Origin of the sequence: Streptomyces sp. NPDC051180 (assembly GCF_040689545.1) — a bacterium.
GTDB lineage: Bacteria > Actinomycetota > Actinomycetes > Streptomycetales > Streptomycetaceae > Streptomyces.
In genome coordinates this window covers 1-56,503 of the sequence record NZ_JBFBBC010000014.1, presented here as the reverse complement: position 1 = coordinate 56,503, position 56,503 = coordinate 1, and the positions used below count along the sequence as shown (strand labels likewise).

Below are 56,503 nucleotides of genomic sequence, written 5' to 3'. Positions count from 1 at the left end.
GGTCGCCGATGAGGTCCATCCCGCACCAGTGGCAGGTCTCGCGCCGTACGGAGGAGACGAGTTGGTACAGGACGGGGAGGTCGGGGAGGTAGGCGGCGAACTCGACGAGTTTGGGGGTGCCCCACCAGCGGGGTGAGGAGTCGGGCAGGGGCGTCTCCTGGACGGAGCCGCCGACCCGCCAGCGCGGGGCGAGGGTGGTGGTGGGCCAGTCGGTCTGGAGCTGGCCGCGGGCGAGGAGGAGTTCGGTGGTGAACTCGGGTCCGGCGAAGGGGGTCTCCCCGCTGCCGAGCCGGACGATCTGCGGGGTGGGCCCGGCGAGGACGGCGAAGTGGGCTCCGGGCAGCCATCCCTTGAGGTGGGAGCCGAGGCTGACGGGCACGCGGTCGAGGCGGGCGACGGAGCCGAGGACGGCGCCGGCGTAGATGTAGTGGGCGAGGAGCCGGGCGGCCGAGGCGAGGACGCCGGGGCTGAAGTCGCACCCCGCGAGCTGGCGCAGCTGGCGGACGAGGACGGCCGCGCCGAGGGGGGGCAGGTCGGTCCTGACCAGGGCGATCCGGTCGCTCTCCAGCAGGCCGCGGACGGCGCGGAGGCGCTGCTCGACGGCGGCGGGCGCGGCGGTCGGGCAGACGACGACCACGTGCCCGTAGCGGGCGAGGAGGAGCTGCATGTCGGCGACGGAGGCGTCGAGCGGGCGGCCCTCGGGCGGCGGCAGGACGGCGGCGTCCGGGGTCCCGGGGTCGATCGGCGGCAGCACCAGGTCGGCGCCGGTGACCGCGATGGCTGTCGGCACGTCAGGCTCCCCCGTCCCCTCCGGCCTCCGGTGCGCCGGGGGCCGCGGATCACTTACCGCGTTCGCGGCATCACCGCAGGGTGCGACCGCCACTGCACCTTATCCACGACCCCCGGGGTGGTGAACACACAATCCGCCAAGCCGACTCCATTAATTCGGGCCGGTCCGGGGCCCGTCGGCGCACCTCAGCCCGGCATTCGCCCTCCGGGCGCCGCCCGGTTCCCGAACACCGGTCACTGCCAGAGGTCTTGACAACACGATTGGTCTGGACCAGCTTGTTGCGACAGCGGTGGCCACCGTCGAACCCCTACAGCCCTCGTACCCCCGTACGAGCCCCTCCGTACGACGACGTACGGCACCTCCACATCCCCAACTCCCCCACGGAGGATGCACGTGGACCGCACCACCACCCGCCCGCACGGCCGCAGATGGCTCGGCGGAGCCCTCGCGCTCGCCGTCGGCTCCGGGCTCGTCCTCGTCGGCGGAGCCGGCACCGCGCAGGCGGCGGACGTCAACGTCGCCAAGAACGCCGGATTCGAGAACGGCCTGGCCAACTGGGCCTGTTCCGCCGGGAGCGGCGCCGCCGTCTCCTCCCCGGTCCGCACCGGCGCAGGCGCCCTCAAGGCCACCCCGGCCGGGCTCGACAACGCCAAATGCGTGCAGACCGTGGCCGTGAAGCCCAACTCGACCTACACGCTGAGCGCCTGGGTCCAGGGCGGCTACGCCTACCTCGGCGCGAACAACACCGGGACCGGCACGGGAACCGTCTCCACCTGGACGCCCGACAGCCCGTCGTGGAAGCAGCTGACCACGACGTTCACCACCGGCCCGAGCACCACCTCGGTCGAGATCTACACCCACGGCTGGTACGGCACCTCCCCCTACCTCGTGGACGACGTGAGCGTCTACGGCCCCGACGGGGGCGGCGGCCAGGACCCCGACCCGGTCGTCCCGGCCACCCCGGCCGGCCTCGCCTCCGGCGCGGTCACCTCGTCCAGCGTCGCCCTGAGCTGGAGCGCGGTCTCCGGTGCCACCGGGTACAAGATCTACCGGGACGGCGCCAACCCGGTCGCGGTGACCGGCACCTCCACCACCGTCACCGGCCTGACCGCCGACACCGCGTACCAGTTCCAGGTCTCCGCCACGAACACCGCGGGCGAGTCCGCCAAGTCCACCGCCGTGAGCGCCCGCACCTCCAAGGTCACCGACCCGGGCCCCGGCCCGGCCGTGCCCAAGCACGCCGTCACCGGCTACTGGCAGAACTTCGACAACGGTGCCGCCAAGCAGAAGCTGCGGGACGTCCAGTCGGCGTACGACATCATCGCCGTCTCCTTCGCGGACTCCACGACCACCGCCGGCCAGATCACCTTCAACCTCGACCCGGCCGTCGGCTACACCTCGGTCGCCGACTTCAAGGCCGACATCGCGGCCAAGAAGGCGGCCGGCAAGTCCGTGATCATCTCGGTCGGCGGCGAGAAGGGCAACGTCACGATCAACAGTGACGCGAGCGCCACCGCCTTCGCCGACAGCACGTACGCCCTCATGCAGGAGTACGGCTTCAACGGCGTCGACATCGACCTCGAACACGGCATCAACTCGACGTACCTCTCCAAGGCGCTGCGCCAGCTCTCCGCCAAGGCGGGGTCGAGCCTGGTCATCACGATGGCCCCGCAGACCATCGACATGCAGTCCACCGGCACGGAGTACTTCAAGACCGCGCTCGCCGTGAAGGACATCCTCACGGTCGTCAACACCCAGTACTACAACAGCGGTTCGATGCTGGGCTGTGACGGCAAGGTCTACAGCCAGGGCTCGGTGGACTTCCTCACCGCGCTCGCCTGCATCCAGATCCAGGGCGGCCTCGCCCCGTCGCAGGTCGGCCTCGGCGTCCCCGCCTCCACCCGGGGCGCGGGCAGCGGCTACGTCGACCCGCAGGTCGTCAAGAACGCGCTCGACTGCCTCACCAAGCTCACCGGCTGCGGCACCTTCAAGCCCGCCCAGGCATGGCCGACGCTGCGCGGCGCGATGACCTGGTCGACCAACTGGGACGCGACGGCCGGCAACGCCTGGTCGAACGCGGTCGGCCCGCACGTCCACAACCTGCCGTAGCCCCGCGGCCGTCATCCCCGCACCACCGCACGCGCCGCGCCGCCGCTCCCCCGGCGGCGCGGCGCCGTCGTCGCCACGGCCCGGCCCGGCCCCGCCGGGACCGGGCAGCCCGTCGTCCGCGCCGGCCGGACCGGGCGCGCGGTCAGCGGGGCGGCAGGTAGTGCGCCAGGACGGACCCGAGCCGGGCCGCCCACTCGTCGATCCGGGCGGCCCTGCGCCCGTCGAGCTCACAGGTGTACGTCCCGCCGCCCGCGCGCAGCGTCACCGCGACGCGCAGCCCCCGGCCCCGCCGGGTCGGCCAGTACTCCACCCCCACGATCTCCGCCCAGCCGAACTCCGCCTCCTCGCCGAAGAGCTGGAGGTGCACCCCGCCCCCGTCGACCACGATCCCCGACGCCCGGTCGGCGGCCACGAACTCCGGCGCCGGCTGCGGCGGCAGGGACGGCGGCGGTGGCGGCGCCCAGCCCGCCTGCGGCCCGGCGGGCGGCCGTGTCGCCGCGACCGAGGGCGGCACGGGGAACACCCGCGGGTCGGTGACGGGAGCGACCTGCGGCGCCCCGAACCCCGCCGGCAGGGGTGCGGGGGGCGCGGGCGTGCCGGCGGCCGGGTACGGCGTCCCGGAAGGCGGGGGTGTGTCGGCGACCGGGGCAGGGGAGGGCTCTCCGGCCCCCGGGGTCGACGCGGCGGCGGGCGGGTCGGCGGCCGGATGCGGCGCGCCGAAGCCTGTCTCGGGCGGGCCGAACCCCTCGCCGGGCGCGCCGAAGCCCGTCCCGGGGGCCGCCGGGACGCGGGATCCCTCGTCCCCCAGGGCGTCCAGGATCTCGTCGGGGGTGGGCCGTTCGGCCGGATTCTTGGCGAGGCAGCGGCCGACCAGGTCGCGGAGCGCCTCGGGGACGGTGGCGAGGTCGGGGGCCTCGTGCACGGAGCGGTACATGAGCCCCATGGGCGTCCCGTCGCCGAAGGGGCGGCCGCCGGCCGCGGCGACGAGGACGGCTCCGAGGGCGAAGACGTCGGCGGCGCCCGTCACCTCGGCGCCGAGCGCCTGCTCGGGGGCGAGGTAGCCGGGGGTGCCGAAGGCGGAGCCGGTGGCGGTGAGCCGGGTCGACTCCAGGGCGCGGGCGATGCCGAAGTCGAGGACGCGGGGCCCGTCGGGGGCCATCACGATGTTTCCGGGCTTGAGGTCGCGGTGGACGAGGCCGCAGGCGTGGATGGCCTCCAGGGCCTCGGCGAGCGCGGCGCCGAGCGAGCGCAGCCGGTCCTCCGGCATCGGGCCCTCGGCGGTGAGGAGCCCGGAGAGGGTGGGGCCGGGTATGTAGGCGGTGGCGAGCCAGGGGGCCTCCGCGTCGGGGTCGGCGTCGACGACCTGCGCGGTGTGGAAGCCGCCGACCTGCCGGGCGGCGGCGACCTCGGCGCGGAAGCGGGCGCGGAAGGAAGGGTCGGCGGCGAGTTCCGGCCGCGCGACCTTGACGGCGACGGCGCGCCCGCCGCGCGATCGCGCCAGATAGACGGTGCCCATGCCGCCTTCGCCTAGCTTGTGCTCGATGACGTATCTACCGATGAGGGTCCCCACGCGGGACAGTATGGCCGAACTCGGTACCTTGACCGGTCCATGACATAGCCCCACCATGTGCCCGGACACCCGCACGAGTTTGTCGCACTCCCCCACACTCCCCACCCAGGAGACACCATGCGACGTCCCACCCGCGGCAGAAGGTCCGCCACCCTCGCGGCCCTCGTGGCGCTCGCCCTCGCGGCGCCCCTCTCCGCCCTCTCCACACCCGCCGGGGCCGACCCGGCGCCGACCGCCGCCCGCATCGCCTCGGGAGCCGAGGAGGTGATCCGGCAGTACGAGGTCGCCGGACCCAGCACCCCGGCCGCCCGCACCGCGCTCGCCGCCACCGGCGTCTCGATCGACGAGGTCGACGCCCGCTCGGTCGTCGTCAGCGCCAACACCCAGCAGCTGGCGAACCTCAAGGCGCTCGGGTACAGGCCGATCGCCCTGCCCGGCCCGCCGGACCGCGGCGGCGACGGCGGCAAGACGGCCGGCCCGCTCGACTTCCCCTCCGCCGACGCGAAGTACCACAACTACGCGGAGGCCAACGCCGAGATCGACCAGCGGCTGGCCGCCTACCCCTCGATCATGCGCAAGCAGGTCATCGGGAAGTCCTACCAGGGCCGGGACATCGTCGCCATCAAGATCAGCGACAACGTCGCCACCGACGAGAACGAGCCCGAGGTCCTCTTCACCCACCACCAGCACGCCCGCGAGCACCTCACCGTCGAGATGGCGCTCTACCTGCTGCGCGAACTCGGCGCGGGGTACGGCACGGACTCCCGCATCACCAACGCGGTGAACGGCCGCGAGATCTGGATCGTCCCGGACCTCAACCCCGACGGCGGCGAGTACGACATCGCCTCCGGCTCCTACCGCAGCTGGCGCAAGAACCGGCAGCCCAACTCCGGCTCCTCCTACATCGGCACCGACACCAACCGGAACTGGAACTACAAGTGGGGCTGCTGCGGCGGCTCATCCGGCTCCAAGAGCTCCGAGACCTACCGCGGCGCCGCCCCCGAGTCCGCCCCCGAGGTCAAGGTCGTCGCCGACTTCGTCCGCTCCCGCGTCGTCGGCGGCAAGCAGCAGATCACCGCGGCCATCGACTTCCACACCTACAGCGAACTCGTCCTCTGGCCCTTCGGCTGGACCACCGCCAACACCACCACCGGCATGACCCAGGACGAGCGCGACGCCTTCGCCACCGTCGGCGGCCGCATGGCCGCCAGCAACCGCTACACCCCCGAGCAGTCCAGCGACCTCTACATCACCGACGGCTCCATCGACGACTACCTCTGGGGCTCCCAGCGCATCTTCGCCTACACCTTCGAGATGTACCCCACCTCCTCCTCCGGCGGCGGCTTCTACCCGCCCGACGAAGTCATCGAACGCGAGACCTCCCGCAACCGCGACGCCGTCCTCCAACTCCTCGAGAACGCCGACTGCATGTACCGCTCCATCGGCAAACAGGCCCAGTACTGCACGGCCTGACCCCCGAAAAAACGGCCGGGGCCGGCAGGAGAGATCCCTCCTGCCGGCCCCGCTCCGCTGTGTCACGGTGCGGCGACGGCGTCAGTCCAGGACCGCCAGCGCGTCGATCTCGATCAGGAGGCCGGCCGGGAGGCCGACGTAGACGGTGGTGCGGGCGGAGGCGGGGGCCTTGAGGTCCTGGTCCTCGAAGTACTGGTTGTAGAGGGCGTTCATCTCGGCGAAGTGGTCGACGTCGGTGAGGTAGACGCGCATCATCATGACGTCGTCCCAGCTCGCGCCGCCCTCTTCGAGGATGGCCTTGACGTTGGCGAAGGTCTGGAGGGTCTGCTCGCGCAGGGTGGGGCCGGCGACGGTGGGGGCCTGGCCCTCGACGGCGGGGAGGAAGCCGACCTGGCCGGCGACCTGGAGGATGTTGCCCTTGCGCACGCCGTGCGAGAACTTCGCGGGCGGGGCGGTGTGGGTGGCGGGGGTGATCGCGGTCTTCTCGGTCATGCGGTCGGTTCCTCGGTTTCCTTCGTCGGGGCGGTGCCGGAGTACTCGCGGCTGATGGCGTCCGCGGTGCGGCGCACCTGCGGGAGGAGGGAGAGGAGTTCCTCGGCGGTGACGACGACGTTGGGCGCCGAGACCGACATGGCGGCGACGACCCGGCCGTCGGCGCCGCGGATGGGCGCGCCGACGCAGTTGATGGACTCCTCGTGGCCACCGAGGTCGGTGGCCCATCCCTGTTCGCGCACGGTCGCCAGCTCCTTGAGGAAGGCGGCGGCGTTCGGGGTCGAACGGGGGGTGTACGGGGGGTAGTCGAGCTTCGCGGCGATGGTGCGGCGCTCGGCCTCGGGGAGGTCGGCGAGGAGCAGCTTGGCGACGGCCGCGACGGTGATGGCGACGGGTCTGCCGATGCGCGAGTACATGCGGACCGGGTAGCGGCTCTCGACCTTGTCGATGTAGAGGACCTCGCCCTCCTCGTAGACGGCGAGGTGGACGGTGTGCCCGATGCGTTCGTTGAGGGCGGCCAGGTAGGGGTGGGCGATCTCGCGGATGTCGAGGTTCTCGACGGCTTCCTGGGCGAGGGCGAAGAGCCGGGCGCCGAGGCGGTAGCGCTGGTCCTGCTGGCGGTGGACGAGGCCGTGCTCGTGGAGGGTGCGCAGGAGGCGCAGGGCGGTGGACTTGTGGACGCCGAGCCGTTCGGCGACCTGCCCGAGGTCGGCGGGGCCCTGGGCGAGCAGCGGCAGGATGCTGAGCGCCCGGTCGACGGTCTGGCTCATGGCGTGCGTACCTCCTGGTCGTCCCCCGTCCAGCCGGGGCCGAGGTGAAGTGTCCCCCAGGCGGCGGTGTCGAGTGCGGCCAGCCGGTCGGCGTGGGCGCGGCGGGGCGGCCGTGCGAGGTCGCCGGGGACGGTGAGGGCGGCGGCGGCCATGAGGTGGCCGTGCCGGAGCCGGGTCGGCATCGGGAGGCCGCGGAGGGTGGCGGAGAGGAAGCCGGCGGCGAAGGCGTCGCCGGCCCCGACGGTGGAGACGACGTCGACGCGGGGCGGGCGTTCGAGGTGGCCGACGCCGTCGGCGTCCTCGATGTCCGCGAAGGACTCGGGGCGGCGGTCGACGACGTAGGCACCGCCCTTGCCCAGCTTGAGCACGACGGTCGCGGGGCCGTCGATGAGCGCGGTGACGGCCCCCATGCCCTTCAGGCCCCACAGCGCCTCGGCCTCGTCCGCGCCGACGAAGACGAGGTCGGCGCGGCGGGCGAGTTCGAGGAGGACGTCGGAGGCGGTGCCGTCGCGCCACAGGCCGGGCCGGTGGTTGACGTCGAAGGAGACGAGGGGGCGGCCGGGCCGGGGGGCGGTGAGGTCCCGCATGAGGGCCAGGCAGTCCTCGGAGAGGGCGGCGGTGATGCCGGTGAGGTGGAGGATCCGCGCGTCGGCGACGGAGGCGTACGGGACGGTGGCGGGCGACATGGCCGAGGCGGCGGAGCCGGCGCGGTAGTAGGCGACCTCGTGGGCGGTGGTGGCCCGGTCCTCGTCGGTGCGGAAGTAGACGCCGGTCGGCCGGTGCGGGTCGCGGCCGACGGCGGTGACGTCGACTCCGTAGGCGCCGACGGCCTCGACGAGGTGGTCGCCGAAGCCGTCGCGGCCGACGCGGCTGACCCATCGGGTGCGGTGACCCGCGGCGGCGAGGGCGCAGGCGACGTTGGACTCGGCGCCGCCGATCGCGCGGGCGAAGGAGGGGACGTCGGCGAGGCGGCCCGGCCGGGAGGGAAGGAAGGTCACCATGGACTCGCCGAGGCAGACGAGGTCGGGAGACGGGGGAGCCGGAGTGGCCAGGGTGGCGGGCATAGCCGGAGTGACCGGCGTTGCAGACGTGGCGGGAGCGGCGGGCGTGCCCCGTGCGGCGAGCGCAGCCTGGGTGGCGTCCGGGGGCGGGTGTCCGCTCACTCTCGGGCTCCTTGCGACTCCTACGGGTCCATTGACCCGGCCTTGGCCCGGATGTTAGACAGCGTTGAGCAGTATGCGCAATGAGCGTTGCACATCCCGCAACGCCCACGATGAGGAGGCCCCATGCCCGACCTGGTGAACGAGCGCGTCGACCACCGCTTCAAGGGACTGCCCCCGGACGCGGAGGGCCTGACCGTGGGCGAGCTGGCCGCCCAGCGGCGCAACCTCTTCACCGGTGGCTTCACCACCCCCGTCCTCGCCCTGTCCGCCGAGCGCGTCGAGCACAACCTGCGTCTCCTGGAGGTCTACGCGGAGCGCCACGGCCTCGCCTTCGCCCCGCACGGCAAGACGTCCATGGCCCCGCAGCTCTTCGACCGGCAGATCGAGCACGGCGCCTGGGGCATCACCGCCGCCGTGCCCCACCAGGCCCGCGTCTACCGGGCGCACGGCGTCGCGCGGATCTTCCTCGCCAACGAACTGGTGGACGCCGTCGCGCTGCGCTGGCTCGCCGCCGAACTCGACGCCGACCCGGACTTCCGCTTCCTCTGCTACGTCGACTCCGTGCGCGGCGTCGAGCTGATGGACGAGGCCCTGCGGGCGGCCGGCGCCCGGCGGCCGGTGGACGTCGTCGTCGAGCTGGGCGCCGGCGACGGGGCCCGTACCGGCGTCCGTACGGAGGCCGGGTGCGCCGCGGTCGCCGACGCGGTCGCCGCGACCACCACGCTCCGGCTGGTCGGGGTCGCCGGCTACGAGGGCGAGGTGCCGCAGGCCACGCCCGAGCGGGTGGACGCGTGGCTGCGCCGGCTGACGGCGCTGGCGGTCGAGTTCGACAAGGCGGGCCGGTTCTCGGCCGAGGCCGGCGAGATCGTCGTCAGCGCGGGCGGCAGCGCCTGGTTCGACGCGGTCGCCGAGGTCTTCGCCGAGCTGCCCGCACTCTCCCTGCCGACGCTCAGGCTGCTGCGCTCGGGGGCGTACGTCTCGCACGACGACGGGCAGTACCGCAACCTCACGCCGTTCAACCGGGTGCCCCAGGAAGGCGAACTGCTGCCCGCGTTCCGGCTCTGGTCGCAGGTCGTCTCGCGCCCCACCGACGAGCAGGCGTTCACCAACGCGGGCAAGCGCGACGCCGCCCACGACCTGCACCTGCCCGAGGCGCAGGCGGTCCGCTCCGCGCGGACCGGCGAGATCCGCCCCGCCGACGGCGTCACCGTCACCGGTCTCTCCGACCAGCACGCCTGGCTCCGCACGTCGCCGGAGGCGGGCGTGGAGGTCGGCGACTGGGTGGGCATGGGCCTGTCCCACCCCTGCACCTCCTTCGACAAGTGGCAGCTCATCCCGCTGGTCGAGGCGGACGGCACGGTCGTCGACTACGTCCGCACCTTCTTCTAGGAGCCGGGAGCACCGCCATGGAACTCGTCATCCGCGACGCGGAGGTCGTCGACGGCAGCGGCGGCCCGTCCTACCGTGCCGACGTGGCGATCGAGGGCGGCCGGATCGCCACGATCGTCAAGGAGGGCGCCGCCGCAGGCTGCCAGCGCCCCACGGGCCGCCGCGTCCTGGACGCCGAGGGGCTCGCCCTCTCCCCCGGCTTCGTCGACATGCACGCGCACAGCGACCTCGCGCTGCTCCGCGACCCGGACCACAGCGCGAAGGCCGCGCAGGGCGTGACCCTCGAAGTGCTCGGCCAGGACGGGCTGTCGTACGCGCCGGTCGACGACCGCACGCTCGCCGAGGTGCGCCGGACGATCACCGGCTGGAACGGCGACGGGTCCGACGTGGACCTCGACTGGCGCACGGTCGGCGAGTACCTGGACCGGCTCGACGGGGCGCACGGCGGCCGGGGGATCGCCGTCAACGCGGCCTATCTGATCCCGCAGGGCACGGTCCGGATGTACGCGATGGGCTGGGAGGACCGTCCGGCGACGGCCGCCGAGCTGGACCGCATGCGCCGGCTCGTCGCCGAGGGCATGGCCGAGGGCGCCGTCGGCATGTCCTCCGGTCTGACCTACACCCCCGGCATGTACGCGCCGGACGCCGAGCTCACCGAGCTGTGCCGGGTCGTCGCCGGGTACGGCGGCTACTACTGCCCGCACCACCGCTCGTACGGCGCCGGCGCGCTGAGGGCGTACGAGGAGATGATCGCCCTCACCCGGGAGGCGGGCTGCCCGCTGCACCTGGCCCACGCCACCATGAACTTCGGCGTCAACGAGGGCCGGGCCCCCGAGCTCCTCGCCCTGCTCGACGCCGCGCTCGACGAGGGCGCGGACATCAGCCTCGACACCTATCCGTACACGCCGGGCTGCACGACCCTCGTCGCCCTGCTGCCCGGCTGGGCGAGCGAGGGCGGGCCGGAGGCGGTCCTCGCGCGGCTCCGCGACGACGCGACGGCGGAGCGGATCCGGCACCATCTGGAGGAGCTCGGCTCGGACGGCTGCCACGGCGTGCCGGTCGAGTGGGAGACGATCGAGGTCTCCGGCGTCACCGACCCCGCCCTCGCGGAGTTCACGGGCCGCCGCGTGGACGGCTGGGCGACGGCCCGGCGGCTCCTGACCGAGGACCGGCTGGGCACCACGATCCTCCAGCACGTAGGCCACGAGGAGAACGTCCGGGCGATCATGCGCCACCGCGTCCACACCGGCGGCTCCGACGGCATCCTCCAGGGGCTCAAGCCCCACCCCCGCGCGTACGGGACGTTCCCCGAGTACCTGGGCAGGTACGTGCGCGACCTCGGGGTCCTCTCCCTGGAGGAGTGCGTCGCCCACCTCACCTCGCGTCCCGCCGCACGCCTCCGCCTCCCCGACCGCGGCCTCGTCCGCGAGGGCAACGTCGCCGACCTCGTCCTCTTCGACCCCGCGACCGTCGCCGCCGGCTCGACCTACGACTCCCCCCGCACCCTCCCCACGGGCATCCCCCACGTCCTCGTCGACGGCAGGTTCGTCATCGAGGACGGCCGGCGCACGGACGTCCTCGCGGGCCGCGCGATCCGGAGGACCCCGACGCGCTGACCCCGGGCCCGGTCCCTCCGCGGTCCCGTTCCTCAGAGCCTTTCCCGCACCCACCCGGGCGCCGGGTTCACGTACGCGCGTCCCGCCACCACCACCGTCGGCACGGTCTCGTCCCCGCCGGTGGCCTCGCGGACGGCGGCCGCTCCCTCGGGGTCCCGCCAGATGTCGACCCAGTGGGCCCGGCGGCCCCGGACGCCCAGCCGGGCCCGCAGCCGCAGGCAGTACGCGCAGCCCGGCCGCCAGTAGACGACCGGGCGGCCGTCGGCGGCGGACCGGCGGCGCGCCTCGGCCGCCCCGATCGACCGGGGGAAGACGAGCGGCGAGGTCGCGGCCGCGAGCGCCGCGAAGAGCAGCAGGAGGAGTGCGGCCCCGCCGGGAGCGCCGTCGGCGGCCCGGCCGGCGGCGGCGAGCACGCCGGTGAGCAGGAGGAGCACCGGCAGGATCCACACGCGCGTCATGGTGCCGGAGGCTACCGGGAGCGGGTGCCTTCCGGGCGGGGCAGGTGTGCGGCGGTCGGCGCGGCGGCGGGCCAGGGATCGCGCCGGACCCACAGCAGGCCGAGCGCGAGCACGCCGCCGGCCAGCACGAAGCCGTACCAGGGCGTGTGGCCGGAGGGCGCCGTCTCGTAGGCGAGCGCGGCCGAGAGGACCGCGAGGAGCTGCCCGGCCCGGCTGTGCCAGGCGGCCGCGGCGACGACGACCGTCCCCCACAGCAGGTACCAGGGCTGCACCATCGGCGAGAGCGCGACGAGCGCGACCAGCGAGAGGCCGAGGCCGAGCACGGGGTCGATCCGGCCGCGCCACGCGCGCCAGGCGAGCGCCGCGATGACGGCGAGGGCGGCGAGGAGGCCCAGCTTCTGCACGACGCCCTTGACCGGGTCGGGGTCGTCGCCGAAGAGGGTGCCGAGGGCGAGCCCGAGGTCGCTGGTGAGGGAGAGCGGGGTGTGGATGGCGCCGGCGACGCTCTGGGTCCCGAGCCAGCCGAACCCGGTGCCCGCGGCGAGGGTCGCCCCGGCGGCGACGCCGCCCGCGACGAGCCCCGGCAGGACCAGCCCCTTCACGACGCCCCGGACGCCCCCGTCGCGGCGGGCCACCAGCACGCCGACGAAGAGCAGCGCGACCGCCGCCGGCGACTTCACCATCATCGCGAGGCCGATCAGCGCGCAGCCGAGCACCCATCGCCCGCGCACCGCGAGCAGCACGCCGCTCAGCATGAGTCCGATCATGAGGCCGTCGTTGTGGAGGCCGCCGACGACGTGGACGAGGAGCAGCGGGTTGAGCGCGGCGAGCCACAGTGCACCGGCCGGTCCGGCGGGGCCGCCGCCCAGACCCCGGACGGCCACGACGATCAGGGCGAGCGCGCCGAGGGCGATCAGCCGCATCCCGAGGACGGCGGGCACGATCTCGCCGCCGGTCGGCCCGACGACGGCCTCGGCGAGGAGGAGGAAGACGGGGCCGTACGGGGCGGGGGTGTCGGTCCAGTTCCCGCCGACGCTCGCCGCCGCCTCCGCGCCGAGGTCGCCGGGCGCGAGGACGGAGGGGCCGGCGCCGTAGACGTCGTGGCCTTCGAGGACCATCCCGCCCTGGGCGATGTAGCTGTACACGTCGGCGCTGTGCAGCGGCGGGGCGAGGAGCAGCGGGGCGGCCCAGCAGAGGAGGGTCGTGAGGACCCCGTCCCGTAGGCCGCGGGCGAGGAGGACTCCGTACCGCCACCAGGCGGCGAGCAGCAGGGTCAGGCCGAGGTACGCCAGGACGGCACCGGCGGTGGCGGGCGCGGAGCCGCGCGGCTGCCACAGCGGCGCGCCGCCCAGGACCGGAAGCGTGCCCGCCGTGTATCCGCCGACGGCGACGGCGAGCGATCCGGCCGCACCCAGCCACCGGCATCCGGAGGCGCTGAAGACCCACATGAGGCGCCAACCTATCCCGCCGGGCGGCGGGGCCGGCGGCCCGGCCCCGCCGCTACCTCGGCCGCTTGGCCAGTCCCCGGCCGCGCCCCGGGTGCTCGGTGGAGCCGGCGTCGGAGGCGCCGGTCTCGTCGCCGGTCTCGTCGCCGGTGCCGGAGGCGGGGGTGGCGGTGGGGGCGGCGGAGGCCGAGGTCTTCCCGGACGGAGCAGTGGTCGGGCCCGGGGTCCGGGTGGCGGTGGAGGGGGCGGAGGCCGGCACGGCGGGGGGCGGGGCGGCGTCGTCCCCGGGGCCGGCGTCCGGGGAGGGGGCGTCGCCCTGGATGAGTGCGGGCGGGCCGCCGGAGCCGCCGTCGGCCGGGGAGCCGCCGCGGGGGCCGGAGCCGCCGGTGAACAGGACGGCGCCGAGTCCGAGCAGGCCGACGCCGCCCGCGGCGATCAGCCAGCCGGGCCCGGGGCCCCGGCGTACGGGGGCGTGACGGCGGCGACCGCGTCGGGGTGCGGCGGCTCCGGGATCCTGCTGGCTCATGGGCCCGAATTGTAGGGAGCACGACACCGTGGATGCGATCCGGGTCACACCCGGGGCCGGCCGGGGGTGTCCGACGTGTCCCAAAACACGAGGCGGCCCGGCCGACCCCGCCGTAAGCTCTCGGCATGCAGGTGATCCAGTCCACGAAGCTCGCCAACGTCTGTTACGAAATCCGGGGTCCGGTGCTCGAAGAGGCGATGCGGCTTGAGGCTGCGGGTCATCGCATCCTCAAGCTCAACACGGGCAACCCGGCCGCCTTCGGCTTCGAGTGTCCGCCCGCCATCCTGGAGGACGTGCTCCGCAACCTCTCGGAGGCGCACGGCTACGGCGACGCCAAGGGCCTGCTGTCCGCGCGCCGGGCGGTGATGAGCCACTACGAGACCAAGGGCATCCCGCTCTCCGTCGAGGACATCTACCTCGGCAACGGCGTCTCCGAGCTGATCCAGATGTCGATGCAGGCGCTGCTCGACGACGGCGACGAGGTCCTCGTCCCGGCCCCGGACTATCCGCTGTGGACGGCCTCGGTCTCGCTCGCGGGCGGCACGGCGGTGCACTACCGCTGTGACGAGCAGGCGGACTGGATGCCCGATCTCGCGGACATCGAGCGGAAGATCACCGACCGCACCAAGGCGATCGTGATCATCAACCCGAACAACCCGACGGGCGCGGTCTACGACGACGAGATGCTCCGCTCGCTGACGGAGATCGCCCGGCGTCACAACCTGGTCGTCTGCTCGGACGAGATCTACGACAAGATCCTCTACGACGGCGCGACGCACACGCCGACCGCCGCGATCGCCCCCGACCTCCTCTGCCTCACCTTCAACGGGATGAGCAAGAACTACCGGGTCGCGGGCTTCCGCTCCGGCTGGCTGGCGGTCTGCGGCCCGAAGCACCACGCGTCCTCGTACATCGAGGGCCTGACGATCCTCGCCAACATGCGCCTCTGCGCGAACATGCCGGCACAGCACGCGGTGGCCGCCGCGCTCCAGGGCCGCCAGTCGATCGAGGACCTCGTACTGCCGGGCGGACGGCTCCTGGAGCAGCGGAACACGGCGTACGACCTGCTGACCCAGATCCCGGGCGTGACCTGCGTGAAGCCGAAGGGCGCGCTGTACCTGTTCCCGCGCCTGGACCCGAACGTCTACAAGATCAAGGACGACCGGCAGATGGTCCTGGACCTGCTGCGGGCCGAGAAGATCATGGTCGTGCACGGGACGGGCTTCAACTGGCACGAGCCGGACCACTTCCGGATCGTGACGCTGCCGGCGGCGGCGGACCTGGCGGACGCGGTGACCCGGATCGGCAGGTTCCTGGACGGCTACAGCCAGCCGTAGCGACCAGCCCTCGGACAACACTCAACTTTAGATCGAATCTAAGCTAGGATGGATCCCGAGCAATCAGGAGGCCATCCCATGTACGAACCGATCCGGACCAAGTCGGTCCACCGGATGGCCGACGACGACCACGCGTATCCGCACCGCTCCCGCGAGGAGGAGCTGGACATCCAGCTCGCCGGACACCTCGCCGCCCTGCTCGCCGTCACCGACGAGCTGGGCGACACGGAGGCCGGCGACCTCATCGCCCGGCAGGTGGCGCGGCTGCGCGGCGCACCGCCCGCGCGGCACGCGGGCCTGAGCGGCGCCCCCGCGGAGGACCTGCACCGCAAGGCGCACGCCCTCGCGGGCCGCGCACTGGTCGTCGCCGCCTCCCGGGCCGACACCGCGGCCGCGATCCTCGCGGCCGGGCGCATGGACGCGCACACCGCGGCCCTGACCGGGGACACCCTGGTCGCCGCCCCCTGACGGCCCCGGTCCGCGCGGCACGAACCGCGCGGACCGGGCGCCACCCACCGACCGGCCGCCCACCCCCAGGAACACCCGGGATACGGCAGCCCGCGCTCCGGTTCGGTACCGGGATCGGCACTTCACCCGCCGTACACCCGACTCCCCCTGGAATGTGGGTTTCCGCGAGCACTCTGCCCGCGTGAGACGCATCCTGGGAATCATCCTGGCCGTCCTGCTCCTGGGCGGTGTGGCCGCCGTCCTCGTGACGGGCGGCGACAAGGACACGGGCACGGCAACGAAGACCGTGCGAGGAGTCATCGGGTCGGAGAAGGCGGAGTTCTTCGCCGACCCCCGCGTGGTGAAGGCCCTGGCCGACAAGGGCCTCACCGTGGCAACCGAGACCTCCGGGTCCTGGGACATGGAGGAACTGCCGCTCGACGGCTACGACTTCGCCTTCCCGTCCTCCAAGGGACCCGCGGACGAGCTGCGAGCCAAGGCGAAGGACAAGGCGAAGGCGGCTCCGCTGCGGCCCTTCTACTCACCGCTCGTCGTCCTCGCGCACAGCGCCGCCGCCCGGGTCCTCGCCGGCAACGGCCTGGCGACCCTGGGCCCGCGCGGGACGAGCGGCACCCTGCGGATGGACGCCTACCTGGCCGCGGCCCGCGGCGACCGGACCTGGCAGCAGCTCAAGGGGGCGGCCGGCCACGCCGAACTGAGCGGCACCCTCTTCATCACCTCCACCGACCCCCTCGCCTCCAGCTCCGGCGCCCTCTACCTGGCCGCCGCGAGCTATGTCGCCGACGGCGGACGGGTCGCGGGCGACAAGGCCGCCGTCACCCGCACGGCCCCGCTGCTGCGCAAGCTGGTGCAGGTGCAGGGCGCCCAGCAGACCGGCTCCGACGCGCCCTTCCGGGACTTCGTCAGCGGCGTCGGCAACCCGCTCGTCCTCGTGTACGAGTCCCAGGTCGCCGCCCAGCTGCTCGCCGGCCGCCCCATGGGCGACCTCGTCGTCCTCTACCCGGACACCACCGTCAACAGCGACCACACCCTCGTGCCGCTGACCGAGAACGGCCGCGCGCTCGGCGAACTCCTCGCGGGCGACCCCGAGCTGCGCAAGCTCGCGGTCCGGCACGGCTTCCGGCCGCAGGGCGCGGCGAGCGAGTTCACCGCAGCCACCCAGGGCCACACCGCCTACCTCAACCAGACACTCGGCGGAGTCCGCCAGGCGCCCGTGCCCACCAGTGCGGTGCTGCACGAGATGGCGCTGCGGGCCCGCGACCAGGGGGACACCGCATGAGCACGCCCGACGATCCGAGAAGGACGATGTCCCTGACCCCTCCCGGGCAGGACACCCCGCTCGTCCTCACGCCGCCCGAGCCCGTCCCGGCGGTCCGCGCCGCGCAGGCGTCCGGCCTCGTGCCGCTCGACGACTCCGTCCGTACCGAGATGACCCGCCGGGCCGCCGAGTACGTCGGCTCGCTGTCCGGGCTCGACCCGCGCTCGCCCGAGTTCGCCGGCCGCATCGGCGAGATCGCGACGCTCGGCGCGGGCGAGATGCGCACCGCCGCCCAGCAGTCCCACCGGATGCTCGACCGCACCATCCGCTCGCTCGGCCGGGGCGGCGGCGACGCCCAGGCCCGGGTCGGCACCTCGCTCGTCGAACTCCGGCGCACCGTCGAGGACCTGGACCCGCGCGACACCCCCGGCAAGGGGGCGCGGCGCCTCCTCGCCCGGCTCCCGGGCGGGAACAGGTTGCGCGACCACGTCGCGAAGTACGCCTCCTCGCACGCCACCCTGAACCGGATCGTGGGCTCGCTCCGCGGCGGCCAGGACGAACTGCGGCGCGACAACGCCGCGTTGCAGACCGAGCGGGCGCGGCTCTGGGAGACGATGGGCAAGCTCCAGGAGTACGCGGTGCTCACCGAGGCCCTCGACGGGGCCGTCGAGGAGCGGATCGCGGGCACCCCGGACCCGGCCCGGGCGGACGCGCTGCGCGCCGACGTCCTCTTCCCGGTCCGGCAGAAGCACCAGGACCTGCTGACCCAGCTCGCCGTCAGTGCCCAGGGGTATCTGGCGATGGACGTGGTCCGCCGGAACAACGACGAGCTGATCAAGGGCGTGGACCGGGCGGCGACGACCACCCTGTCGGCCCTGCGGATCGCGGTGATGCTCGCCTCGGCGCTGGAGAACCAGCGGAAGGTCACCGAGCAGGTGGACGTGCTGCGCTCGACGACCGAGGACCTCGTCCGCGGCAACGCCGAGATGCTGGCGACCCAGGCCGGCGAGATCCAGCGGATCGCCGCGGACCCGGCGGTGGGCGCCGAGACGCTCCGCACGGCGTTCGGGCAGATCTACCGGACCCTCGACGCCATCGACACGTACAAGGCCCGGGCGACGGAGTCCATGGCGGCGACCGTGCAGTCGCTGACGGCCGAACTCCAGGAGGCGAGCGCGTACCTGGACCGCAGCCGCCGCACCGGCGCTCCGGAAGGCGGCGACCTCGCATGACGCACCCCACCGGCCCCCGCAGCCGCGCCCTGTCCCGGACCCTCGCCGGGCTCGCCCTCGCCCTCCTGGTGACCGCGACCGGGAGCGCCTGCTCATCCGGCGGCGCCACCGGCGGGCAGGGCGACCCCGTCGACCGGCACGGCGGGGAGTACGCGCCCGGCACCCTCCGCGTCCTCGCCTCCTCCGAACTGGCCGACATGGCGCCGGTCCTCGAAGAGGCCCGCAAGGCCACCGGGATCACCGTCCGCCCGACCTACGCGGGCACCCTGGACGCCGTCGAGCGGATCGCGTCCGGCGAGGCGGGGAAGTCGTTCGACGCGGTCTGGCTCTCCTCCAACGACTATCTGCGGCTCCGGCCCGACACCGCGGGGAGGATCACCGGCGAGACGCCGGTGATGACCTCACCGGTGGCCGTCGGCGTGCGGCCCGCCGCCGTCGCGCGGCTGGGCTGGGACCCGGCGAAGGTCACCTGGTCGCAGCTGCACCGGGCGGTCGCCGACGGGAAGCTGACCTACGGCATGACCGACCCGATGCGCTCCAACTCCGGCTTCGCCGCGCTCGTCTCCGTCGCCTCGGGCCTCTCCGGCGCCCAGTCGGCCCTCACCGGGCAGGACGTCGCCAAGGCCACGCCGCGGCTCAGGGAGTTCTTCGCGGGGCAGCGGCTGACCGCCGGCTCGTCCGGCTGGCTGGCCACCGCGTACGCCCGCCGCACCGACGTCGACGCGCTGGTGAACTACGAGTCCGTGCTGCTGTCCGCACCCGGGAAGCTGACCGTGATCCGGCCGTCGGACGGGGTCGTGACCGCGGACTACCCGCTGACCCTGCTGACCTCCGCCCGCCCCGAGGCGAAGGAGGCGGCCGGCCGCCTCACCACCTACCTGCGGACCCCGGAGGCCCAGCGGCGGATCACCGCGACGACCCTGCGCCGCCCGGTGGTCGCGGGCGTCGAGCCGGCGGCCGCGCTCGGCCGGGACCAGCGGCGCGAACTGCCGTTCCCCGGCAGCCGGGCCGTCGCCGACGGGCTCCTCGACGCGTACGACAACACCCTGCGCCGGCCCTCCCGCACGGTGTACGTCCTCGACACCTCCGGCTCCATGAGCGGGGAGCGGCTCGACCGGCTGAAGTCGGCGCTGGCCGAGCTGACGAGCGACTTCAGGGACCGGGAGGAGGTCACGCTGATGCCGTTCGGCTCCTCCGTGAAGCGGGGCGACGTCCGGACCCACACCGTCGACCCCGCCTCCCCGAAGGCCGCGCTGGACGCCCTGAGGGCCGACGCGCTGGCTCTCACGGCGTCCGGGGGCACGGCGATCTACTCCAGCCTCCAGGAGGCGTACCGGTCCCTGGGCGGGGCCGACGGGTCCGCGTTCACCTCGGTCGTCCTCATGACGGACGGAGAGAACACCGACGGCGACCCGGCCGGCGCGTTCGACGCCTTCTACCGTTCCCTCCCGGCCGCGCAGCAGCGCACCCCGGTCTTCCCGATCCTCTTCGGGGACTCCGACCGCGGCGAGCTCGACCACATCGCCGACCTGACCGGCGGGAAGCTCTTCGACGCCACCACCGGGTCGCTGGACGGCGCCTTCGAGGAGATCCGTGGCTACCAGTGACCGCCTGCTGCGGTACGCCGAGTCCCGCAAGAACCTGACGGGCTGCGCCTGCGGCATCGCCGGCGTGGGGATCGCGCTCACCGGCGCGGCCGGCGCGCTCTGGCCGCTGGTCGTCGCCGGGCTGTACGCGGCGGGGGCCCTGATCGCCCCGCCGGAGCGGCCGGACGCCCCGCACTTCCCGGACGCCAGAGAGCAGCTCGACGCGCTGCGGGAGGACTTCGCGACCCTGCGCGCCTACCTCGCGGAGACGGAGCTGCCGCCGGCCGCGCGGGACCGGCTCACCGCACTCGACTCCCTCGTCGAGGCCCTGCTCGAACCGGGCTGGGTGAGCGACCCCGAGCATCTGCACGTGCTGGCCCGCGCGGTCCGCCAGGACGTGCCGGAGGCCGTCGACGCCTTCGTGCGCACCCGGTGGTGGGCGAGGGTCGCCCCGGGTACGGAGCCGCCGGAGCGGCATCTCGAACGGCAGCTGTCCGCGCTGCACGACGAGGCGGCCGCGATCGCCGCCGCGCTGCAGGAGGCGGAGGAGCTCCGGCAGCAGACGCACACGCGCTATCTGGAGGAGCGCGGACGCTGACCGCCGGCGATCGCCGCTGCCGGGCCGGGCCGGCCGATCCTGTGGCGGACATGCGCCGGCCCCCGGAGCCTGAGGGGGCTCCGGGGGCCGGTTGCGTCGTGGTGGGCCGTCGTGACCCCACTGGTCAGGGCGGTGTTTCGGGGCAACCCACCACGAGTCTCGGAGGGACTAGCCGAGGCGCTCCACGAGCGCGTTGTACTGGTCCCACAGCTCCTTCGGCGTGTGGTCGCCGAAGGTGTTCAGGTGGTCGGGGACGAGGGCGGCCTCCTCGCGCCACACGTCACGGTCGACCTTGAGGAGGAACTCCAGGTCCTCGGCCGGCAGGTCCAGGCCGTCGGTGTCCAGGGACTCCGGGGTCGGCAGGATGCCGATCGGGGTCTCGACGCCCTCCGCCCTGCCCTCCAGGCGCTCGACGATCCACTTCAGGACGCGGCTGTTCTCGCCGAAGCCGGGCCAGACGAACTTGCCGGCGTCGTTCTTGCGGAACCAGTTCACGTAGTAGATCTTCGGCAGCTTGGCGGCGTCGGCCGTCGCGCCCACCTTGACCCAGTGGGCCATGTAGTCGCCCATGTTGTAGCCGCAGAACGGCAGCATGGCGAACGGGTCGCGGCGCAGCTCGCCGACCTTGCCCTCGGCGGCGGCGGTCTTCTCGGAGGCGACGTTCGCGCCGAGGAAGACGCCGTGGTTCCAGTCGAAGGACTCGGTGACCAGCGGGACGGCGGAGGCCCGGCGGCCGCCGAAGAGGATCGCGGAGATCGGGACGCCCTTGGTGTCCTCCCACTCGGGGGCGATCGTCGGGCACTGCCCGGCCGGGACGGTGAAGCGGGCGTTCGGGTGGGCGGCCGGGGTCTCGGACTCCGGCGTCCAGTCGTTGCCCTTCCAGTCCGTGAGGTGCTTGGGCAGCTCTTCGGTCATGCCCTCCCACCACACGTCGCCGTCGTCGGTGAGCGCGACGTTGGTGAAGACGGAGTTGCCCCAGAGGGTCTTCATGGCGTTGGCGTTGGTGTGCTCGCCGGTGCCGGGAGCGACGCCGAAGAAGCCGGCCTCGGGGTTGATCGCGTAGAGGCGGCCGTCCTCGCCGAACCGCATCCAGGCGATGTCGTCGCCGATGGTCTCGACGGTCCAGCCGGAGATCGTGGGCTCCAGCATGGCCAGGTTGGTCTTGCCGCAGGCCGACGGGAACGCGGCGGCGACGTACTTCGCCTCACCCTGCGGCGGGGTCAGCTTGAGGATCAGCATGTGCTCGGCGAGCCAGCCCTCGTCACGCGCCATGACGGAGGCGATGCGGAGCGCGTAGCACTTCTTGCCGAGCAGGGCGTTGCCGCCGTAGCCCGAGCCGTACGACCAGATCTCGCGGGTCTCGGGGAAGTGCGAGATGTACTTGGTGGAGTTGCACGGCCACGGCACGTCCTCCTGGCCCTCCTCCAGGGGGGCGCCGAGGGTGTGGACGGCCTTGACGAAGAAGCCGTCGGTGCCGAGCTCGTCGAGGACGGCCTGGCCCATGCGGGTCATGGTGCGCATGGAGACGGCGACGTACGCGGAGTCGGTGATCTCGACGCCGATGGCGGAGAGCGGGGAGCCGACCGGGCCCATGCAGAAGGGCACGACGTACATGGTGCGGCCGCGCATGGAGCCGCGGAAGATGCCCTCGGAGCCCGCGAAGAGCTCCTTCATCTCGGCCGGGGCCTTCCAGTGGTTGGTCGGGCCCGCGTCCTCCTCCTTCTCGGAGCAGATGAAGGTCCGGTCCTCGACGCGCGCGACGTCCGTCGGGTCGGAGGCGGCGTAGTACGAGTTCGGGCGCAGGGCCGGGTCGAGCTTCGTGAAGGTCCCCTTGGCGACGAGCTCCTCGCACAGGCGCTCGTACTCGGCCTCGGACCCGTCGCACCAGACGATGTCGTCCGGCTGGGTGATCTCGGCGATCTCGTTCACCCAGGAGACGAGCTCCTGGTGCTGGGTGGGGACGGTGGTGGGAGCCGCGTTGTCGCGCGCCACGATTGCTCCTTGTTGAGGGGTTTTTTAGATGTATGCCCCGTGGGGGCCGCGACCCGGATGCTTCGTAGCTGCTCATCCGGTGCCGACCGCACTCATTTGATCATCCGATGGATCCGCCCATATGTCCAGGGGGGTGCACACGTGAGCATCGCCACTCGTATCCGGCGCCTACGGGGGCGTAGGTACGATTCGTTTCCATGACTGCAGCCACGCCGGAAGTGCCCCCGCTCGAGCGACCGCCGTCGCTCCCGACGAAGCCCCGGCTCAGGGGATGGCTGCACGCGGGCATGTTCCCGGCCGTGATCGTCGCGGGCCTCGTCCTCGTCGCCCTGTCCGACTCGCCCCGCGCCCGCATCGCCTGCGGGATCTACGTCCTCACCGCCTGCCTGCTCTTCGGCATCAGCGCGCTCTACCACCGCGGGAACTGGGGTCCGCGCGGCGAGGCCGTGCTCCGTCGCCTCGACCACGCCAACATCTTCCTGATCATCGCGGGCACCTACACGCCGCTCACCCTGCTGCTGCTCCCGGACTCCACGGCGAAGCCGCTCATGTGGGCGGTCTGGGCGGCGGCGACGGCCGGCATCGCCTTCCGCGTCTTCTGGGTCGGCGCGCCCCGCTGGCTGTACACGCCCTGCTACATCGCGATGGGCTGGGCCGCCGTCTTCTTCCTGCCCGACTTCATGCGCGCGGGAGGCATCGCCGTCCTCGTCCTCGTCATCGTCGGCGGACTGCTCTACAGCGCGGGCGGCGTCATCTACGGCATGAAGCGCCCCAACCCGTCACCGCGCTGGTTCGGCTTCCACGAGGTCTTCCACTCCCTGACGCTCGCCGCCTTCATCGTCCACTACGTCGGCATCTCGCTGGTCGCCTACCAGCACTCCTGACCCGGGAGAATGGCGCCCATGGCCGCCGAACACACTCCTCGCCCGAGCCTGCGCGAACGCAAGAAGGCGAGGACCCGCGCGGCGATCCGGAAGGCGACCTGCCGGCTCGCCGCCGAGGAGGGCTGGGACGCCGCCACCACCGACCGGATCGCCGAGGCCGCCGAGGTCTCCCCCTCCACCGTGGTGCGCTACTTCCCGGTCCGGGAGGACATCCTCCTCACCGACGAGAACGACGCGTACCTGGAGGCCCGGCTGCGCGCCAGGCCCGCCGGCGAGGAACCCCTCGAATCCCTCCGCGCGGTCGTCCTGGAAGCCGTCCGCACCTCCCTCGCCGAAGGCCAGGAGGAGACGCTGCTGCGCGCCCGGCTGATGGTGGAGATCCCCGCCGTCCGCGCCCGGCTCACCGAGACCACCGCCGCCACCGGCCGCCGCCTGGCCCGCGCGGTCGCCGAGCGGACCGGCCGCGACGCCGACGACCTGGAGGTGCGCGTCTTCACGGCGGCGGCCCTCGGCGCCCTGCGCGAGGCGACCCTCTACTGGGCCGAGCGCGACCGCGCCGACGACCTCACCGCACTCCTGAACCGCACGGTCGACACCCTCAGGACCGGTCTGACGGCGCCCCCAGCGCGCCCCTGACGATCCGCGCCGACTCCGGATTCTCCGCGCACCCCCACACCCCGTGCGGGCAGTAGTCGGTGACCGTCTGGTAGACCGGCCGGTGCGCGGCGAACCAGTCGAGCATCCCCCGCACGTACGCCGGGTTGTCGCCGTTCCGGAAGAGCCCCCACTCCGGGTACGAGACCGGCTTCCCGTGCTCCGCCGCGAACCGCACGTGGTGGGCGAGCCCGTACTCCTCGGTCACCTGCTCCTCGAAGGAGAGCCCCTCCGGCTGGTCGTAGGCGTCCATCCCGATGATGTCGACGACGTCGTCCCCGGGGTAGCAGTCGGGCCACGCGATGGCGTCCGTGCCCCGGCTCGGCGTGAAGTCGAACCGGAACCGCTGCCCCGGCACCTCCCGCAGCACCTCGACCACCCGCCGCCAGTACGTCTTCCAGGCCGCCGGGTCGGGGCCGCAGCGGTGGCTGTAGGTGGTGCCGTTCATCTCCCAGCCCAGGACCAGGACCGCGTCCCCGAGGCCGTGCTCCACCAGCCGCTCCCCCAGCACCCGGAAGTGCCCGTCGAAGTCGCCCGCGGCGCCGCGCCGCAGTCCGGCGCGCACCTCGGCGTCCGGCAGCCCCGCCTCGCTCCGGTCGAGCAGCGGCACGTTCAGCACGAACAGGCGCCCGGGCCGGGCCGCCTTCCAGCGGGCCCACGGCTCGAAGAGCGCCGGATGCCCCTCGATGTTGGACCAGCGGTCGCCCGGCAGGTAGGTGTGCCCGACGCTCAGCCGGTCGCCGCCCAGCCAGCTCTGGACCTGGGCGATCCGCCGCACCCCGGCCTCGTCGGAACCGGTGAAGAACCCCGAGGGCACCCCGGGCAGCGGCCGTGTCCCCGGCTCCCCGGCGCCGGAGTGCCGCCCGCCCGGCGCGAGTCGGTCGTACGACAGCAGGAGGAGGACGAGAAGGGCCGCGAGCAGCACGGTGAGTGCGGCCCGCGGCCGGCGCAGGAGGGGGTTCACGTCAGCTCGTCCAGAAGTCCCACCAGCGGGTCAGGATCAGCATCCCGATGATCCCGATGTGCAGGACGGGAAGGGCGAAGGCGAACTCGCCGAAGAAGGTCCGCAGCCCGGCCGGGGCGGGCAGGACGCCGGTGCGGACGTTCTGCGCGGTGACGTACCAGAACATGACGATGGTGGCGACCCACGCCAGGCAGCACCACAGGCAGAGCGCGTTGATCTCGTACAGCGACTGGAACATCAGCCAGGTGCAGAAGCCGACGCCGAACAGCATCCCGGCGTTGAGCCCCAGCCACAGCCAGCCCCGGTAGCGGGCCCCGGCGAGCAGCCCCGCGCCGACGGCGACGACGACCGCGTACGTGACGAGCCCGAGCATCGGGTTGGGGAATCCGAAGACCCCCGCCTGCTCGCTCTTCATGACGCTGCCGCACGAGACGACCGGGTTCAGGCTGCACCCGGGCTGGAAGCCGGGGTCCTCCAGGAGCCTGAACTTGTCGATCGTGATCACCCAGCCGGCCAGCACGCCCGCCGCGCCGGTGACCATCAGCATCCAGGCGAAGGCCCGGCTCGCGCCGTGCACCGCCCCGCCGGTCTCCCGCGGGGCCTCCTCCTGCCGCTGCCCGGGCACCCCGCCCCGTACGTTCGCCGTCGCCATGACGCGCACCCCCTTCCCGCTCAGCCCTGGAGGCGGCGGACCGGCATCAGGACGTGGGCGCTGTCCGCGAGCATCTCCTCGTCGGAGACGAAGGCGCGCAGCCGCGCCTCGTCGACCGGCTGCCCGGGGACCGCCTCGGGCCAGGGGCGGACGGAGCAGATCAGATAGACCTGTCCGCGCTCGCGGGCGGCCTCCTGCCACTCGTCCGGCACCGGGCACTGCACCTTCAGGAAGGGCAGGTTGAGCACCGCGGAGCCGCCCTCGACGAGCAGCGTGGCGTTGATCCCGGCGTCCTTCTCCAGGTCGAAGAGCCGGTCGCCGACGGAGAGGTTCGCCGACTCCAGGGCGGCGCGCATGGCCTGCTGACCGGCCTCCGGCCCGTCCCGGCCGTCGCCGAGCGAGTACGCCATGAGGAAGGGCGTGCCGGGCGCGTCGGCGGAGGGCTCGCTGGACCACGGGATCACCGTGAGAGTTCCCAGCGGAGAGGCGCTGCGCGCCGAGGAAACGACGTTGGAAGTGGTCATGAAACCGGATGCTAATGCTCCAACCACCCTTTCCCCGCGCCGTTTTCACTCGAACGGCCGACATTCACGCCGCTGGCATTTCCGGCGCAACGAACCCGGGTTTTCATCGTTGTGCCCTGAGGGCATTAGCCGACCACGAGGAGATCACTCATGATCGTCCCGCGCCGCGTCGCATTGCGGTCCCTCTTCGCGCTGGCCGTCACCGGATTCACCGGCGCCACCCTCGGCCGCATCGCGGCCCGCCCGCCGTCGGGCGACCCGGGCGACGCGCACGCCTTCGACGAGATGTACCGGGGCCGCCGTCTGCTCGGCCTCACCGGTCCGGACGGCGGGCCGACGGCCTTCGTCGACGGCCGGCCGCTGCATCTGATGCGCTGCGCCGACGGCGGATACGTCACTCCGATCGACCACTACGGGTCCTGCCCGACGCCGCTGGCGGCGACCCGCGCGGCCGTGGACGAGCTGGGGGCGGCCCCACTCTCCCGGTTCGCCGGCGCCCACGGCGTCCACACCGACCCGACGGGAGGGAGCCCGCGTGGTGTACACGCGTAAGAACCAGCGCGATCTGACCGCTGCCGAGCGCCGGAAGTTCGTCGCCGCCGTCCTGGAGCTCAAGCGCAGGGGAACGTACGACGAGTTCGTCCGCACCCACATCGACTACTACTCCGCCGACGGCGAGGGGAAGCTCCGGGTCGCCCACATGACGCCCAGCTTCCTGCCGTGGCACCGCAGGTTCCTGCTGGAGTTCGAGAAGGCGCTGCGCCGGATCGACCCGACGGTCTCCGTCCCGTACTGGGACTGGACCCGGGACAACAGCCCTGCCTCGTCCCTCTGGGGCGAGGACTTCATGGGCGGCAACGGCCGTCGCGCGGACCTCCAGGTGATGACCGGCCCCTTCGCCCACGCGAGCGGCCGGTGGAACATCACGTACGCCATGTCCGAGACCCGCTTCCTGACCAGGGACTTCGGCCGCCCGCGCGACCCGATCACGCTGCCCACCGCCGCCCAGCTGGACGAGGTGATGCGGGAGCGGGTGTACGACGTGACGCCCTGGAACTCCACGAGCGCCTCCGGCTTCCGCAACCGGCTGGAGGGCTGGGCCCCGGGCCAGGGCAACGAGCGGTTCCGCATCCACAACCGGGTGCACCGCTGGGTCGGCGGCCTGATGCTCGGCGGCGGCTCGGTGAACGACCCGGTGTTCTGGCTGCACCACTCCTTCGTCGACCTGGTCTGGTCGCGTTGGCAGCAGCGCAACCCCGGCGCCGCCTATCTGCCGGCGGAGCCGCCGCCGCTGGGCGACGCGCAGTACCGGAAGGTCACCGCCCGGCACCAGCCGATGGCGCCCTGGGGTGTCACCCCGGCGGAGATGTTCGACCACAGCCGCGTCTATCGCTACGTGTGAGCCGCACACAGGTGTCCCCCCGGTCCGACGGACCGGGGGGACACCTGTGGGGAACGGGGGGATCAGCCGCCGTAGCCGCCGTCACCGTTGCCGTGACCGTCGGCGTTGATGCAGGTGTTGCCGAACGCCGGGTTCAGCAGGCCGATGACGTTGACGGTGTTGCCGCACAGGTTGACCGGGACGTGCACCGGGACCTGGACGACGTTGCCGGAGGCGACACCGGGCGAGTGGGCGGCGACGGCCTCGGCGCCCGAGTCGGCGACGGCCAGGCCGGCTCCGCTGAGGGCAACGGCACCCGTGCCGGCGAGAACAGCGGCAGCCTTCGCGATGCGAGACATCAAGAACTCCTTGGACGTGGAACGCGACCGCAGGAATCACGGCCGTCATGCCCGTTCAACGCCGATATCCGGTGCGGGTCACGGCCATTGGTCCGAACGGGAAGAAGGAAATCGAAATAATGGCCCGCGGTCCGAAATCCGTCCGCCGTCGGATACGACGGGACGGCTTCGGTCCGCGGGCCGCGGCCATGCGACAAGCCTCTTGATCCAACGAGCGAGAACCCGTGGGGTGGCGGGGAAGAATCGTGTCTTCACCCGGCCGGGGGGACAGGGCTCCGTCAGTGCGCGTCCGGCGCCAGGCCCAGCTGCGGGTCGAGCGCTCCGCTCAGCATCGGCGTGAGCACTCCGACCTGAGGCTTCGTGAGGTCGGGCAGACCGCCGAGTCCGTTGCCGCGCGGGGCCTCCAGCGGGTTGCCGACGATCGCCCCGGGCGTGGTCGCCCGCATCTCCGAGTGCGGGTTGCTGAGCGACGCGCGACCGGGCTCGCTGTCCCGGAGCACCTCGGGCAGCGGCGCGTCGACGACGGTGCCGGGGACGGTGCCGGCGAGCGGGACGCTCGGCAGCGTCAGGTCGGGCAGTGCCCCGAGGCCCTTCTGGAAGCCGGTGGGCGCACCGGGCATCGGGACGGGAACGCCGGTCGCCACGGTCGGCGCGTCCATCGGCAGGACCGGGTCGAGGCCCTGGAGCGGGACGATCACCGGCGCCTCGACGGCGGCGGCGGGAGAGGCCAGGGCGGCGGAGGCGAGCGCGGTCATGAGGAGCCCCATGCCCGCGTGAGAACGCAGAGTCATGTGCGGTGAACGAGCCCCTTGGCCGAAACGTCGCGGGACTAACCCGTGTGCAGTAACGCGGGAGGCCCTCACCGGTGAAGGCGAGGGCCCTGTTGACGCGTGGCGGGTGCCGGTCAGTGGCGGCGGCCGACCCGTCCGCCCCGCAGGTACACGACGCCGCCGCCGATGATCAGCGCGGCACTGATCGCGGCCGCGCCCATGAGCGCGGGGTCGCTGCCGGTCTCGGGAAGCTCAGGGGGCCCGGTGGGCGGGGTGGTGGGCTTCGTCGGCGGAGCGGTCGGCGAATGCGTCGGCGAGTGCGTCGGAGGCTTCGTCGGCGGGTGCGTGGGCGGGTGCGTCGGAGGCTTCGTGGGAGGCGTCGTCGGCGGGTGCGTCGGAGGCTTCGTCGGCGGAGTCGTCGGCGGGTGCGTGGGCGGGTGGGTCGGGGGGTGCGTCGGCGGCTTCGTGGGAGGCGTCGTCGGCGGGTGCGTCGGAGGCTTCGTCGGCGGAGTCGTCGGCGGGTGCGTCGGAGGCTTCGTGGGAGGCGTCGTCGGCGGGTGCGTCGGAGGCTTCGTGGGAGGCGTCGTCGGCGGGTGCGTCGGGGGGTGCGTGGGCGGGTGGGTCGGGGGGTGCGTCGGCGGGTGGGACGGTTCGTCGCCGTAGCCGCCGGGTTCCTCCGCCTGGGCGCAGAGGTCTCCGACGGCCTCCGCGACGAAGCCGCCGAGATCCATGCCGTGGCCGCAGACGTCGGGCGGCAGGGGGGCCTGGGCATGGCCGGCGGAGGCGGGGCCCGACCCGTCGCCCGTACCGGCGTGGGAACCCGCGGCAAGGGCGAATCCGCCGCTCAGCGACAGGATCCCGGTCGCTGCCGCCGCGGTGAGTACTTTCCTGCTGATGATGGACCGCATACCGCTCTTCCTCTGGAGAAAGGGAGAGGCCGGCGAGGATCCCCCCTCGCTCCGACCGGCCTGGTCCACGCCGACGTTCGCGTGGGACTGGCCAGAGGGTATGGGTGGGCCCGCCGCGCGCCGCGGGGGCCACACGGCAGCTGATCAGAAAATCATTCGATCAGCCGACCGTGAGGAACGGCGGCCCGGGGGCAGCCGCAAAGGCCCTTCGGTGAAGGGGTACTGATGTGACGTCAGCCGCCGAGCGGCAGACCGCCCGGGACCGGGAGGCCGCCGAGGAGCGGGGCGCCCTTGGTGGTCTCGTTCAGCTGGGTGGCCGCGTCCGTGACGCTCTTGACCGGGGAGCCGTCCGTGGTGCTGCTCAGCACGTCCGTCTTCAGCCCATTGGCGGCGATCGCTTCGAGTCCACCGTTCAGGCTGGTGGGGGTCAGCGCCTCCGTGGCCATGGCGGGCGCGGCGGCACCCAGCGCCATCAGCGAACCGGCGACGACCGCGGCGACCTTGGTGGGCTTCATGGAGTGAATCCTTCCTCTGTGCTTTCAAGTCACGTTCCGTACAGGGTTCTTGGCCGAATCCTGTACATCGTTCTGCTTCTGTAACGAGGAGTGCGCTCCCCGGAAACTCCGGGAGGAAGGATTTCTCGACACTGCACCCGATCGATGCGGACCGGTGCTATTTGCCGACCGCACACGTCCGCACCGGCCCGGCGGAGGCCGGACCGGCGCGGACACGGGGACGACTACCGGACGGGCAGCGGGGGCTTCACCGGCAGATCGGGCACGGCCGCCGGCGGCTTCACCGGCGCCTCGACGGGCAGCTGCGGCGGGTCCACCGGGAGCTCGGGCGCGGGGACCGGAAGCGCCGGCAGCGCGGGCAGTCCCGCCAGGTCCGGCGCGGGCAGGCCGCTGCCGAGCACGGTGGCGACGACGAGGTCGACCAGCGAGGTCAGCGTCGCGGTGACCTGCGGGACGACTCCGGCGGCGTCACCGGAGGTGACGGCGGCCAGCAGCCCCGCGACCGCCTTCTCCACCGTGGCGAGCGCGTCGCCCACGACGTCCGCCGGAGCCGCCTGGGCCGCCTTCGCGCCCGCCGCGACGGGCAGGCTGACGGGCGGCTTCACGGGCAGGCCCACCGGGGTCTCCACCGTGGGCGGCGTGACCGCCGACTCCGGAGCCGGCGGGGCGATCGGGAGGTCCGCGGCGGGCGGGGTGACGGGGAGGCCGGCCGCGGGCGTCTCCGGCAGCGGAACCGCCGCGGCTCCCTTGGCCTGCTCGACGGCGGCCGCGATCTCGGCCTTGAACGCCTCGACGTCCGCCGCGGGGACCTGACCGGAGTCGGCCTTGAGCGCGGCGGTGACGAGTGCGGCCACGGGGGTCGCCACGGACCCCAGCTCTCCGAGCGCCTCGGCCTGGGCCAGCAGGGCGGCCACGTCGGGGAGGGGTGCGCGGGCGGCCCGGGCGGCCGCGGTGGACGGATGGTGCTCGCCGGCGACGGCGGGTCCCGCCGCGCCGAGGGTGAGGACGGCGGATATCGCCAGGGCGGTGAGACGGGGTGTAGCGAGGGGACGCATACGTGTTCCTTTTCCTTATGCGTCGGACAACTGCCCTCTCACGTTGCCTGCGGGTATAGCGCTCCGCAACCGCAGAGCTACGCAGCGCCACGCCTTCTTTCGAGTGAATCCCGCCCTCCACCCTGCCCCCCGAAGGGGCGTACGCCGTTGCACCGAACGGCGCACGAGGGTGCCGCCGAACGAGCAACGGACCAGTGACCGCAAGGGAAAAGCCGGTGCGCCCACCCCGGGAGGGATGGGCGCACCGGCTTCGGAAGGACGATCAGGCGTGCCGGATCAGGCGTTGACGCAGGTGTTGCCGAAGGCCGGGTTCAGCGCGCCGATGACGCTGACAGTGTTGCCGCAGAGGTTCACCGGGACGTGCACGGGGACCTGGACGACGTTGCCGGAGCCGACGCCGGGGGACTTCACGGCCGCGCCCTCGGCGCCGGCGTCGGCGGCGGCGGCACCGGCGGCACCGGCGACGGCGGCGGCGGCACCCACGGTCAGAACAACGGCCTTGGCGATACGGGACATGGAGAAGCTCTCCTCGATCGAAATTCAACTCGGACTGCGCGGACTGTTCGGCCCGGCTCCCTCAACAACGCCCCCGGTTTTCATCGGTTGCTCTCCCGAACGGGTGACGTTCAACCGATCTTTGGGCCATAAGAGGGCCGTTGGGGCCACAGGCCGTGGAATGGCGCAACACGCTCAACGAGGAACCTGCCACCTGGATACGGGAGTTAGCGTTTCCAAGCATCTAATGCTTACTATCGCCCCGCGTCGGGGTTATAACGTTCCCGAACGTTGCTTCCGGGCCGGCCGCGCGTTCACCCATTTCGTGCGGACGACACCTTCCTCCCGCCCGGCCTTCTCGGGTCTTCCCTCTCTTCTCTCATCAAAGCGGAGAACCTGTATGCGGAATTCTGCGATTCCCGCTGTGCGTCGCAGCGTGCTCTGCGCCCTGTCGTGTGCGGCGCTGACCGCCGCGCTGCCGGTCGCCTCCGCCACCGCCCCCCGGCCCCGGGAGGCGGACCGCGTTCCCTTCGCCGCGCGCTACGAGGCGGTGCAGCACGGTGGGGTCGTGCGCGCCGCCAACTCCTCGGCGAAGGGCGCGAAGGGCACCGAGTCGGTGAACGACGGCGCCGCGATCGCGTACGTCGACGTGGACGACAACCCCGACACCTACAACTCCAGCCGTGCCGCGCTCGCGGTGCCCGAGGGCGCTCGGGTCAGCTGGGCCCGTCTCTACTGGGGCGGGAACCTGCGGGTGGGCGAGCAGAAGCCGCCCGAGGACAACGGCCGCGTGCTGATCGCCGAGCCCGGCGGCGCCTACAAGGCGCTCCTCGCCGACTCCCTGATCGGCCACCGCGCGGCGGACGGCGCGGACGCGTTCCAGGCGTCCGCGGACGTCACCGATCTGGTCCGCCGGTCGAGGCCGGGTCAGTGGACGGTCGCCCAGGTCAACGTCGCCATGGGCCGCTCGGCGGTCGGCGGTTGGGGCGGCTGGACGCTCGTCGCCGCGTACGAGAAGGCGTCGGAACCGCTGCGCCGGATCGGTGTCTGGGACGGTTTCGAAACGATCGGTCCGCGCCGCGGCGAGCTGCGCGTACCGGTCGACGGAAACCGTTTTCCCAAGGGCACGCGGGGACGGCTCGGAGTGATCGCCTATGACGGCGACCGCGGCACTTCCGGGGATTACCTCGCCGTTCACACGAGCCGTACGAAGAGCATGCGGCTCTCGGATTCCGCCAATTCCGCGGACGACGTCATGAACTCCAGCATCACCGAATTCGGCGCCGGTCGTACGGTCCGATTCCCCGATGGTACGAACACCCTGGGGTACGACTCCGACGTCTTCGACCTGCGGGAAGCGCTGCGCGAGGGAGGGGACCGTGTCGAAGTCCGGTTCGGCAGCCGGAAGGACACCGTCTGGCTCGGTGCGGTCTTCCTCCAGGCGGACGTCCGGCGCTGACGTGCTGCCTCCACGAGAAACGGACCTCGCGTCCGTCACCGTCCTGCACGCGGTCCAGCCGGGCGACGGCGGGGTCGCCCGCGTCGTCGTCGACCTGGTCCGCGCCCAGCGCGCCGCCGGCCTGCGGGTCGCGGTCGCCTGCCCGCCCGACACCGCCCTGTCCTCGGCCGTCCGCGCCGAGGGCGCCGAGACCCACGACTGGCGGGCCGGCCGGGACCCCGGTCCCCGGCTGGTCCGCGAGACGCGTGAGCTGGCCCGGCTGATCCGCGCCGTCCGGCCCGGCATCGTCCACGCGCACAGCGCCAAGGCCGGGCTGTGCGCCCGACTGGCCCTGCGGGGACGGGTTCCGACGGTGTACCAGCCGCACGCCTGGTCGTTCGAGGCGGTCGAGGGGACCACCGCCGCGGTCGCCCGCCGCTGGGAGCGGTTCGGCGCCCGCTGGGCGGACCGGATCGTCTGCGTGAGCGAGGCCGAGCGGCGTACCGGCGAGGCGGCCGGGGTGGTCGCGGACTGGTCGGTCGTCCACAACGGTGTGGACGTGGCCCGGTTCGCCACCGAGGGACCGCCCGGCAACCCCGCCCCCACCGTCGTCTGCGTGGGCCGGCTCTGCCGCCAGAAGGGGCAGGACGTGCTCCTCGCCGCCTGGCCCGCCGTCCTCGCGGAGGTGCCCACGGCCCGGCTGGTGCTGGTCGGCGACGGCCCGGACGGCGAACGGCTGCGCGCCGCCGCCGGCCCCTCGGTGCGGTTCACCGGGGCCGTCGACGACACCGCACCCTGGTACCGGGCCGCGGACGTGGTCGTCCTGCCGTCCCGGTGGGAGGGCATGGCGCTCGCACCGCTGGAGGCCATGGCGAGCGGCCGGCCGGTCGTCGTCAGCGACGTGGACGGCGCCCGCGAGAGCCTGCCGGCCGCCCACGCACCCGAGTGCCTGGTCCCGCCCGAGGACCCGGCCGCGCTCGCCACCGCTCTGGGCCGCCTCCTCGGCCGGCCGGAGCTGCGGCGGCGCCTGGGCCGCGAGGCCCACGAACACGTACTCAGCAGATTCGATGTCCGGCGCACCGGCGCGGCGATCGCGGACGTCTACCGCGAGCTGGCCGGCGTGCGGGGGGCCGAGCACAGAGAGCCGATTGCGCAGTGACCACGGAAAGTACCAGCGTTCCCTCCTCTCCGGGCCCCTGGCCCACGGCGGGGCATGCCTACGGGCTCGCCTCCCTCGCGCCGCGCCGCGAGACGACCGGCCGGCTCGCCCGGCCGCGCCACCGCCGCGTCCGGCCCCGGACCGGCGGGCGGGCGGCGCTCGTCGCCGTCGACGGCCTCGCCGTCCTCGCGGCGGCCGCCCTCCTCCGTTCGACGCACCAGGACGTCCGGCTGCTGCTGCCGGTGGCGGTGCTCGTGCTGGTCCTCGACGGCCGCGCGGGGCTCTACCGGCCCGCGGCGCACGTCCGGGCCCTCGACGAGCTGCCCGCGCTCGCCTCGCGGGCCGGGGTCGTCTGGTGTCTGGCGGCGGCCGGCGCCGCCGCGTACTCCCCGACGCTGGCGATCGGGCCGCTGCGGCTCACCGCCGCGTACCTCACGCACGTCGCCGTCGTCTGCCTGGTCCGTGCCCTGGTGCTGGCGCGGCGCCGGCGGGTCGCCCGCGCGCATCCCCGCTCGGCGCTCGTCGTCGGCGGGGCGGGGACGGCGCGCCGGTTCGCCGCGTCCGTCGCCCAGCATCCCGAGTACGGGGTGCGGGCGGTCGGCATCGTGGGCGTGCCGGAGCAGGGCGGCGCTCCCCGGCCGGCCGGGGAGATCGGTCTCCCGGTGCTCACGACGACGGAGGAGATCCACCGCGCGGTCATCCAGAACGCCGTGCGGGACGCGCTGTTCCTGGACGACGACCCCGGTCTGATGTCGCTGTTCCAGCACTACGGCTGCACGACCTGGCGGGTCGGCGGACGGCACCAGGACGGCCCGATGGGCGAGCACCTGTGGGGGCACGCCTGGCACCGGGTCGCCCCGCTCGGCGAGCGGCGCGGGCCGACCGCCAAGCGGGCGCTCGACATCGCGCTCGCGGCGCCCGCCCTGGCGCTCGCCCTTCCGGTGCTGCTGCTGTGCGCGCTCGCGGTGCGCCTCTCGGACGGTCCGGGGGTCCTCTTCCGGCAGGAGCGGGTGGGCCAGCACGGCCGGCACTTCACGCTGCTGAAGTTCCGTACGCTGCGCCCCTCCGACGACACCGAGTCGGCGACCCGCTGGAACGTGGCGGGCGACCGGCGGATGAGCGCGGCCGGCGGGTTCCTCCGCAAGAGCTCGCTCGACGAGCTGCCGCAGCTCTGGAACGTGCTCCGGGGGGACATGAGCCTGGTCGGTCCGCGTCCCGAACGGCCGTACTTCGTCGCCCAGTTCAGCAAGATCCACGCCGGGTACGCGGCCCGCCACCGGATGCCGGTGGGTCTGACCGGTCTGGCGCAGGTGCACGGTCTGCGCGGCGACACCTCCATCGAGGACCGCTGCCGCTTCGACAACCACTACATCGACCACTGGTCGCTCTGGCAGGACGTCTGCATCCTGCTGCGCACGGCGGCCGGGCTCGTCCGCCCGACGGGGAGCTGAGGATGGCCGCGGCCGTGACGGTGACGGCGGTCGACCCGGCCGCAGCGGAGCCGGACACACGGAAGGCCGAGGTCCGCGCGTGGGCGGGCAGGGTCGGCGCGCTGTCGCCGGTCCTCGCCGTGATCGCGCTGCTCCTCGTCCCCGGCGACGGCGGGGCGCAGGGCGGCACCGGCGGCACGGGGACGGTCGCGGACGCGGCCTCCGGGCTGCTGGTCCTGATCTGTCTGGTCCGGGTGCTGCGCGCCGGCGCCCGGCCGCTGACCCGGGCGGCGGCCGTCGTCCTGGGGCTGCCGGTCCTCGGCGTGTGCCTGGCGGCGATCACCTCGAACGACCCGGCGGCGAGCCTGCCGGGCGTCGCCCGCTACGTGCAGGTCTTCGTCCTGGTCCCGGCGGCCGTGCTCCTGATGATCCGCGACCGCCGGGACTTCGCCGTGGTCGCCTGGGGCCTGGTCGGGTTCGCGCTGCTCCAGGGCGCGGTCGGCGTCACGCAGTACCTGACGGGGACGGGCGCCTCGTACCAGGGCGAGGACGTGCGGGCCGTCGGCACCTTCGGGGCGACCGACGTGATGGGCATGGCGACGGTGGTGGCGTACGGACTGGTCGTCGTCACGGGGATCGCGCTCGGCAGCGGGCCGGGCCGGACCCGGACGGCGGCGACGGTCTGCGCGGGGCTCCTCTTCGTGCCGCTCGTGCTGTCGTTCAGCCGGGGCGCGTGGATCGCGACCGTCCTCGCCTGCGTGATCCAGCTGCTCCTCGCGGGGCCGCGGCGGGCCGCCGGGGTGGCGCTCGCGGCGGGCGCGCTCGGGGTGGTCCTCGTCGGGGGTCTGGGCATCGGCTCGGAGATGGTGAAGGAGCGGGTCGCCAGCATCACGCAGGTGGCGGCCGCGCCCGACCAGTCGGTGACGGACCGGTACACGATGTGGGCGGCGGCCGGGCGGATGTGGCGGACGGAGCCGGTCACGGGCGTCGGCCTGAAGGGCTTCCCCGCCTACCGCGACTCCCACGCCTCCCTGGCGCTGTCCTCGGGCAGCGACACCGCCGGCGCCGGGGCCGGTTTCGCGCGCCAGCCGCTGCTGTCGCCGCACAACATGTACCTGCTGGTGCTGAGCGAGCAGGGCCTCGTGGGGCTGCTCGCCCTGGCCGGCAGCTGGGTGGCGCTGCTCGTGGGCGCGCTGCGCCGGCGGCGGCTGGGCGCGGACTGCGCCCTCGTCGCGACGGGCCTGCTCGCCTGGCAGCTCATCGACTTCTTCTACGCGGACATCGGCGGCCCGTCGACCGTCCTCATGTCGGTCGTGCTGGGCCTGGCGGCCTGGTGGGCGCTGGCGGAGGTGAGGCGTGCGTGATCCGTGGGCGGGTGAACCGGAGCCCACGGACACACCGTGGCCCGACGGACCGCGCCCCGCGCCCCGGCCTCCCTGCGGCGCGCCCCTGACCGACCCCTGGCCGACCGCGCCTCCGGGGCCCACGGACTCCCCGTGGGCCCCGGAGGCCGCGCTGCTGCCGGGGCCCGTCCCGGACGCGCCCCGACCCTGGCTCGCCACGGCGACGGCGGGCCGCTCCCCGGGCGCGTGCCGGCGCGGCGGGGGTGCGCCCGGGCCGGCCGGGCCCGGCGTGCCGGGGGCGCCCGGCGGGGGCGTACGCCGTGCGGCAGGTGGCGGTGTCCCCGGGCCGCCGCCCGGCGGTCCGGTGTGCCCGCCCGGCGCCGCGGGGCTCGCCGGGGCGCGGCGGGTGTCGGTGCGCGGTCCGGCCGGGGGCGGGGCCGTGCCGGCCCGGCCCACGGGGCGGCGGGCGCACGCGCGGCCCCGGCGGCCGGCGGCCGGGACCGACCGGACGCAGGGGCGGGGGTTCCTGGCGAAGGCGGCGGCGGTGACCGCCGCGCTCACCGCGCTCGGGGCGCTCCTCGGACTCGTACGGGACCAGATCCTGGCCGGGTACTTCGGGGCGGGGGCCGAGACGGACGCGTTCCTGGTGGCGTGGACGGTGCCGGAGTTCGCCTCGACGCTGCTCATCGAGGACGCGATGGCGCTGATCCTGGTGCCGGCCTTCTCGCGTGCGCTGGCCCGCCGTCCCGGGAGTCCGTTCGGCGACCCGGTGCGGGCGCTGGTGCGCGGCACGCTGCCCCGGCTCACGCTCGCCGTGGGGGCCGCGGCGGCCGTCCTCGTCGTCGCCGCGCCGCTCCTGGTGTCCGCCCTGGCCCCGGGGCTGCCCGACCCCGGGCTCGCGATCGACTGCACGCGGCTCACCGCGACGTGCGTGCTCTCCTTCGCGCTGGTCGGGTACTGCTCCGCCGCGCTGCGCGCGCACGGCTGCTTCGTGCCGCCGGCGACGATCTACACGGCGTACAACGTCGGCATCATCGGCACGATCCTGCTGCTGCGCGGGCCGTGGGGGGTGCGGTCCGCCGCCGCCGGGGTCGCGGTCGGCGGTGTCCTGATGGTCCTGGTGCAGGCGCCGTCGCTCCTGCGCGAGCTGCGGAGCCGGCCCGGGCCGGCGCGGGAGCCCGCGGCGCCCGCGGCCGGCGGTGCGGGCGAGGGTCGGATCGTGCTCCTGGGTCTGATCGCTCCCGTCGTGGCGTTCTCGCTGTGCCGCCAGTCGCAGACCCTGATCGAACGGTTCCTCGCCTCCCCGCTGCCCGCCGGCGCCATCTCGCATCTGAACTACGCGCAGAAGGTCGCGCAGATGCCGATGATCCTCTCCCTGATGCTGTGCACGGTCAGCTTCCCGGTGGTGGCCCGCGCGCTGGCGGCGGGCGACGCCGAGGCGGCCCGCCGGCGGGTCGAGCGGGACCTGCTGCTGGCCGCCGTCGTGGTGCTCGTCGGCGCCTCGACCGTGATCGCGGCCGCGCCGAGGATCGTCGAGCTGCTCTTCGAGCGCGGGGAGTTCGGCTCCGCCGACACCACCGCGACCGCCGCCGTCATGCGGGTGTACGCGCTGGGACTGCTCGGCCAGACGATGGTCGGCGCCCTCGTGCGCTGCTACTTCTCCGCCGCGCGCCCGCTCTGGTACCCGGCCGCCGCCATGGCCGCGGGCCTCGCCACGACCGCCGCCGCGGGTGTTCCCGGCGCCCACCACTGGGGAGCGGTCGGCATCGCCGCCGCCAACGCCCTCGGCATCACCCTCACCGCCGTGCTGCTGCTGCGCGGCGCGCACCGGCAGGCCGTCCCGGTCCGGGCCGACCGCCTCGGCGACGGCCTCCTCCGGCTCGCCACCACGGGCGCGTGGGCCACCGGCGTCGGCTGGCTCTGCCAGCTCGCGATCGGCCCCGCCGTCCTCGCCGTCGCCGTCGCCTGCGCGGCGGTCTGCGGCGTCTTCCTGCTCTTCATCGCCTGCGCCGCCAAGGCGCCCGAGATTCCGCCCCTGCCCCGCTCCGTCTCCCGGAGGACGCCCCATGCCCGCCGCCACCGCGCTGCGCAGTCTGCTGCCGAAGCCGCCCCTGTGGGTGAAACCGCCCCTGTGGGTGGCGATGTACCACTCGATCACGGACCCCGCTGACGACCCGTACCGGGTGACCGTCTCGCCCGTACGCTTCGCCCGGCAGCTGCACTGGCTGGCCGACCGCGGGCTGCGCGGGGTCTCGGTGCGCGAGCTGCTCGCCGCCACGGCGGCCGGGTGCGCCAAGGGCCTGGTGGGCCTCACGTTCGACGACGGCTACGCGGACTTCCTCGACTCGGCGCTGCCGCTGCTGCGGCGGCACGGCTTCACGGCGACGGTGTTCGTCCTGCCCGGCCGGCTCGGCGGCGAGAACGCCTGGGACGCCGCGGGGCCGCGCAAGTCGCTGCTGACCGAGGACCAGATCGTGCGGATCGCCGAGGCCGGCATGGAGATCGGTTCGCACGGCCTGACGCACGTCCCGCTCCCCGAGGCGGGCGACGAACTGCTCGCCGCCGAGACCCGGCACAGCCGCGAGCTCCTGGAGGAGATGACCGGCACGCCGGTCGACGGCTTCTGCTACCCGTACGGGAAGGTCGACCCGCGCGCGATGCACGCCGTGCGGAAGGCCGGCTACGCCTACGGCTGCGCGATCGACCCGGGCCCGCACACCAGCACGTACGCCCTGCCCCGCGTCCACATCGGCGAGGGCGACACCTCCCTGCGGCTCGCCGCCAAGCGCGTCCTGCACCCGCTGCGCCGCCGCCACCCCGCCGACCTGGTCACCGCCCCGCTCGGCCCGGCCCGGGTGGGTGCGCCGTGAAGGTCCTGCACGTCATCACGGGGCTCGGCATCGGGGGCGCCGAGCAGCAGCTGCGCCTCCTGCTGCGCCATCTGCCCGTCCGCGGCGACGTGGTGACCCTCACCAACCCGGGGGCGGTCGCCGCTGGCATCGAGGCGGACGGCACGCCGGTCACCCATCTCGGCATGACGGGGAACCGCGACCTCGGGGCGCTGCCCCGGCTCGCCCGGATCGTGCGGCAGGGCCGCTACGACCTCGTCCACACGCACCTCTACCGGGCGTGCGTGTACGGCAGGGCGGCGGCGCGGATCGCCGGGGTGCGCCGGGTCATCGCGACCGAGCACTCCCTCGGCGAGACGCAGATCGAGGGCCGTCCGCTCTCGGCGGGCACCCGCGCCCTGTACCTGGCGTCCGAGCGGCTCGGCAGCTCCACGGTCGCCGTCTCGCCGAGCGTCGCCCGCCGGCTCGCCGACTGGGGCGTGCCGGCGGCCCGTATCCGCGTGGTGCCCAACGGCATCGAGACGGAACGCTTCGCCTTCGACGCGGATGCCCGCCGCCGCACCCGGGACGCCCTCGGCATCCCCCGGGACGCCCATGTCGTGGGCGGGGTGGGGCGGCTGACGCCGGGGAAGCGGTTCGACCGGCTGGTGCGGGCGGTGGCGGCCGTGCCGGAGTCCCGCCTGCTGCTCGTCGGCGAGGGCGACCTGCGCGAGGAACTGCTGGGGGTGGCCCGCGCGTGCGGCGCCGCGGACCGGGTGCTGCTCGCCGGCGCCTGCCAGGATCCGCCGGCCGCCGGCGCGCCGGGCCCCTCGCTGCCCGACCTGCTGGCCGCCATGGACGTCTTCGTGTCCACCTCCCCCGACGAGACCTTCGGGCTCGCCGTCGTCGAGGCGCTCGCCGCGGGGCTTCCGGTGCTGTACGCGGCCTGCCCCGCCCTCGAGGACCTGGCCCCGGACGCGGCACCGGGCGCGCACCGGATCGGCGGGTCCGTACCCGAGCTGGTCTCCGCGCTGCACGGCGTCCGGGACGCCGGGGCCGTCCGGCTCCCGGCGCCGGCGGCCGCCCGGCACTACGACATCGCGCACAGCGCACGGCAGTTGACGTCCCTCTACGAACAGTCCGTCCACGGCATCCCGTCCCCCGCCAAGTGAGAGAGCCCGCACCATGAAGAACTCCCCATCCCGCGCCCTGCTCCCCGCCGGCCTGCGGTCCCCCGGCCGCTGGGCGGTCCTGCCCGCGGCGGTCCTCGCCGGGGCCGCCCTCGGCGGCGGTTACGGGGCGGTGAAGACCCCGCAGTACGCGGCGACCAGTTACGTCATCGTCGTACCGGCCGAGAAGTCCGACCCCGCGGCGGCGATCGGCTTCGCCCAGGCGTACGGGCGCGTCGCCACCGACATCGCGGTGACCGGCGACGCCCAGGTGTGGGCGGGGGTCACCGCCGACACGCTGCGCAGGAACGTGCAGGCGGCGACCTCCCCGGACGCCCCGATGATCTCGATCACCGCCCGCGCCGACCGGCCCGCGAAGGCGGTGTCCATGGCCGACGGGGTGGCCCGCGCGCTGATCCTCGACAGCTCGCACGTCGCCGGCAGCACCGGCGTCAAGGTCGTGCAGTTCTCCCGCGCCACCAAGCCCGTCGACCCCGTCTCGCCGTCCGCGCCGCTCTCCGCGCTCGTCGGCGCCTGTGCGGGCGGGCTCCTCGGCGGCCTGGCCCTCCTGGTCCGCCCGAAGCGCTCCGGTGCCCGCGGCGAGGCCCGGCACTCCCGGCAGTCCGCCGCTCCCGCCATGTCCGCCGCGGTGCCCGCTCCGGCGGCCGCCTCGCACCAGCCGGAGGCGGTGTGACCCCGAGAGAGCTGCGGACCGAGATCTGCCGTGACGAGGAGGTCTTCGGGCGCCTCGCGGCCGAGTGGACGGCGCTGTACGGCCGGTGTTCCTCCGCGACCCCCTTCCAGTCCCACTCCTGGCTGCACTCCTGGTGGCTCTCGTACGGCCGTCCCGGCGCGCTGCGGGTGGTGCTCGTACGCGGCGCCGACGGGCGACTCCTGGCCGCCGCGCCCCTGATGCGGGCCGGGGGGCCGCTGCCGGTCCTGACCCAGCTCGGCGGCGCCATCACCGACTTCACGGACGTCCTCCTCGACGACGACCGTCCCGAGGCGGTACCGGCGCTGGCCCGCGGTGTCGCCCGAGCCGCCCGCGGCGCCGTCGTCGACCTGCGGGAGGTACGACCCGGGGCCGCCAGCGAGCGTGTCTTCGCCCAGTGGCGCGGCCCCCGCCGGCGGCTGCCGGACTCGCTCTGCCTGGAGTTGCCCGCCGTCCCCATGGAGGGGCTGCTCGAACGGATCCCCTCGGGGAAGGCCCAGCGGGTCCGCGCCAAGCTGCGCAAGCTGGACGCCCTCGGCATCGACGCGCACATCGTCACCGGGGACGAGGTCCCCGCCGCCCTCGATCGGCTCCTGGCACTCCACCGGCTGCAGTGGCAGGGGCGTGGCGTGACCGCCGAGCACACCAGCCGTCGGTTCGCCCAGCACCTCAACCGGGCCGTGCGGCCCATGGTCGAGCGCGGCGACGCGATGGTCACCGAGTTCCGGCTCGCCGGCGACGTGGTGGCCGCCGACCTGACCCTGATGTCCCCCCGGCTCGCGGGCGGCTACCTGTACGGCGCCGACCCGGCCCTGCGGGCCCGCAAGGTCGACGTCGCCACCATGCTCCTGCGGCACGGGGCCCGCGAGACCAGCACCGGCGGCCGCGCCACCCTCAGCATGCTGCGGGGCAGCGAGTCCTACAAGCAGCACTGGCGTCCCGAGCCCGTCCGCAACCGCCGCCTGCTCCTCGCCTCGCGCGGTACGGCCCCGCTGCTCTGGCTGCGCGCGGGCGCGGCCGACGTCCGGCGCTGGGCCGCCGCCCAGGCCCGTGAACGCGCCTGGGTCGGGCGGGCGGTCGGCCGGCTCCCGGGCCGCCGCCCCCCGCACGGCGGCGGATGAACTCCGCCGCCGTGACCGTCGACCACCGGCCGGTCAGAAGGGCCAGACCCCCTTCAGCGCGTCCTTCCAGCCCCGGTCGGCCTCGTCCTTCCACATGACCTCCGGGACGCACACCGACCCGCCGATCCAGCCGTCCACCCACGAACCGAGATCCACGGTCCAACAGACGGGCTCGGGCTTCGGTTCCGGCTTGGGCTCGGGCTTCGGTTCCGGCTTGGGCTCGGGCTTCGGTTCCGGCTTCGGTTCCGGCTTCGGTTCCGGCTTGGGCTCGGGCTTCGGCTCGGGCTTCGGCTCGGGCTTGGGTTCCGGCTTCGGCTCGGGCTTCGGTTCCGGCTTGGGCTCGGGCTTCGGTTCCGGCTTGGGTTCCGGCTTCGGCTCGGGCTTCGGTTCCGGCTTGGGCTCGGGCTTCGGCTCGGGCTTCGGCTCAGGGACAGTCGGGTCCGTGGGATCCGTCGGCTCCGTGGGATCCGTCGGGTCCGTCGGGTCCGTCGGGTCCGTCGGGTCCGTGGGATCCGTCGGCTCCGTCGGGATCTCGGGCTCGACCCCGTACAGCATCTGCCGGAAGACCAGCGACGACTGGGGATTTCCGTCGCACTGCCAGACGCCGTGCGGACAGTAATCGGTGATCGTGTGATAGAGCGGCTTGTGCTCCTGCATCCATTCGAGCATGCGCCGCATGTACGTGGGATTGTCGCCGTTCCGGAAGAGCCCCCATTCGGGATAGGAGATCTGCTTTCCGTGCTCGGCGGCGAAGTCGACCTGTTTCTGCAGCCCGTACGGCTCGGTGACGTGCTGGTCGAAACTGCTGCCCCGCGGCTGGTCGTAGGAGTCCATGCCGATGATGTCGACGACGTCGTCGCCCGGGTAGCACTCGGTCCACGGAACGGCGTCGCGGCCGCGGCTGGGGTTGAAGTCGAAGCGGAACTTCTGGCCGGGTACGGAACGCATGGCGGTGACGATGCGGTTCCAGTACTTCTTCCACGAGGTGGGGTCGGGCGCGCACCGGTGGGTGTAGGTGGTGCCGTTCATCTCCCAGCCGAGGACGATGATCGTGTCGGTGGCGTTCTGCCCGACGAGGCGCTCGGCGAGGGTCTTGAAGTGGTGGTCGTAGTAGCCGGCGGCGCCGAGCCGGAGCTGGCGGCGGACCTCCTGGTCGGGGACGCCCGCCTCGTTGCGTTCCAGCATGGGCACGTTGAGGACGAAGAGGCGGTCGGCCTTCTCGTTGCGCCAGGCGGCCCAGGCGTCGAGGAAGCCGGGCGGCCCCTCGATGCTCTTCCAGTGTTCACCGGGCAGGTAGGTGTGGCCGACGCGGAGCTCCCGGCCACCGAGCCAGCTCTGCAGCCGGTCGATGCGGGCGACCCCCGCCGCGCCGGAGTCGAGGAAGGCGCCCATGGCACTGGCGAGGGTCGGGGCGGGTTCCTTCGCCGGGACCTCGTCGGAGGCCCGGGCGGGGGACGACAGGGCGACCGAGCCCGAGGTGAGCAGACCGGCGGTGAACACCCCCAGCCACACTCTCGCTGTTCTTCGGCGTGCAGCTGCCATGGCCGCTCCTTTGCGTCGATCACTTTTTGATGATCCGTCAATCCGATGCTCCGAAAGTATTCCTAATGAGCCGACCGTGAACTCGGCTTCCCTCTGATCAGTAGTCCATTAGAGGATTTGATCGCCCAGTTGGGGCACCCGAGAGGAAGGGCATGCCCGTGCCGAGTTTTGACACCCGCGTTCCCGCCGTCCTGGTGCGGCTCGACCGGAATCCCTTCCATCACGGAACCCTGGGCGCCGCGCGCTCGCTGGGGCGAGCGGGAATTCCGGTGCACGCCGTCGTCGAATCGAGCACCAGTCCGGTGGCCCGCTCCCGATATCTGCGATCGGCCCGGGAGCGCCCCGAGCACGACTCGGGCGCCGGACTGGCGGCCTTCCTGACCGATGTCGCGGACGAGATCACCGACGACCCGTCACATCGGGTGCTGCCCGTGCCGCTGGACGACGTGAGCGCCCTCGCGCTGGCCCGGCACCGGGCGGCGCTCGCCCCTCGCTTCCTGCTGCCCGAGCAGTCGGAGGAGCAGCTCCTGAAGGTGGCCGACAAGGCGGCGCTCGCCGAGACCTGCGCGGCCCTCGGGCTGCCCCATCCCCGTACCGAACTCCCCACCGAGGAGGACGAGGCCGCCGCGATGGCATGGGCCCTGGGGTTACCGGTGATCGCCAAGTGGAGCCGGCCGTGGCTGCTGCCGTCCGGCGTCGGTCTGCGCAGCACCTCGATCGTGCGGTCCCTCGCGGAGGTCAGGGAGCTGTACGCGCGCGCCCCGGAGGCCGGGAGCCGGCTGCTGCTCCAGGAGATGCTGCCGGCGGGCCGCGACCTCGACTGGTTCTTCCACGGGTACGTGGACTCCGCCGGCGGCTGCGCGACGGGGGCGACCGGACGCAAGGAGCGCTCCTGGCCGGACGGGGCGGGGCTCACCGCCGTGGGCCGCTGGACCGTGAACCCGGACGTGGACCGGGCGGCCCGCGCGCTGTTCGAGGCGCTGGACTACCGGGGCGTGTGCGACCTGGACTTCCGGCTCGACCCGGCGACCGGCGCGTACCACCTGCTCGACGTCAACCCCCGGCCCGGCGCCCAGTTCCGGCTCTTCGCCGACCCGGCGGGCCTGGACGTGGTGCGGGCGCTGCACCTGGACCTCACCGGGCGCCGGGTGCCGCCGCACTCCCCCGTGTACGGCCGCCGGTTCCTGGTCGAGAACTACGCGGCGCTCTCCCTCCTGGCCTCGCCGCGCCGGAGGTACGCGGCCGAGCCGGGGGCCGCGCGGCAGCGGACGGAGTACGCCTGGTGCGCGGCCGACGACCCGCGACCCGCGCTCGCGATGGGGCGCGCCTGGCTCGGGCACCTGCTGCGCCGGGCGCTTTCGGTGCTCCGCGGGAGGTTCGCGGCGTGGCGCGCGCGCCCGGCGACCGCGGCCACCGCGCCGGCGGCCCGCTCCTCCTCTTCCTCCTCCTCCCACCAGCTCACCCCACGATGAAGGCGGACCGCACGATGCCGAAGGCGATGTACGACCTGGTGGTCGTCGGGGCCGGACCGTACGGCCTGTCCGTGGCCGCGCACGCGGCGGCCCGCGGTCTGCGCCTGGGCGTCTTCGGCCGCCCGATGGAGTCCTGGCACGCCATGCCCCCGGGCATGTTCCTGAAGTCGGAGCCCTGGGCCTCCCACCTCTCCGACCCCGAGGGCGCCTGGGGACTCGACGCGTACGCCGCGATCCGGGGCGTCCGCGCCGTCCACGGCGTGCCGCTGCCCGTCGGCTTCTTCGCCGCGTACGGGGACTGGTTCGCCCGGCAGGCCGTGCCGGTGGTCGACGAGCGGCTGATCGCGTCGGTGGAGCCCGGCACCGGGGGGTTCGAGCTGCGGACGGAGGACGGGGAGCGGGTCCGCGCCCGGACGGTGGCGCTCGCCGTCGGCGTCCTGCCGTTCCTGGAGATCCCCGGGCCGCTGCGCGGACTCCCCCGCCGGTACGTCACCCACTCGGGCCACCACGGCGACCTCGACGGCCTCGCGGGCCGGGACGTCACCGTCGTCGGGGCCGGCCAGGCCGCCCTGGAGACGGCCGCGCTCCTCACCGAGTGCGGCGCGGCCGTCCGGATCGTCGCCCGCGCGGACCGGCTGCACTGGAACACGCCGCCCCCGGCCCTCGACCGCGGCCTGCCGGCGGCGCTGCGCGCCCCGCACACGGGGCTCGGCTGCGGCTGGCGGAACAAGCTCTACGCCGACGCCCCCGGTCTCTTCCGGCGTCTCCCGGCCGCCACCCGTGAGCGGATCTTCGACTCGGCGCTCGGCCCGGCGGGCGCCTGGTGGCTGCGCGAGCGGTTCGCCGCGGTCCGGGACGTCCGTCTGGGGCAGCGGATCACCTCGGCCGCGGTGACCGGGGACGAACGGCTGCGGATCGAGGTGGCCGGGCGGGACGGGACGACGGCCCTGGAGACCGACCACGTCATCGCGGCCACCGGCTTCGCGCCGTCCCTGGACCGCGCCGAGGTACTGGCCCCCGCACTGCGCGGCGCGCTGCGCAGGGTCGGCGCGGGCGGCGCGCCGGAGGTCGGCGGCCACTTCGAGTCCTCGTGGCCCGGCCTCTTCCTCACGGGGCTGCTCACCGCCCCGTCGTACGGCCCGTCGATGCGGTTCGTCCTCGGCGCGGACTACACGGCGGGACGGCTGGTGAAGGGGGTGGGGCGGCGGCTGCGGGCGGCCGGACCGGGCCGGACGGCGGGGCGGCCCCGGACCGGCGGCAGGGCGCCGGTCTCGGCATGAGGCGGGGCCGGGACTCAGGCGTTGATGCAGGTGTTGCCGAAGGCCGGGTTCAGCGCGGCGATGACGTTCACGCTGTTGCCGCAGACGTTGATCGGCACGTGGATCGGGATCTGCACGACGTTGCCGGACAGGACGCCCGGCGAACCGATCGCCGCGCCCGTCGCGTCCGCGTCCGCGAAGGCCGGCGAAGCGACACCCATGGCCATGACGATTCCGGCGATGACGGCCGCAGCCTTCTTACAGTTCATCTCGTCTGGATCCTTTCCTCGGCGGAATGCATTTCCGCAGCACAGAACACAACGAACCCGCCTCGAAAAGGAAACCGAAACAGCGGAGAAGGTGCCGCTTTCACCCCATTGCCCGCACACGAAGGGGCCGGAGAGGACGTCCTCGTCCTCTCCGGCCCCTTCGTGCGCGATACGGATCAGCCGTTGTAGGCGCCGTTCCCGGAGAGCACCGGGATGTCCTCGACGATGTGCGAGAGCGGCTCGTCACCCTTGGCCTGGGTGGAGTTCTCGGCGCACTGCTGGTTCTGCGGGGAGGACAGGACGTTGATGTCCTGGACCGCGACCGGGACGAGGACGCCGACGACCGAGCCGACGTTGCCCTTGACCGGGGCGCCGAGGCAGAGCTTGTTCAGCGAGCCCTGGACGGCGGAGAACTGCGGGCTCATGTCACCGGTGGTCTTCGAGTTGCCGAAGGACTGGTGCGCGCCGTTGCCGCTCAGCGAGGTCGTGCCGCCGTCGTCGGCGATGGCGAGCGCCGGGGAGGCCGCCGCAGCAGAAGCGCCGACAACAGAGGCCGTAACAGCCGCAGCCGCCATAATCTTCTTGATCACGGTGATTCCGTTCCTGTTCCCACCAATCGACCTGATTGATGCGACGGGATCAACTGCGTGCGGTGGCTGAGGTTCCGGCTCTTCACCCGTTCGACTGGAGCCCCGTTTCGCGCTGCCGCGTGCGCTCCGCCAAGGGGGTGACACAGCGGAACCCTTGCGTCCGAGGCCAGTTGATCAGGCCGCTCCCTGCACGGAGCCGGTTCTAGAAGGGAACTCCCGTGATCAAGAAGGTTATGGCCACTGCGGCCGCAGCCGTCTCCATCGTCGGCGCCACCGCCGCCGTCGCGTCCCCCGCGCTCGCCATCGCCAACGACGGCGGCACCACGTCGCTCTCGGGCAACGGCGCGCACCAGGAGTACGGAAACTCCGCCACCTACGGCAACATGAGCCCCCAGTTCGCGCTGGTCCAGGGCTCGCTGAACAAGCCGTGCATCGGCCTGCCGGCCAAGGTCAACGCCGGTTCGCTGATCGGTGCCATCCCGATCGCGGTCCAGGACGTCAACGTCCTGTCCTCCCCGCAGAACCAGCAGTGCACCGAGAACTCCACCCAGGCCAAGGGTGACGAGGCCCTCTCGCACATCCTGGACGACATCCCGGTCCTGTCGGGCAACGGCGTCGGCAACAACTGACGTTCCGCCTCCGCGCGACGACGTCCGCACGTCAGGGGCCGCCCTCCGGGGCGGCCCCTTTCGTGCTGCTACCAGGTCGGCCAGACCGGGGTGGCCATCAGTCGCTCCCACTCGCGGTCCGGCATGCCCGGCACCGCGCGCCCCGCCTGCACCCACTGGGTCACCAGTGCCGAATACACCGGAAAGGGAGTGCGGTCGGGAGGGGGAGGCTCGCTCACATATCGGCTCTTCGGAATGAAGGCCATCCGTTCCCATTTCCCGGGGCCCGGCGCCATCTTCGCTCCTTCCGCTGCGATTCCCGCATCATTCCACAGGCGCCGCAGGAGAGTGATTCGACCTGTTCATGTCGCGTCGCGTACCTGTGTGCGAGGTGGCTCGAAATAACGTGCGGACATGAAATTCCCGCGTTCCCGGCGGCTCCGCCGCGCACTGCTCGCGTCGGCCGCCTTCACCGCCCTCGCCGCCCTCGCCCCCGGCGCGCTCGCCGTCGCCCCGTCCGGTCTTCCCTCCCCCCAGCAGGGGCTCAACCTCCTGGTGGTGGGCGTCGACAGCCGCAAGGGCGTGACGGAGGAGGAGAAGGAACGTTTCAGGCTCGGTGGGCGCGAGTGCGACTGCACCGACGTGATGATGCTGGTGCACGTCTCGGCGGAGAACGACCGGATCAGCGTCGTCGGCCTGCCGCGCGACTCCCTCACCTCCTTCCCCGACGAACACCAGGACCGGCGCACCGGGAAGGTGCACGCGGCCCACCCCGCGAAGATCAACAACGCCTGGGCCGAGGGCGGCCCCGCCTTCGTGCAGGAGACCGTCGAGTCGATGACCGGGCTGCCGGTCCACCGCTACCTGGAGATCGACTTCCGGCGGTTCATGGACACCGTCGACCGGCTCGACGGCGGCGTCGCCGTCTGCACGGCGGAGCCGCTGAAGGACCCGGTCACCGGCATCGACCTCCAGCCCGGCACCAAGCGGGTCGGCGGCGGGGAGGCGCTCCAGTACGTGCGCTCGCGGCGGGCCGACGGGCAGATGGACTTCGGGCGGATCCGCAAGCAGCAGCGGTTCGTGGTGAACACCCTGGGCCGGCTCCGCGCCGGCGTCCTGGACGACCCCGCGGCGCTGCGGGCGTTCGCCTCGACCCTGCGCGGGACGGCCGCGGCCGAGCGGGGGATCTCCGCGGCGGAGCTGCTGGCGCTCGCCGCCCGGCTGAAGGACCTGCCCCTGGACCGCACGGAGTTCGCGACCGTCCCCGTCCGCGGCTTCAACCCGAGCGTCGCCGGTGTCGGCTCCACCGTCGCCTGGGACGAGGCGGGCGCGGCCGAGGTCTTCCGGCGGCTGCGCGAGGACCGGCCGCTGCCGGAGGCCGGGGCGGTGGCGGCGAGCGGGATCCCGGCGGCCACGTACCGACCGACGCCGGGAGCTTCGCTCATCTGCCCGTAGGCCGTCCGGTGGACTACCCGGAACCTCCGGACCCCCGGCCAGTTGATCAGCACGGCTCGGCACTCAGCGGGCCAGGATCCGAAAGGCCAGAACAATGAAGAAGCTCTTGGCGACGGCTGCTGTGGCCGCGTCCGTTCTCGGCGCGACGGCGGCGGGTGCCGGTCAGGCGCTCGCCATCGCGGACGACGGCGGCACCACCTCGCTGTCGGGCAACGGCGCCCACCAGGAGTTCGGCAACTCCTCCACGCACGGCGACATGAGCCCGCAGTTCGCGCTCGTCCAGGGCTCGCTGAACAAGCCGTGTGTCGGCCTCCCGGCCAAGGTCAACGCCGGTTCGCTGGTCGGCCTCGTCCCGATCGCGGTCCAGGACATCAACGTCCTGTCCTCCCCGCAGAACCAGCAGTGCACCGAGAACTCCACCCAGGCCAAGGGTGACGAGCCGCTCTCGCACATCCTCAGCGACATCCCCGTGCTGTCCGGCAACGGCGCCGGCAACAGCTGAGCAACGCCGCTCGGCAACGGTGCGGCCCCGCCGCCCCTCCTCGGAGGGGTGGCGGGGCCGTCCCCGTTCCGCGCCGGGTTCCGGCCTCAGAGCGCGCGGCGCAGGGCGGCCGCGTCGGTGACGGGGGCGTCGCACGTGAAGTGACGGCAGACGTACGCGGCGGGTCCCCCGGCGACCAGCGGACGGTCCTTCAGGAGCGGGAACTCCTCGCTGTCGGGGGCGCCGGCGGCGAGGACGGCGCCGGGGGCGGTGGCGAGGAGCGCGGTGCGGCGCAGCTCCTCGAACGCCCCGTCCCCGGGGGTGCCGACGACGGCGATCTCCCGGGGCCCGTCGAGGAGGGCCTCGGCGGTGGCGAGACCCCAGCCGATGAAGCGGGGCGCGCGCGGGCCGAGGGCCTTGACGACGCCGAGCGCCCCTTCGGCGGCGGCGCGGTGGGCCTCGGAACCGGTCTGGGCGGCGTACGTCAGCAGGGCTCCGGCGGCCGCGGTCCAGCCCGAGGGGGCCGCGTTGTCGGTGGGGTCCTGGGGGCGGCGGATCAGCTGTTCGGCGTCGTGGGCGGTGTCGTACAGGGCACCGCCCTCGCTGGTGAAGCGGGCCAGGACGAGGTCGAGGAGGAAGCCGGCGAACTCGAGCCAGGCGCCCTCGCCCGTGACGGCGGCGAGGGCGAGGAACCCCTCGGCGACGTCGGCGTAGTCCTCCAGCACCCCCGCGTTGGCGCCGGCCCGGCCGTCCTTGGAGGTGCGGGTGAGCCGGGCCTGCTCGTCCATGTGGACGCGGACCAGCAGGTCGGCGGCCTCGGTGGCGCGCTCGACGAGGTCGGGGCGGTCGAAGAGGGCGCCGGCCTCGGCGAGGGCGGCGATCGCGAGGCCGTTCCAGGCGGCGACGACCTTGTCGTCGCGGCCGGGGCGGGCGCGCTCCTCGCGGGCGGCGAGGAGGCGGGCGGCGATCGAGGCGACGCGCTCGGCGTCGGCGACCCCCGCGTCCTGCGGGAGCTGGAGGACGGAGCTGCCGTGTTCGAAGGTGCCGTCCTCGGTGACGCCGTAGTGGGCGGCGGCGAGGGCGGCGTCCTCCGCGCCGAGGACCTCGGCGAGCTGCCCGGGGGTCCACACGTAGTACGCGCCTTCGACGTGCCGGCCGGTGCCGTCGTCGCTGTCCGCGTCGAGCGCCGAGGCGAAACCGCCCTCGGGGGTGCGGAGTTCGCGGACGAGGAAGTCGGCCGTCTCCAGGGCGACGCGGCGGGCCAGGTCGCTTCCGGTCGCCTTCCAGAGGTGCGCGTACACCCGGCAGAGCAGGGCGTTGTCGTACAGCATCTTCTCGAAGTGGGGGACGACCCAGGCGCGGTCGACGGCGTAGCGGGCGAAGCCGCCGCCGAGCTGGTCGTAGATGCCGCCGCGGGCCATCGCCTCGCAGGTGTCGGCGGCCATCTGGAGGGCGCCCTCGGAGCCCGTGCGGGCGTGGTGGCGGAGCAGGAACTCCAGGACCATGGACGGCGGGAACTTGGGGGCGCCGCCGAAGCCGCCGCGGGTGGCGTCGTACTCGCGGGTGAGGCCGAGGAGGGCCTGGGCGAGCTCCTCCTCGCCGGGGACGCCGTCGCCGCCGTAGGCCAGGGAGCGGCCCGCGAGGTCCTTGACGATCCGCTCCGCGACCTCGCCGACCTCCTCGCGGCGGCCGGACCAGGCGTCCCGGACGCCCTCCAGGACCTCGGGGAAGGAGGGCATGCCGTGGCGGGGCTCCGGCGGGAAGTACGTGCCGAAGTAGAAGGGGGCGGCGTCCGGGGTGAGGAAGACGGTCATCGGCCAGCCGCCCTGGCCGGTGGCGGCCTGGACGGCCTCCATGTACACGGCGTCGACGTCGGGGCGTTCCTCGCGGTCGACCTTGACGGCGACGAAGTGCTCGTTGACCAGGGCCGCGGTGGCGTCGTCCTCGAAGGACTCGTGCGCCATGACGTGACACCAGTGGCAGGAGCTGTACCCGACGCTGAGCAGGACGGGGACGTCGCGGCGACGGGCTTCCTCGAACGCCTCGGCCGACCACGGCCACCAGTCGACGGGGTTGTCGGCGTGCTGCAGGAGGTACGGGGAGGTCTCATGGGCCAGTCGGTTCGGCATGGGCCCATCCTGCCGCAGCCGTCTCCCCGTTTCTCCGCTCCCTCGCGCCGACGCGCGCCGCGCAGCACACTGGGCCCCGGACGGATCGGGGCCGGGTTCGCCGGCGCGCGCGGAGGGGGACGCAGATGCGGGAGAGTCATCGGGCCGTGGCGGAGCAGCTGTTGGAGCGGATCGTGGCGGAGGAGACCGGTGGCTCCGCGGGCCGGTCGCTGCCCGCGGCCGAGGTGCTGCTCGCACGGGGCCGGGCCGCGCTGGAGTCGATGACGGCGGGCGCGGAGGAGGAGTACGCGGCCTTCCTCGGTGCTCTGGAGGGCTGGGAGTCGGGGGCGGGGAGCGGGCGGACGGGGTGGGCGGAGCGTCTCACCGGGCCCGGGGCGGCCGGTCCGGCGCTCGTCGCCGGGGTCGCGGCGGTGGCGGCCGTCGGCGCGGACCTGGCGCTGGGCACGGCGACGGGGACGGCGTTCGGGGCGGGCGCGGTGGTGGCCGTGGCGGGCGCGGCGGCGACGGTGCTGCGGGTGACGGCGGGGCCGTCGCAGGCCGCCGACCGGCCGCCCGCGGCCGTCGACGGTCTGCGGCAGTCCTGGCTGTCGGCGCTGGAGGAGCGGGGGGTGCGGCCCTTCCTGGAGGGGCAGCGGGCGCCCGGCCCCGCGGGGGGCGCCGCGGAGCCGCCGCGGCAGGTGTGGGGCGAGCGGCTGCGGGGTGCCGACCGGAGCGCGGCGGCACGGCAGCGTACCGCCATGGAGCGGTCGTTCCGTCATCTGCCGGACCCGGGAGGGGAGTTCGCGGGGCGGCGGGAGGAACTGGCACGGATCACCCGGTGGGTCCAGGCGGGGCGGGCCTCGGCGGCGACCCGGCCGACGGTGGTGCTGCTGCACGGCGAGCCGGGGTCGGGGCGGACGGCGCTCGCGGTGCGCGCGGCGCACGCGCTGCGGGACCAGTTCCGCGGAGCCTGCGTGGTGGACCTGAGGGGTGCCGCGAGCGGGGAGCGGCCGGTGTCCACCCGGGAGGCGCTGCTGCACCTGCTGAACCGGCTGGGTGCCCCGCGCGACCGGCTGCTCTTCCGGGAGGGTGCGACGGCGGAGCAACAGGAGCTTCGGCTCTCGGAGTTGTACCAGCGGCAGCTGACCGGGGTGCCGGTGGTGGTGATCCTGGACGACGCGGTGGACGCGGCCCAGGTGCGGGCGCTGCTGCCGGAGCGTTCGGAGAGCCTGGTCCTGGTGACCTGCCGGGAGCCGCTGGACCTGGGCGCGGACCTGCCGGCCGAGGTGCACGCCCTGCCGGTGGCGGCGCTGGACGCGGCCGGGGCGGAGGAGCTGCTGCGGGCGGCGGCCCAGGTGCCCGATCCCGGTCCGTACGACGCCGCCGCCTCGGAGCGGATCCGCGAGCTGTGCGGCGGCCTTCCGCTGGCGCTGCGGGCGGCGGGCTCGCTGCTGGGGCGGCGGCCCATGGACGAGGTGGCCGAGTCGCTCGGGGGCGCCGGCCGGGACGAGGACCCCGTCGGGCGCGCGCTGTCCGTGCGGTACGAGGTCGGCCTCGGCGACGACGCCCGGCGGCTGCTGCGGAGGCTCGCGCTGGCCGGGCGGGCCTCGCTGGGCGCGGCGGCGGCCGCGGCGCTGCTCGGCGGGAAGGGCGCCGAGGGGGCGCGGCTGCTGCGGGAGCTGGCGGGCGCGGGGCTGATCGACCATGTGCGCGGGGAGCGGTACCGGCTCCACGACGCCGTGCGGGGCTTCGCCGCGGTCCGGCTGCACGAGGAGGAGGACGCCGCGGAGATCGCGGCGGCGCAGGGGCGGCTGATCCTGAACTACGCGGAGCTCGCGGACGCGGTGATCCGGATGGTCGACGGGAAGATGTCGACCCGCGCGAACCGCTTCGACGGGCACGGCTTCGGCTCGCTGGAGGCGGCGCTGAGCTGGTTCGACGAGGAGACCAGCTTCATCACGGCGGCGCTGCGGCACGCGGACGGCGTCGACCAGCGGACGGTCCTCGACCTGCTCGGCGCGCTGTGCGACTACTGCCTGCTGCGCGGTGACCTCTACCGGCTCGGCGAGATCAACGAGCTGACGGAGGCCATCGGGCAGGGGCAGCTGTCGCGGTCGGTGCAGTGGCGGACCGGTATCGCGGCCCGGCAGCTCGGCGAGCTCGACAAGGCGCGGACGACGCTGACCTCGGTCGTCTCGTCCTATCAGGAGGCCCGCCAGGATCCGGGGGCGGCGCTGGCGCTGTGCTCGCTCGGCATCACCCTGCACCACCAGGGACGGCTGGGGGAAGCGGCGGCCCGGCTGCGGGAGGCGCTCGCGCTCCAGGAGCCGGAGGCACTCGCCGCCGACCGGGCGTGGACGCTGCACGCGCTGGCCGCGGTGGAGCGGGACCGCGGGGACCTGGCGGAGGCGGCGGCGCTGCTGGACCGGTCGCTCGCGCTGCACCGGGAGCACGAGTCGCTGCACGGCGAGGCGTGGGCCCACCTCCACCGGGGCCAGCTGCTGCTGCTGCGGGGCGCCGTGCCGGATGCCGAGCGCGAGCTGCGGGGCGCGCTGGAGGACTACGGGCGCATCCACGACGGGCGCGGGGAGGCATGGGCGCTGACCCAGCTCGCCCGGACGCGGCTCGCCGCCGGGGACGCGGAGCCGGCGGTGGAGGGGCTCCGCGGCGCGCTGGCCCGCCACCGCGAGCAGGAGGACGCGCGCGGCGAGGCGTGGACGCTCTACCACCTGGGGCACGCCCTGGAGGAGCGCGGCGACCGCGACGAGGCGGTGCGGGAGCTGGGCCGGGCCCGGACGATGTTCTCCCGGATGCGGGACCTGTACGGCCTGGCCAGCGCGCGGCACCACTCGGGCCGGGTCACCCGGGACCAGCTCGCGGCCCGCACCGGGGGGCTGCGGAACTCCGGTTTCGCCCGGCAGCTGCTGGTGGACGCGCGGGCGGACTTCCACCGGATCGGGGTGGCCCACGGGGAGGGCTGGACCTGCCTGGAGCTCGCGATCATCGACGCGGGCAACGGGCGCGTGCCGCAGGCGCTGGGTCTGTGCGACGAGGCGCGGGAGCTGTTCGCGTCCTACGGCGACCGCCGGGGCGGCGACTGGGCCCGCTTCCTGCGCTGCACGCTGCTCCCCCACGCGGCTCCGGGCGCGCCGGAGCCGGGGACGGTGTCGGCGCGCGAGGAGCTCGCCGTACTGGCGGCGGACCGGCATCCGGCGCGCGATCCGCGGCTCGACGACTGCGTCGAGGCGTACGCGGTGGTCCTGGACCGCGGGGTGCCCGCGTCGGCGCCCTGGCAGGGCTGGGACCTGGGCATGGTGCCGCACCGGCACGCCCGGGAGGTGCTGGGGGTGCCGGAGGCGTAGGGGGTGTCCGGAGAGTGGCGCCGTCTGCCCGCAGGGCAGGGCTCGCGGCGTCTGGTGCGTGCGAGCGCAAGGCGCCGGGGTGCCCTCGTAGCGGAGCTACTTGGGCATTCCGGCAACGCGGCGATCGTGCGTGCCAGGCGTCGCGGGCCAGGCGGGACTTTCCGGACACCCCCTAAAGGGTGTTGCAGAAGGTCGGGCTTGGGCAGGCTGATGTGGTCTCTGGCCTGGTGTTTCACCGTGCCATGGCGAGGTTGTGCATGGCGGCGACGGCCTGGACGGCGTGGTGGAGGCCGTCGCCTCGTTGGCGGCAGTCGCGCAGGATCTTCCAGTTCTTCATCCGGGCGAAGGAGTGCTCGACGCGGGCTCGGACGCGTCGGTGTTCGGCGTTGTCCTCCTCCTGGCCACGCAGGAGCGGGCGACCGGGTCTCTTGCGGTGCGGGACGATCAGGCCGGTGCCGAGGTAGGCGCCGTCCGCGATCACGGTCGTGCTCGCCGCCAGGGCGGGCAGGTCCGACTCACGCCAGACATGCGCGTCGGCCTTGTTGCCTGGCGCCGGCCGGGCCGCCGCGATCACCAGGCGTGTGTCTGCGTCGATGATGACCTGCACGTTCGCCGAAAACCGGTAGTTACGGGACGAAGCGCCGATCTTTCGGTCGCGGACCGGGATCAGGGTGCCGTCGACGATCCACAACCGTTCGGTATCCGCCACCGGCCGCGGAGCCCG

51 protein-coding genes (1 of these 51 cut by a window edge) are annotated in these 56,503 nt (G+C 74.0%); 29 read left to right on the top strand and 22 right to left on the bottom strand.

Features of this window, described 5'->3' with window-relative positions:
• Window positions 1-790, bottom strand: partial view of a hypothetical protein gene (locus AB0424_RS23860; protein WP_366308544.1) — the 5' portion only. 260 nt of this gene lie to the left of the window's left edge; the window shows 790 of its 1,050 coding nt (coding positions 1-790); it begins with the start codon at window positions 788-790; the stop codon falls past the left edge of the window.
• A gap of 393 nt (window positions 791-1,183) precedes the next feature.
• On the opposite strand from AB0424_RS23860, the gene AB0424_RS23855 reads away from it, so the two are divergent.
• On the top strand, window positions 1,184-2,899 hold the full coding sequence (locus AB0424_RS23855) for a glycosyl hydrolase family 18 protein (protein WP_366308543.1): 1,716 nt from the start codon (window positions 1,184-1,186) through the stop codon (window positions 2,897-2,899).
• Window positions 2,900-3,041: 142 nt separating this feature from the next.
• Here AB0424_RS23855 and AB0424_RS23850 read toward each other — a convergent pair whose 3' ends face one another.
• On the bottom strand, window positions 3,042-4,469 hold the full coding sequence (locus tag AB0424_RS23850; RefSeq protein WP_366308542.1) for a serine/threonine-protein kinase: 1,428 nt from the start codon (window positions 4,467-4,469) through the stop codon (window positions 3,042-3,044).
• 117 nt (window positions 4,470-4,586) lie between these two features.
• Between AB0424_RS23850 and AB0424_RS23845 the strand changes: the two genes are divergently transcribed.
• On the top strand, window positions 4,587-5,942 hold the full coding sequence (locus AB0424_RS23845; protein WP_366308541.1) for a M14 family metallopeptidase: 1,356 nt from the start codon (window positions 4,587-4,589) through the stop codon (window positions 5,940-5,942).
• Between the two features lie 81 nt (window positions 5,943-6,023).
• On the opposite strand, the gene AB0424_RS23840 is transcribed toward AB0424_RS23845, so the two are convergent.
• Genes AB0424_RS23840 through AB0424_RS23830 form a run of 3 tightly spaced genes read right to left on the bottom strand, consistent with a single transcriptional unit; the run spans window position 6,024 to window position 8,268 of the window.
• Window positions 6,024-6,434 (bottom strand): RidA family protein, encoded by a 411-nt coding sequence (locus AB0424_RS23840; protein ID WP_366308540.1) that lies wholly within the window; start codon window positions 6,432-6,434, stop codon window positions 6,024-6,026.
• Window positions 6,431-7,204, bottom strand: coding sequence for an IclR family transcriptional regulator (locus AB0424_RS23835; RefSeq protein ID WP_366308539.1), 774 nt, complete (start codon window positions 7,202-7,204; stop codon window positions 6,431-6,433). Before AB0424_RS23835 ends, AB0424_RS23840 begins: the two co-directional genes overlap by 4 nt.
• Complete coding sequence (locus tag AB0424_RS23830) at window positions 7,201-8,268, bottom strand: sugar kinase (RefSeq protein WP_366308538.1); 1,068 nt, start codon at window positions 8,266-8,268, stop codon at window positions 7,201-7,203. The genes AB0424_RS23835 and AB0424_RS23830 overlap by 4 nt, the downstream gene beginning before the upstream one ends.
• Window positions 8,269-8,490: 222 nt before the next feature.
• Between AB0424_RS23830 and AB0424_RS23825 the strand changes: the two genes are divergently transcribed.
• Both AB0424_RS23825 and AB0424_RS23820 read left to right on the top strand, forming a co-directional pair.
• A complete protein-coding gene (locus AB0424_RS23825; RefSeq protein ID WP_366308537.1) occupies window positions 8,491-9,756 on the top strand; it encodes an alanine racemase in 1,266 nt (421 codons plus the stop codon).
• 17 nt (window positions 9,757-9,773) lie between these two features.
• A complete protein-coding gene (locus tag AB0424_RS23820; protein WP_366308536.1) occupies window positions 9,774-11,372 on the top strand; it encodes a D-aminoacylase in 1,599 nt (532 codons plus the stop codon).
• A 32-nt stretch (window positions 11,373-11,404) separates the two neighbouring features.
• Here the strand turns inward: AB0424_RS23820 and AB0424_RS23815 are convergent, their stop codons facing one another.
• The 3 genes from AB0424_RS23815 to AB0424_RS23805 are packed head-to-tail and all read right to left on the bottom strand — an operon-like array spanning window position 11,405 to window position 13,801.
• Window positions 11,405-11,830 carry a glutaredoxin domain-containing protein gene (locus AB0424_RS23815; RefSeq protein WP_366308535.1) on the bottom strand — a complete coding sequence of 142 codons (426 nt, stop codon included), beginning with the start codon at window positions 11,828-11,830 and terminating at the stop codon, window positions 11,405-11,407.
• An 11-nt stretch (window positions 11,831-11,841) separates the two neighbouring features.
• Entirely contained in the window at window positions 11,842-13,278 is a 1,437-nt protein-coding gene (gene mptB, locus AB0424_RS23810; protein WP_366308534.1) for a polyprenol phosphomannose-dependent alpha 1,6 mannosyltransferase MptB, read from the bottom strand.
• A gap of 52 nt (window positions 13,279-13,330) precedes the next feature.
• Entirely contained in the window at window positions 13,331-13,801 is a 471-nt protein-coding gene (locus AB0424_RS23805; RefSeq protein ID WP_366308533.1) for a hypothetical protein, read from the bottom strand.
• Between the two features lie 125 nt (window positions 13,802-13,926).
• Here AB0424_RS23805 and AB0424_RS23800 point away from each other — a divergent pair, with 125 nt between their 5' ends.
• From AB0424_RS23800 to AB0424_RS23775, 6 genes are all read left to right on the top strand, one after another.
• Complete coding sequence (locus tag AB0424_RS23800) at window positions 13,927-15,138, top strand: pyridoxal phosphate-dependent aminotransferase (protein WP_366308532.1); 1,212 nt, start codon at window positions 13,927-13,929, stop codon at window positions 15,136-15,138.
• Window positions 15,139-15,216: 78 nt separating this feature from the next.
• Window positions 15,217-15,606 (top strand): hypothetical protein, encoded by a 390-nt coding sequence (locus AB0424_RS23795; RefSeq protein WP_366308531.1) that lies wholly within the window; start codon window positions 15,217-15,219, stop codon window positions 15,604-15,606.
• A gap of 154 nt (window positions 15,607-15,760) precedes the next feature.
• Window positions 15,761-16,885 carry a hypothetical protein gene (locus tag AB0424_RS23790; RefSeq protein ID WP_366308530.1) on the top strand — a complete coding sequence of 375 codons (1,125 nt, stop codon included), beginning with the start codon at window positions 15,761-15,763 and terminating at the stop codon, window positions 16,883-16,885.
• A complete protein-coding gene (locus AB0424_RS23785; RefSeq protein WP_366308529.1) occupies window positions 16,882-18,096 on the top strand; it encodes a toxic anion resistance protein in 1,215 nt (404 codons plus the stop codon). Before AB0424_RS23790 ends, AB0424_RS23785 begins: the two co-directional genes overlap by 4 nt.
• The gene (locus AB0424_RS23780; RefSeq protein WP_366308528.1) at window positions 18,093-19,703 is read left to right on the top strand and encodes a VWA domain-containing protein; all 1,611 of its coding nucleotides are present in this window, start codon (window positions 18,093-18,095) and stop codon (window positions 19,701-19,703) included. The genes AB0424_RS23785 and AB0424_RS23780 overlap by 4 nt, the downstream gene beginning before the upstream one ends.
• Window positions 19,690-20,280, top strand: coding sequence for a hypothetical protein (locus AB0424_RS23775; protein WP_366308527.1), 591 nt, complete (start codon window positions 19,690-19,692; stop codon window positions 20,278-20,280). The genes AB0424_RS23780 and AB0424_RS23775 overlap by 14 nt, the downstream gene beginning before the upstream one ends.
• Window positions 20,281-20,448: 168 nt before the next feature.
• On the opposite strand, the gene AB0424_RS23770 is transcribed toward AB0424_RS23775, so the two are convergent.
• Window positions 20,449-22,272 (bottom strand): phosphoenolpyruvate carboxykinase (GTP), encoded by a 1,824-nt coding sequence (locus tag AB0424_RS23770; RefSeq protein ID WP_366308526.1) that lies wholly within the window; start codon window positions 22,270-22,272, stop codon window positions 20,449-20,451.
• A gap of 197 nt (window positions 22,273-22,469) precedes the next feature.
• Between AB0424_RS23770 and AB0424_RS23765 the strand changes: the two genes are divergently transcribed.
• Window positions 22,470-23,156, top strand: a complete 687-nt coding sequence (locus AB0424_RS23765) for a hemolysin III family protein (protein ID WP_366308525.1) — start codon at window positions 22,470-22,472, stop codon at window positions 23,154-23,156.
• A gap of 18 nt (window positions 23,157-23,174) precedes the next feature.
• Window positions 23,175-23,792: a TetR family transcriptional regulator gene (locus tag AB0424_RS23760; RefSeq protein ID WP_366308524.1), complete on the top strand. Its 618-nt coding sequence runs from the start codon at window positions 23,175-23,177 to the stop codon at window positions 23,790-23,792.
• On the opposite strand, the gene AB0424_RS23755 is transcribed toward AB0424_RS23760, so the two are convergent.
• From AB0424_RS23755 to AB0424_RS23745, 3 genes are read right to left on the bottom strand one after another with little or no spacing between them, the layout of a single operon-like run.
• Entirely contained in the window at window positions 23,755-24,774 is a 1,020-nt protein-coding gene (locus AB0424_RS23755; protein ID WP_366308523.1) for a glycosyl hydrolase, read from the bottom strand. The two genes, AB0424_RS23760 and AB0424_RS23755, sit on opposite strands and share 38 nt — an antisense overlap.
• A gap of 1 nt (window position 24,775) precedes the next feature.
• On the bottom strand, window positions 24,776-25,426 hold the full coding sequence (locus tag AB0424_RS23750; protein ID WP_366308522.1) for a vitamin K epoxide reductase family protein: 651 nt from the start codon (window positions 25,424-25,426) through the stop codon (window positions 24,776-24,778).
• Between the two features lie 20 nt (window positions 25,427-25,446).
• The gene (locus tag AB0424_RS23745) at window positions 25,447-25,950 is read right to left on the bottom strand and encodes a DUF5949 family protein (protein WP_366308521.1); all 504 of its coding nucleotides are present in this window, start codon (window positions 25,948-25,950) and stop codon (window positions 25,447-25,449) included.
• Window positions 25,951-26,100: 150 nt separating this feature from the next.
• Here AB0424_RS23745 and AB0424_RS23740 point away from each other — a divergent pair, with 150 nt between their 5' ends.
• Entirely contained in the window at window positions 26,101-26,502 is a 402-nt protein-coding gene (locus AB0424_RS23740; RefSeq protein ID WP_366308520.1) for a tyrosinase family oxidase copper chaperone, read from the top strand.
• A complete protein-coding gene (locus tag AB0424_RS23735) occupies window positions 26,486-27,352 on the top strand; it encodes a tyrosinase family protein (protein WP_366308519.1) in 867 nt (288 codons plus the stop codon). The genes AB0424_RS23740 and AB0424_RS23735 overlap by 17 nt, the downstream gene beginning before the upstream one ends.
• Before the next feature lie 62 nt (window positions 27,353-27,414).
• Here AB0424_RS23735 and AB0424_RS23730 read toward each other — a convergent pair whose 3' ends face one another.
• The 5 genes from AB0424_RS23730 to AB0424_RS23710 form a co-directional block, all read right to left on the bottom strand.
• Complete coding sequence (locus AB0424_RS23730; RefSeq protein WP_366308518.1) at window positions 27,415-27,690, bottom strand: chaplin; 276 nt, start codon at window positions 27,688-27,690, stop codon at window positions 27,415-27,417.
• A gap of 278 nt (window positions 27,691-27,968) precedes the next feature.
• Window positions 27,969-28,481, bottom strand: a complete 513-nt coding sequence (locus AB0424_RS23725) for a hypothetical protein (RefSeq protein ID WP_366308517.1) — start codon at window positions 28,479-28,481, stop codon at window positions 27,969-27,971.
• A 1,120-nt stretch (window positions 28,482-29,601) separates the two neighbouring features.
• Window positions 29,602-29,883 carry a hypothetical protein gene (locus AB0424_RS23720; RefSeq protein ID WP_366308516.1) on the bottom strand — a complete coding sequence of 94 codons (282 nt, stop codon included), beginning with the start codon at window positions 29,881-29,883 and terminating at the stop codon, window positions 29,602-29,604.
• A gap of 224 nt (window positions 29,884-30,107) precedes the next feature.
• Complete coding sequence (locus AB0424_RS23715) at window positions 30,108-30,938, bottom strand: hypothetical protein (RefSeq protein WP_366308515.1); 831 nt, start codon at window positions 30,936-30,938, stop codon at window positions 30,108-30,110.
• Between the two features lie 276 nt (window positions 30,939-31,214).
• The gene (locus AB0424_RS23710) at window positions 31,215-31,454 is read right to left on the bottom strand and encodes a chaplin (protein WP_366308514.1); all 240 of its coding nucleotides are present in this window, start codon (window positions 31,452-31,454) and stop codon (window positions 31,215-31,217) included.
• Between the two features lie 379 nt (window positions 31,455-31,833).
• On the opposite strand from AB0424_RS23710, the gene AB0424_RS23705 reads away from it, so the two are divergent.
• The 9 genes from AB0424_RS23705 to AB0424_RS23665 all read left to right on the top strand — a co-directional run bounded on the left by AB0424_RS23705 (window position 31,834) and on the right by AB0424_RS23665 (window position 42,633).
• Window positions 31,834-32,892, top strand: a complete 1,059-nt coding sequence (locus tag AB0424_RS23705) for a DUF3344 domain-containing protein (RefSeq protein WP_366308513.1) — start codon at window positions 31,834-31,836, stop codon at window positions 32,890-32,892.
• A gap of 1 nt (window position 32,893) precedes the next feature.
• Window positions 32,894-34,030 (top strand): glycosyltransferase family 4 protein, encoded by a 1,137-nt coding sequence (locus tag AB0424_RS23700; protein WP_366308512.1) that lies wholly within the window; start codon window positions 32,894-32,896, stop codon window positions 34,028-34,030.
• On the top strand, window positions 34,027-35,481 hold the full coding sequence (locus AB0424_RS23695) for a sugar transferase (protein ID WP_366308511.1): 1,455 nt from the start codon (window positions 34,027-34,029) through the stop codon (window positions 35,479-35,481). The genes AB0424_RS23700 and AB0424_RS23695 overlap by 4 nt, the downstream gene beginning before the upstream one ends.
• A 2-nt stretch (window positions 35,482-35,483) precedes the next feature.
• Window positions 35,484-36,824: an O-antigen ligase family protein gene (locus tag AB0424_RS23690; RefSeq protein WP_366308510.1), complete on the top strand. Its 1,341-nt coding sequence runs from the start codon at window positions 35,484-35,486 to the stop codon at window positions 36,822-36,824.
• 523 nt (window positions 36,825-37,347) lie between these two features.
• A complete protein-coding gene (locus tag AB0424_RS23685; RefSeq protein ID WP_366308509.1) occupies window positions 37,348-38,973 on the top strand; it encodes a lipid II flippase MurJ in 1,626 nt (541 codons plus the stop codon).
• A complete protein-coding gene (locus AB0424_RS23680; RefSeq protein WP_366308508.1) occupies window positions 38,870-39,673 on the top strand; it encodes a polysaccharide deacetylase family protein in 804 nt (267 codons plus the stop codon). The genes AB0424_RS23685 and AB0424_RS23680 overlap by 104 nt, the downstream gene beginning before the upstream one ends.
• Window positions 39,670-40,803 (top strand): glycosyltransferase, encoded by a 1,134-nt coding sequence (locus AB0424_RS23675; protein ID WP_366308507.1) that lies wholly within the window; start codon window positions 39,670-39,672, stop codon window positions 40,801-40,803. Before AB0424_RS23680 ends, AB0424_RS23675 begins: the two co-directional genes overlap by 4 nt.
• A 13-nt stretch (window positions 40,804-40,816) precedes the next feature.
• Window positions 40,817-41,494: a lipopolysaccharide biosynthesis protein gene (locus AB0424_RS23670; protein WP_366308506.1), complete on the top strand. Its 678-nt coding sequence runs from the start codon at window positions 40,817-40,819 to the stop codon at window positions 41,492-41,494.
• Window positions 41,491-42,633, top strand: coding sequence for a GNAT family N-acetyltransferase (locus AB0424_RS23665; RefSeq protein WP_366308505.1), 1,143 nt, complete (start codon window positions 41,491-41,493; stop codon window positions 42,631-42,633). The genes AB0424_RS23670 and AB0424_RS23665 overlap by 4 nt, the downstream gene beginning before the upstream one ends.
• Before the next feature lie 33 nt (window positions 42,634-42,666).
• Here AB0424_RS23665 and AB0424_RS23660 read toward each other — a convergent pair whose 3' ends face one another.
• Window positions 42,667-44,175, bottom strand: a complete 1,509-nt coding sequence (locus AB0424_RS23660; protein WP_366308504.1) for a glycosyl hydrolase — start codon at window positions 44,173-44,175, stop codon at window positions 42,667-42,669.
• 152 nt (window positions 44,176-44,327) lie between these two features.
• On the opposite strand from AB0424_RS23660, the gene AB0424_RS23655 reads away from it, so the two are divergent.
• Window positions 44,328-45,647, top strand: coding sequence for an ATP-grasp domain-containing protein (locus tag AB0424_RS23655; protein WP_366308503.1), 1,320 nt, complete (start codon window positions 44,328-44,330; stop codon window positions 45,645-45,647).
• A 26-nt stretch (window positions 45,648-45,673) separates the two neighbouring features.
• Window positions 45,674-46,927 carry an FAD-dependent oxidoreductase gene (locus tag AB0424_RS23650; RefSeq protein ID WP_366308651.1) on the top strand — a complete coding sequence of 418 codons (1,254 nt, stop codon included), beginning with the start codon at window positions 45,674-45,676 and terminating at the stop codon, window positions 46,925-46,927.
• 14 nt (window positions 46,928-46,941) lie between these two features.
• Here the strand turns inward: AB0424_RS23650 and AB0424_RS23645 are convergent, their stop codons facing one another.
• Complete coding sequence (locus AB0424_RS23645; RefSeq protein WP_366308502.1) at window positions 46,942-47,175, bottom strand: chaplin; 234 nt, start codon at window positions 47,173-47,175, stop codon at window positions 46,942-46,944.
• A gap of 176 nt (window positions 47,176-47,351) precedes the next feature.
• Window positions 47,352-47,765 carry a rodlin gene (locus AB0424_RS23640; protein ID WP_366308501.1) on the bottom strand — a complete coding sequence of 138 codons (414 nt, stop codon included), beginning with the start codon at window positions 47,763-47,765 and terminating at the stop codon, window positions 47,352-47,354.
• A gap of 218 nt (window positions 47,766-47,983) precedes the next feature.
• On the opposite strand from AB0424_RS23640, the gene AB0424_RS23635 reads away from it, so the two are divergent.
• The 3 genes from AB0424_RS23635 (at window position 47,984) to AB0424_RS23625 (ending at window position 50,330) form a co-directional block, all read left to right on the top strand.
• Complete coding sequence (locus AB0424_RS23635; RefSeq protein WP_366308500.1) at window positions 47,984-48,394, top strand: rodlin; 411 nt, start codon at window positions 47,984-47,986, stop codon at window positions 48,392-48,394.
• Window positions 48,395-48,787: 393 nt separating this feature from the next.
• A complete protein-coding gene (locus AB0424_RS23630) occupies window positions 48,788-49,828 on the top strand; it encodes an LCP family protein (RefSeq protein WP_366308499.1) in 1,041 nt (346 codons plus the stop codon).
• A 94-nt stretch (window positions 49,829-49,922) separates the two neighbouring features.
• Window positions 49,923-50,330 carry a rodlin gene (locus AB0424_RS23625; RefSeq protein WP_366308498.1) on the top strand — a complete coding sequence of 136 codons (408 nt, stop codon included), beginning with the start codon at window positions 49,923-49,925 and terminating at the stop codon, window positions 50,328-50,330.
• 86 nt (window positions 50,331-50,416) lie between these two features.
• Here the strand turns inward: AB0424_RS23625 and AB0424_RS23620 are convergent, their stop codons facing one another.
• On the bottom strand, window positions 50,417-52,438 hold the full coding sequence (locus AB0424_RS23620) for a thioredoxin domain-containing protein (protein ID WP_366308496.1): 2,022 nt from the start codon (window positions 52,436-52,438) through the stop codon (window positions 50,417-50,419).
• A gap of 125 nt (window positions 52,439-52,563) precedes the next feature.
• On the opposite strand from AB0424_RS23620, the gene AB0424_RS23615 reads away from it, so the two are divergent.
• The gene (locus tag AB0424_RS23615) at window positions 52,564-55,779 is read left to right on the top strand and encodes a tetratricopeptide repeat protein (RefSeq protein WP_366308494.1); all 3,216 of its coding nucleotides are present in this window, start codon (window positions 52,564-52,566) and stop codon (window positions 55,777-55,779) included.
• 232 nt (window positions 55,780-56,011) lie between these two features.
• On the opposite strand, the gene AB0424_RS23610 is transcribed toward AB0424_RS23615, so the two are convergent.
• The coding region (locus AB0424_RS23610; RefSeq protein ID WP_366308492.1) for a transposase at window positions 56,012-56,503 on the bottom strand (492 nt) is incomplete at its 5' end.

Coding starts and splice junctions, on each gene's coding strand:
- mptB (WP_366308534.1), bottom strand. CDS start 13,278: ATGTGGGTCTTCAGCGCCTCCGGATGCCGGTGGCTGGGTGCGGCCGGA.
- AB0424_RS23670 (WP_366308506.1), top strand. CDS start 40,817: ATGAAGAACTCCCCATCCCGCGCCCTGCTCCCCGCCGGCCTGCGGTCC.
- AB0424_RS23650 (WP_366308651.1), top strand. CDS start 45,674: ATGTACGACCTGGTGGTCGTCGGGGCCGGACCGTACGGCCTGTCCGTG.
- AB0424_RS23845 (WP_366308541.1), top strand. CDS start 4,587: ATGCGACGTCCCACCCGCGGCAGAAGGTCCGCCACCCTCGCGGCCCTC.
- AB0424_RS23625 (WP_366308498.1), top strand. CDS start 49,923: ATGAAGAAGCTCTTGGCGACGGCTGCTGTGGCCGCGTCCGTTCTCGGC.
- AB0424_RS23760 (WP_366308524.1), top strand. CDS start 23,175: ATGGCCGCCGAACACACTCCTCGCCCGAGCCTGCGCGAACGCAAGAAG.
- AB0424_RS23740 (WP_366308520.1), top strand. CDS start 26,101: ATGATCGTCCCGCGCCGCGTCGCATTGCGGTCCCTCTTCGCGCTGGCC.
- AB0424_RS23835 (WP_366308539.1), bottom strand. CDS start 7,204: ATGAGCCAGACCGTCGACCGGGCGCTCAGCATCCTGCCGCTGCTCGCC.
- AB0424_RS23710 (WP_366308514.1), bottom strand. CDS start 31,454: ATGTCCCGTATCGCCAAGGCCGTTGTTCTGACCGTGGGTGCCGCCGCC.
- AB0424_RS23785 (WP_366308529.1), top strand. CDS start 16,882: ATGAGCACGCCCGACGATCCGAGAAGGACGATGTCCCTGACCCCTCCC.
- AB0424_RS23705 (WP_366308513.1), top strand. CDS start 31,834: ATGCGGAATTCTGCGATTCCCGCTGTGCGTCGCAGCGTGCTCTGCGCC.
- AB0424_RS23655 (WP_366308503.1), top strand. CDS start 44,328: ATGCCCGTGCCGAGTTTTGACACCCGCGTTCCCGCCGTCCTGGTGCGG.
- AB0424_RS23620 (WP_366308496.1), bottom strand. CDS start 52,438: ATGCCGAACCGACTGGCCCATGAGACCTCCCCGTACCTCCTGCAGCAC.
- AB0424_RS23805 (WP_366308533.1), bottom strand. CDS start 13,801: ATGAGCCAGCAGGATCCCGGAGCCGCCGCACCCCGACGCGGTCGCCGC.
- AB0424_RS23840 (WP_366308540.1), bottom strand. CDS start 6,434: ATGACCGAGAAGACCGCGATCACCCCCGCCACCCACACCGCCCCGCCC.
- AB0424_RS23795 (WP_366308531.1), top strand. CDS start 15,217: ATGTACGAACCGATCCGGACCAAGTCGGTCCACCGGATGGCCGACGAC.
- AB0424_RS23660 (WP_366308504.1), bottom strand. CDS start 44,175: ATGGCAGCTGCACGCCGAAGAACAGCGAGAGTGTGGCTGGGGGTGTTC.
- AB0424_RS23825 (WP_366308537.1), top strand. CDS start 8,491: ATGCCCGACCTGGTGAACGAGCGCGTCGACCACCGCTTCAAGGGACTG.
- AB0424_RS23765 (WP_366308525.1), top strand. CDS start 22,470: ATGACTGCAGCCACGCCGGAAGTGCCCCCGCTCGAGCGACCGCCGTCG.
- AB0424_RS23715 (WP_366308515.1), bottom strand. CDS start 30,938: ATGCGTCCCCTCGCTACACCCCGTCTCACCGCCCTGGCGATATCCGCC.
- AB0424_RS23730 (WP_366308518.1), bottom strand. CDS start 27,690: ATGTCTCGCATCGCGAAGGCTGCCGCTGTTCTCGCCGGCACGGGTGCC.
- AB0424_RS23815 (WP_366308535.1), bottom strand. CDS start 11,830: ATGACGCGCGTGTGGATCCTGCCGGTGCTCCTCCTGCTCACCGGCGTG.
- AB0424_RS23720 (WP_366308516.1), bottom strand. CDS start 29,883: ATGAAGCCCACCAAGGTCGCCGCGGTCGTCGCCGGTTCGCTGATGGCG.
- AB0424_RS23830 (WP_366308538.1), bottom strand. CDS start 8,268: ATGCCCGCCACCCTGGCCACTCCGGCTCCCCCGTCTCCCGACCTCGTC.
- AB0424_RS23800 (WP_366308532.1), top strand. CDS start 13,927: ATGCAGGTGATCCAGTCCACGAAGCTCGCCAACGTCTGTTACGAAATC.
- AB0424_RS23780 (WP_366308528.1), top strand. CDS start 18,093: ATGACGCACCCCACCGGCCCCCGCAGCCGCGCCCTGTCCCGGACCCTC.
- AB0424_RS23690 (WP_366308510.1), top strand. CDS start 35,484: ATGGCCGCGGCCGTGACGGTGACGGCGGTCGACCCGGCCGCAGCGGAG.
- AB0424_RS23645 (WP_366308502.1), bottom strand. CDS start 47,175: ATGAACTGTAAGAAGGCTGCGGCCGTCATCGCCGGAATCGTCATGGCC.
- AB0424_RS23745 (WP_366308521.1), bottom strand. CDS start 25,950: ATGACCACTTCCAACGTCGTTTCCTCGGCGCGCAGCGCCTCTCCGCTG.
- AB0424_RS23725 (WP_366308517.1), bottom strand. CDS start 28,481: ATGACTCTGCGTTCTCACGCGGGCATGGGGCTCCTCATGACCGCGCTC.
- AB0424_RS23680 (WP_366308508.1), top strand. CDS start 38,870: ATGCCCGCCGCCACCGCGCTGCGCAGTCTGCTGCCGAAGCCGCCCCTG.
- AB0424_RS23750 (WP_366308522.1), bottom strand. CDS start 25,426: ATGGCGACGGCGAACGTACGGGGCGGGGTGCCCGGGCAGCGGCAGGAG.
- AB0424_RS23615 (WP_366308494.1), top strand. CDS start 52,564: ATGCGGGAGAGTCATCGGGCCGTGGCGGAGCAGCTGTTGGAGCGGATC.
- AB0424_RS23820 (WP_366308536.1), top strand. CDS start 9,774: ATGGAACTCGTCATCCGCGACGCGGAGGTCGTCGACGGCAGCGGCGGC.
- AB0424_RS23630 (WP_366308499.1), top strand. CDS start 48,788: ATGAAATTCCCGCGTTCCCGGCGGCTCCGCCGCGCACTGCTCGCGTCG.